Annotated in this window: 52 protein-coding genes (2 of these 52 cut by a window edge); 32 read left to right on the top strand and 20 right to left on the bottom strand. The window is 72.9% G+C overall.

The window, feature by feature from the left end; genetic code table 11:
• On the top strand, nt 1-266 hold the final stretch of the coding sequence (gene aspS, locus BF93_RS02810) for an aspartate--tRNA ligase (protein WP_038370357.1). 1,561 nt of this gene lie to the left of the window's left edge; the window shows 266 of its 1,827 coding nt (coding positions 1,562-1,827); the start codon falls outside the window, past its left edge; it ends in the stop codon at nt 264-266.
• 99 nt (nt 267-365) lie between these two features.
• On the opposite strand, the gene BF93_RS02805 is transcribed toward aspS, so the two are convergent.
• The gene (locus BF93_RS02805) at nt 366-947 is read right to left on the bottom strand and encodes a DUF3043 domain-containing protein (RefSeq protein WP_038370356.1); all 582 of its coding nucleotides are present in this window, start codon (nt 945-947) and stop codon (nt 366-368) included.
• Nucleotides 948-1,018: 71 nt separating this feature from the next.
• Here BF93_RS02805 and BF93_RS02800 point away from each other — a divergent pair, with 71 nt between their 5' ends.
• The 8 genes from BF93_RS02800 to BF93_RS02765 all read left to right on the top strand — a co-directional run bounded on the left by BF93_RS02800 (nt 1,019) and on the right by BF93_RS02765 (nt 8,104).
• A complete protein-coding gene (locus BF93_RS02800; protein ID WP_051486432.1) occupies nt 1,019-2,485 on the top strand; it encodes a dipeptidase in 1,467 nt (488 codons plus the stop codon).
• The gene (locus BF93_RS02795) at nt 2,482-2,775 is read left to right on the top strand and encodes a hypothetical protein (protein WP_232226160.1); all 294 of its coding nucleotides are present in this window, start codon (nt 2,482-2,484) and stop codon (nt 2,773-2,775) included. The genes BF93_RS02800 and BF93_RS02795 overlap by 4 nt, the downstream gene beginning before the upstream one ends.
• Nucleotides 2,776-2,883: 108 nt before the next feature.
• Nucleotides 2,884-3,243, top strand: a complete 360-nt coding sequence (gene erpA / locus BF93_RS02790) for an iron-sulfur cluster insertion protein ErpA (protein ID WP_038370355.1) — start codon at nt 2,884-2,886, stop codon at nt 3,241-3,243.
• Nucleotides 3,244-3,685: 442 nt separating this feature from the next.
• Complete coding sequence (gene ctaC / locus BF93_RS02785; RefSeq protein ID WP_038370586.1) at nt 3,686-4,609, top strand: aa3-type cytochrome oxidase subunit II; 924 nt, start codon at nt 3,686-3,688, stop codon at nt 4,607-4,609.
• Complete coding sequence (gene ctaD, locus BF93_RS02780; protein ID WP_038370354.1) at nt 4,606-6,315, top strand: aa3-type cytochrome oxidase subunit I; 1,710 nt, start codon at nt 4,606-4,608, stop codon at nt 6,313-6,315. The genes ctaC and ctaD overlap by 4 nt, the downstream gene beginning before the upstream one ends.
• A 1-nt stretch (nt 6,316) precedes the next feature.
• Nucleotides 6,317-6,733 (top strand): cytochrome c oxidase subunit 4, encoded by a 417-nt coding sequence (locus BF93_RS02775; protein ID WP_038370353.1) that lies wholly within the window; start codon nt 6,317-6,319, stop codon nt 6,731-6,733.
• A gap of 150 nt (nt 6,734-6,883) precedes the next feature.
• Nucleotides 6,884-7,159 (top strand): hypothetical protein, encoded by a 276-nt coding sequence (locus BF93_RS02770; RefSeq protein ID WP_051486431.1) that lies wholly within the window; start codon nt 6,884-6,886, stop codon nt 7,157-7,159.
• Nucleotides 7,160-7,342: 183 nt separating this feature from the next.
• Nucleotides 7,343-8,104 (top strand): class I SAM-dependent methyltransferase, encoded by a 762-nt coding sequence (locus BF93_RS02765; RefSeq protein ID WP_038370583.1) that lies wholly within the window; start codon nt 7,343-7,345, stop codon nt 8,102-8,104.
• Between the two features lie 347 nt (nt 8,105-8,451).
• Here BF93_RS02765 and qcrB read toward each other — a convergent pair whose 3' ends face one another.
• The 4 genes from qcrB to ctaE all read right to left on the bottom strand — a co-directional run bounded on the left by qcrB (nt 8,452) and on the right by ctaE (nt 12,766).
• Nucleotides 8,452-10,122, bottom strand: a complete 1,671-nt coding sequence (qcrB, locus tag BF93_RS02760) for a cytochrome bc1 complex cytochrome b subunit (RefSeq protein WP_038370352.1) — start codon at nt 10,120-10,122, stop codon at nt 8,452-8,454.
• A gap of 4 nt (nt 10,123-10,126) precedes the next feature.
• The gene (gene qcrA, locus BF93_RS02755) at nt 10,127-11,185 is read right to left on the bottom strand and encodes a cytochrome bc1 complex Rieske iron-sulfur subunit (RefSeq protein ID WP_038370581.1); all 1,059 of its coding nucleotides are present in this window, start codon (nt 11,183-11,185) and stop codon (nt 10,127-10,129) included.
• An 8-nt stretch (nt 11,186-11,193) separates the two neighbouring features.
• On the bottom strand, nt 11,194-11,994 hold the full coding sequence (gene qcrC / locus BF93_RS02750; RefSeq protein WP_038370351.1) for a cytochrome bc1 complex diheme cytochrome c subunit: 801 nt from the start codon (nt 11,992-11,994) through the stop codon (nt 11,194-11,196).
• A 67-nt stretch (nt 11,995-12,061) separates the two neighbouring features.
• On the bottom strand, nt 12,062-12,766 hold the full coding sequence (ctaE, locus tag BF93_RS02745; RefSeq protein ID WP_051486430.1) for an aa3-type cytochrome oxidase subunit III: 705 nt from the start codon (nt 12,764-12,766) through the stop codon (nt 12,062-12,064).
• 244 nt (nt 12,767-13,010) lie between these two features.
• Between ctaE and trpD the strand changes: the two genes are divergently transcribed.
• Nucleotides 13,011-14,093: an anthranilate phosphoribosyltransferase gene (gene trpD / locus BF93_RS02740; protein ID WP_038370350.1), complete on the top strand. Its 1,083-nt coding sequence runs from the start codon at nt 13,011-13,013 to the stop codon at nt 14,091-14,093.
• Nucleotides 14,094-14,130: 37 nt separating this feature from the next.
• On the opposite strand, the gene BF93_RS02735 is transcribed toward trpD, so the two are convergent.
• From BF93_RS02735 to BF93_RS02725, 3 genes are all read right to left on the bottom strand, one after another.
• On the bottom strand, nt 14,131-14,412 hold the full coding sequence (locus BF93_RS02735; RefSeq protein WP_038370349.1) for an Lrp/AsnC family transcriptional regulator: 282 nt from the start codon (nt 14,410-14,412) through the stop codon (nt 14,131-14,133).
• 96 nt (nt 14,413-14,508) lie between these two features.
• Complete coding sequence (locus tag BF93_RS02730; RefSeq protein ID WP_038370348.1) at nt 14,509-16,176, bottom strand: DEDD exonuclease domain-containing protein; 1,668 nt, start codon at nt 16,174-16,176, stop codon at nt 14,509-14,511.
• Between the two features lie 79 nt (nt 16,177-16,255).
• Nucleotides 16,256-18,067, bottom strand: coding sequence for an AMP-dependent synthetase/ligase (locus BF93_RS02725; RefSeq protein ID WP_038370347.1), 1,812 nt, complete (start codon nt 18,065-18,067; stop codon nt 16,256-16,258).
• Between the two features lie 168 nt (nt 18,068-18,235).
• On the opposite strand from BF93_RS02725, the gene BF93_RS02720 reads away from it, so the two are divergent.
• Nucleotides 18,236-19,171 carry an ROK family glucokinase gene (locus BF93_RS02720; RefSeq protein ID WP_038370346.1) on the top strand — a complete coding sequence of 312 codons (936 nt, stop codon included), beginning with the start codon at nt 18,236-18,238 and terminating at the stop codon, nt 19,169-19,171.
• A 37-nt stretch (nt 19,172-19,208) separates the two neighbouring features.
• Here the strand turns inward: BF93_RS02720 and BF93_RS02715 are convergent, their stop codons facing one another.
• Together BF93_RS02715 and BF93_RS02710 are read right to left on the bottom strand one after the other, a co-directional pair.
• Nucleotides 19,209-19,724 carry a hypothetical protein gene (locus tag BF93_RS02715; protein ID WP_038370345.1) on the bottom strand — a complete coding sequence of 172 codons (516 nt, stop codon included), beginning with the start codon at nt 19,722-19,724 and terminating at the stop codon, nt 19,209-19,211.
• Nucleotides 19,721-20,476, bottom strand: a complete 756-nt coding sequence (locus BF93_RS02710) for an alpha/beta hydrolase (protein ID WP_051486429.1) — start codon at nt 20,474-20,476, stop codon at nt 19,721-19,723. Before BF93_RS02710 ends, BF93_RS02715 begins: the two co-directional genes overlap by 4 nt.
• Before the next feature lie 73 nt (nt 20,477-20,549).
• Here BF93_RS02710 and BF93_RS02705 point away from each other — a divergent pair, with 73 nt between their 5' ends.
• Both BF93_RS02705 and BF93_RS02700 read left to right on the top strand, forming a co-directional pair.
• Nucleotides 20,550-21,263, top strand: a complete 714-nt coding sequence (locus tag BF93_RS02705; RefSeq protein WP_038370344.1) for a lysophospholipid acyltransferase family protein — start codon at nt 20,550-20,552, stop codon at nt 21,261-21,263.
• A 76-nt stretch (nt 21,264-21,339) separates the two neighbouring features.
• Nucleotides 21,340-22,722: a class II 3-deoxy-7-phosphoheptulonate synthase gene (locus BF93_RS02700; RefSeq protein WP_084148214.1), complete on the top strand. Its 1,383-nt coding sequence runs from the start codon at nt 21,340-21,342 to the stop codon at nt 22,720-22,722.
• Between the two features lie 61 nt (nt 22,723-22,783).
• On the opposite strand, the gene pknB is transcribed toward BF93_RS02700, so the two are convergent.
• The gene (pknB, locus tag BF93_RS02695) at nt 22,784-24,847 is read right to left on the bottom strand and encodes a Stk1 family PASTA domain-containing Ser/Thr kinase (RefSeq protein WP_038370342.1); all 2,064 of its coding nucleotides are present in this window, start codon (nt 24,845-24,847) and stop codon (nt 22,784-22,786) included.
• Nucleotides 24,848-24,969: 122 nt separating this feature from the next.
• Between pknB and BF93_RS02690 the strand changes: the two genes are divergently transcribed.
• Nucleotides 24,970-25,323 (top strand): Rv2175c family DNA-binding protein, encoded by a 354-nt coding sequence (locus BF93_RS02690; protein WP_232226159.1) that lies wholly within the window; start codon nt 24,970-24,972, stop codon nt 25,321-25,323.
• Between the two features lie 62 nt (nt 25,324-25,385).
• Here the strand turns inward: BF93_RS02690 and BF93_RS02685 are convergent, their stop codons facing one another.
• A complete protein-coding gene (locus BF93_RS02685) occupies nt 25,386-26,492 on the bottom strand; it encodes a polyprenyl synthetase family protein (RefSeq protein ID WP_038370340.1) in 1,107 nt (368 codons plus the stop codon).
• A 195-nt stretch (nt 26,493-26,687) separates the two neighbouring features.
• Here BF93_RS02685 and BF93_RS19485 point away from each other — a divergent pair, with 195 nt between their 5' ends.
• The 4 genes from BF93_RS19485 (at nt 26,688) to BF93_RS02665 (ending at nt 31,158) form a co-directional block, all read left to right on the top strand.
• The gene (locus BF93_RS19485; protein ID WP_038370339.1) at nt 26,688-27,854 is read left to right on the top strand and encodes a hypothetical protein; all 1,167 of its coding nucleotides are present in this window, start codon (nt 26,688-26,690) and stop codon (nt 27,852-27,854) included.
• Nucleotides 27,855-27,901: 47 nt separating this feature from the next.
• Complete coding sequence (gene metX / locus BF93_RS02675) at nt 27,902-29,050, top strand: homoserine O-acetyltransferase MetX (protein ID WP_051486428.1); 1,149 nt, start codon at nt 27,902-27,904, stop codon at nt 29,048-29,050.
• Nucleotides 29,051-29,204: 154 nt separating this feature from the next.
• Entirely contained in the window at nt 29,205-29,618 is a 414-nt protein-coding gene (locus BF93_RS02670; protein ID WP_038370338.1) for a universal stress protein, read from the top strand.
• Nucleotides 29,619-29,754: 136 nt separating this feature from the next.
• Nucleotides 29,755-31,158: an RNA polymerase sigma factor gene (locus BF93_RS02665; protein WP_084148192.1), complete on the top strand. Its 1,404-nt coding sequence runs from the start codon at nt 29,755-29,757 to the stop codon at nt 31,156-31,158.
• A gap of 187 nt (nt 31,159-31,345) precedes the next feature.
• On the opposite strand, the gene BF93_RS19925 is transcribed toward BF93_RS02665, so the two are convergent.
• Together BF93_RS19925 and BF93_RS02655 are read right to left on the bottom strand one after the other, a co-directional pair.
• On the bottom strand, nt 31,346-31,645 hold the full coding sequence (locus tag BF93_RS19925; protein ID WP_269518776.1) for a CPBP family intramembrane glutamic endopeptidase: 300 nt from the start codon (nt 31,643-31,645) through the stop codon (nt 31,346-31,348).
• A 71-nt stretch (nt 31,646-31,716) separates the two neighbouring features.
• Nucleotides 31,717-31,935: a DUF7455 domain-containing protein gene (locus BF93_RS02655; RefSeq protein ID WP_038370335.1), complete on the bottom strand. Its 219-nt coding sequence runs from the start codon at nt 31,933-31,935 to the stop codon at nt 31,717-31,719.
• Between the two features lie 152 nt (nt 31,936-32,087).
• Between BF93_RS02655 and BF93_RS02650 the strand changes: the two genes are divergently transcribed.
• The 3 genes from BF93_RS02650 to BF93_RS02640 all read left to right on the top strand — a co-directional run bounded on the left by BF93_RS02650 (nt 32,088) and on the right by BF93_RS02640 (nt 35,998).
• A complete protein-coding gene (locus BF93_RS02650; RefSeq protein WP_038370334.1) occupies nt 32,088-34,193 on the top strand; it encodes a DNA gyrase/topoisomerase IV subunit B in 2,106 nt (701 codons plus the stop codon).
• Nucleotides 34,194-34,274: 81 nt separating this feature from the next.
• A complete protein-coding gene (gene hisF, locus BF93_RS02645; protein WP_038370333.1) occupies nt 34,275-35,060 on the top strand; it encodes an imidazole glycerol phosphate synthase subunit HisF in 786 nt (261 codons plus the stop codon).
• Complete coding sequence (locus BF93_RS02640; RefSeq protein ID WP_051486427.1) at nt 35,057-35,998, top strand: metallophosphoesterase; 942 nt, start codon at nt 35,057-35,059, stop codon at nt 35,996-35,998. The genes hisF and BF93_RS02640 overlap by 4 nt, the downstream gene beginning before the upstream one ends.
• Nucleotides 35,999-36,016: 18 nt before the next feature.
• Here BF93_RS02640 and BF93_RS02635 read toward each other — a convergent pair whose 3' ends face one another.
• Both BF93_RS02635 and BF93_RS02630 read right to left on the bottom strand, forming a co-directional pair.
• The gene (locus BF93_RS02635; protein WP_038370332.1) at nt 36,017-36,925 is read right to left on the bottom strand and encodes a D-hexose-6-phosphate mutarotase; all 909 of its coding nucleotides are present in this window, start codon (nt 36,923-36,925) and stop codon (nt 36,017-36,019) included.
• 58 nt (nt 36,926-36,983) lie between these two features.
• On the bottom strand, nt 36,984-39,434 hold the full coding sequence (locus tag BF93_RS02630; RefSeq protein ID WP_038370331.1) for a DNA gyrase/topoisomerase IV subunit A: 2,451 nt from the start codon (nt 39,432-39,434) through the stop codon (nt 36,984-36,986).
• A 94-nt stretch (nt 39,435-39,528) separates the two neighbouring features.
• Here BF93_RS02630 and BF93_RS02625 point away from each other — a divergent pair, with 94 nt between their 5' ends.
• The 3 genes from BF93_RS02625 to BF93_RS02615 are packed head-to-tail and all read left to right on the top strand — an operon-like array spanning nt 39,529 to nt 43,956.
• Nucleotides 39,529-42,261 carry a GNAT family N-acetyltransferase gene (locus tag BF93_RS02625; RefSeq protein ID WP_038370330.1) on the top strand — a complete coding sequence of 911 codons (2,733 nt, stop codon included), beginning with the start codon at nt 39,529-39,531 and terminating at the stop codon, nt 42,259-42,261.
• The gene (locus BF93_RS02620; RefSeq protein WP_038370329.1) at nt 42,258-42,833 is read left to right on the top strand and encodes a DUF5998 family protein; all 576 of its coding nucleotides are present in this window, start codon (nt 42,258-42,260) and stop codon (nt 42,831-42,833) included. The genes BF93_RS02625 and BF93_RS02620 overlap by 4 nt, the downstream gene beginning before the upstream one ends.
• Nucleotides 42,817-43,956: an alkaline phosphatase family protein gene (locus tag BF93_RS02615; RefSeq protein ID WP_038370328.1), complete on the top strand. Its 1,140-nt coding sequence runs from the start codon at nt 42,817-42,819 to the stop codon at nt 43,954-43,956. Before BF93_RS02620 ends, BF93_RS02615 begins: the two co-directional genes overlap by 17 nt.
• Before the next feature lie 170 nt (nt 43,957-44,126).
• On the opposite strand, the gene sepH is transcribed toward BF93_RS02615, so the two are convergent.
• Nucleotides 44,127-45,476, bottom strand: coding sequence for a septation protein SepH (gene sepH, locus BF93_RS02610; protein WP_038370327.1), 1,350 nt, complete (start codon nt 45,474-45,476; stop codon nt 44,127-44,129).
• Between the two features lie 232 nt (nt 45,477-45,708).
• Between sepH and BF93_RS02605 the strand changes: the two genes are divergently transcribed.
• A complete protein-coding gene (locus BF93_RS02605) occupies nt 45,709-46,011 on the top strand; it encodes a DUF4193 domain-containing protein (protein WP_038370326.1) in 303 nt (100 codons plus the stop codon).
• Nucleotides 46,012-46,039: 28 nt separating this feature from the next.
• Here the strand turns inward: BF93_RS02605 and BF93_RS02600 are convergent, their stop codons facing one another.
• Complete coding sequence (locus tag BF93_RS02600; RefSeq protein ID WP_038370325.1) at nt 46,040-46,522, bottom strand: DUF3093 domain-containing protein; 483 nt, start codon at nt 46,520-46,522, stop codon at nt 46,040-46,042.
• 106 nt (nt 46,523-46,628) lie between these two features.
• Here BF93_RS02600 and dut point away from each other — a divergent pair, with 106 nt between their 5' ends.
• The 4 genes from dut to BF93_RS02580 are packed head-to-tail and all read left to right on the top strand — an operon-like array spanning nt 46,629 to nt 49,176.
• A complete protein-coding gene (gene dut / locus BF93_RS02595) occupies nt 46,629-47,099 on the top strand; it encodes a dUTP diphosphatase (RefSeq protein ID WP_038370324.1) in 471 nt (156 codons plus the stop codon).
• A 3-nt stretch (nt 47,100-47,102) separates the two neighbouring features.
• On the top strand, nt 47,103-47,840 hold the full coding sequence (locus BF93_RS02590; protein WP_038370323.1) for a DUF3710 domain-containing protein: 738 nt from the start codon (nt 47,103-47,105) through the stop codon (nt 47,838-47,840).
• A 5-nt stretch (nt 47,841-47,845) separates the two neighbouring features.
• The gene (locus tag BF93_RS19920; protein WP_232226157.1) at nt 47,846-48,307 is read left to right on the top strand and encodes an OB-fold nucleic acid binding domain-containing protein; all 462 of its coding nucleotides are present in this window, start codon (nt 47,846-47,848) and stop codon (nt 48,305-48,307) included.
• Nucleotides 48,304-49,176 (top strand): DUF3159 domain-containing protein, encoded by an 873-nt coding sequence (locus tag BF93_RS02580; RefSeq protein ID WP_084148189.1) that lies wholly within the window; start codon nt 48,304-48,306, stop codon nt 49,174-49,176. The genes BF93_RS19920 and BF93_RS02580 overlap by 4 nt, the downstream gene beginning before the upstream one ends.
• Before the next feature lie 83 nt (nt 49,177-49,259).
• Here the strand turns inward: BF93_RS02580 and BF93_RS02575 are convergent, their stop codons facing one another.
• Together BF93_RS02575 and BF93_RS02570 are read right to left on the bottom strand one after the other, a co-directional pair.
• Nucleotides 49,260-50,048 carry a potassium channel family protein gene (locus BF93_RS02575; protein WP_084148188.1) on the bottom strand — a complete coding sequence of 263 codons (789 nt, stop codon included), beginning with the start codon at nt 50,046-50,048 and terminating at the stop codon, nt 49,260-49,262.
• Nucleotides 50,045-50,716, bottom strand: a complete 672-nt coding sequence (locus BF93_RS02570; protein ID WP_038370322.1) for a potassium channel family protein — start codon at nt 50,714-50,716, stop codon at nt 50,045-50,047. Before BF93_RS02570 ends, BF93_RS02575 begins: the two co-directional genes overlap by 4 nt.
• Before the next feature lie 100 nt (nt 50,717-50,816).
• On the opposite strand from BF93_RS02570, the gene BF93_RS02565 reads away from it, so the two are divergent.
• From BF93_RS02565 to acnA, 3 genes are all read left to right on the top strand, one after another.
• Nucleotides 50,817-52,841 carry an APC family permease gene (locus tag BF93_RS02565; RefSeq protein ID WP_038370320.1) on the top strand — a complete coding sequence of 675 codons (2,025 nt, stop codon included), beginning with the start codon at nt 50,817-50,819 and terminating at the stop codon, nt 52,839-52,841.
• Nucleotides 52,828-54,141 (top strand): class I SAM-dependent RNA methyltransferase, encoded by a 1,314-nt coding sequence (locus BF93_RS02560; protein ID WP_038370319.1) that lies wholly within the window; start codon nt 52,828-52,830, stop codon nt 54,139-54,141. Before BF93_RS02565 ends, BF93_RS02560 begins: the two co-directional genes overlap by 14 nt.
• Before the next feature lie 350 nt (nt 54,142-54,491).
• Nucleotides 54,492-56,004, top strand: partial view of an aconitate hydratase AcnA gene (acnA, locus tag BF93_RS02555; RefSeq protein WP_038370318.1) — the 5' portion only. Its footprint extends 1,274 nt past the window's final position; 1,513 of the gene's 2,787 nt are visible here — the first part of the coding sequence; it begins with the start codon at nt 54,492-54,494; its stop codon lies beyond the right edge, outside the window.

Raw genomic sequence — 56,004 nt, 5'->3', positions numbered from 1 at the left:
TCGGCGCCCCGCCCCACGGCGGCATCGCGTTCGGCTGGGACCGCGTGGTCTCGCTGCTGGCGAAGACCGATTCGATCCGCGACGTCATCGCCTTCCCGAAGTCCGGCGGAGGCTACGACCCGCTGACGCAGGCCCCCGCGGCGATCACCCCGCAGCAGCGCAAGGAGGCCGGCGTCGACGCGAAGCCCGAGCCGAAGGGCGAGCAGGCCGCTGCGACGGCCGAGAGCGGGAAGGCCGCCGCGACGGGGGAGTCCGCTCCCGCCTGATCCGTCGTCCGCGCGGACCCGGACATGCACAAGGGCGCTCCCCTCGGGGAGCGCCCTTGGTGCTGTCGGCGCAGGCCGCGGCGCCGGTGGGGAGCAGTGTCAGCGGGGAGCGTCGCCGTGCTTGATCTGCGCGCGGGGCAGGCGCCAGCGGCGGATCTGCATGGCACGCATGATGCCGTAGCCCACCAGGCCCTGGCCGACGGAGCCGTACCGCTCGGTGAGCGCCGCCCGCAGCCGCCGGCGCAGGATGAAGCCGTCGACCACGCACAGCAGGATCCCGCCCCACAGGACGATGATCATGCCGGTGCTCATGACGGTGTAGAGATCGATGCGGATCAGCGGGACGACCAGCGCGATCACCATGAAGACGAGCGCGATGGGGAAGAAGTACTCCGCGATGTTGCGCCGGGAGTCGACGAGATCGCGCACCAGGCGCCGCTCGGGACCGCGGTGCTGCGCGGGCATGTTCGCCTCGTCGCCGGTCATGAGCGCCTGCTGAGACTTCGCGCGCTGGGCGGAGGCCCGCTCGCGGTCGCGGCGCCGCGCCTCCTTGCGGTCGGTCACCACCAGCGGTCGGCGACGTGCCGCCTCCGCCTCGCGGCGGGTGCGGGTCGGCCGGCCCTTGCTGCCGGGCCGCGGTGCGGGCGTGGACTCGGGGGTCTCGGGCTTCTGGGAACTCACCGGAGCATTCTAGGCGCTGGACGTGCGTGATCCCGGTGAGCCGTCCGTCGCGGTGGCGATACGGTGGATCCATGCCCACTGCCGATGCCCCCCGCCCCGCCGCTGTGCCGGATCTCGCCGCCGATGTGCCCGCGCTGCGCGCGCGCCTGGACTCCCTGCTGCCCGCGGCGATCGCCGACCTCGAGGACCTCGTGCGGATCCCCTCGATCGCCTTCGACGGATACGACCGGGCCGAGGTCCGTCGTAGCGCCGAGGCCGTCGCCGAGCTCCTGCGCGGTGCGGGACTGCCGGATGTGCGCATCACCAGCGTCGCCGACGGCGCGCCGGCGGTCATCGGCCGCCGCCCCGCCGCGGACGGCATGCCCACGGTGATGCTCTACGCCCACCACGACGTCCAGCCCACCGGCGATCCCGACCAGTGGTCGAGCGCGCCCTTCGAGCCCACCCGTCGCGGGGATCGCCTGTACGGGCGCGGCGCCGCCGACGACAAGGCCGGGGTGATCGCCCACGTCACCGCGCTGCGGCTGGTCGGGGAGGAGCTCGCCGCCGCCGGCATCGGGGTGAGCGTCTTCGTCGAGGGGGAGGAGGAGGCCGGCTCCCCGACCTTCCGCCCGTTCATCGAGGCCCACCGCGAGGACCTCGCCGCCGATGTGATCGTCGTCGCCGACAGCGCCAACTGGTCCGTGGGGACGCCGGCGCTCACCACCAGCCTGCGCGGGCTGGTCGATCTGACCGTCACCGTCCATGCCCTCGACCACGCGGTGCACTCGGGCATGTTCGGCGGGCCCGCCCTGGACGCGCTCACCCAGCTGGGACGGCTGATCGCGACCCTGCACGACGAGGACGGCTCCGTAGCGGTCGACGGCCTGGTGCAGGCCCCCGATCCCGAGGTCGACATGCCCGAGCAGGACTACCGCCGCGATGCGAGCGTCCCCGAGGGTCTCGAGCTGGCCGGCACCGGATCGATCACGTCGCGGCTGTGGACCAAGCCCGCGCTGTCGGTGATCGGCATCGACGCCCCGAGCGTGCAGCAGGCCTCCAACACCCTGGTGCCCTCCGCCCGGGCCAAGCTGTCGCTGCGGATCGCCCCCGGCCAGGACCCCGAGGCCGCGATGTCGGCGCTGATCGCCCACCTCGAGGCGCACACCCCGCGCGGCTGCCGCCTCGAGATCGCCCGGGGCGAGCAGGGCCGGCCCTTCCTCGCCCCTGCGGACACTCCCGCGATGGGTCTGGCCCGTTCCGCCTTCGCCGCGGCCTGGGGCACCGACCCGGTGGACACCGGGCTCGGCGGGTCGATCCCGTTCATCGCCGATCTGCTCGAGGTCTTCCCCGGCGCCGAGGTGCTGGTCACCGGCGTCGAGGATCCCGATTCCCGCGCCCATGGCGTGGACGAGTCCCTGCACCTGGGCGAGTTCGCCCGGGTGTGCCTGGCCGAGGCCCTCCTGCTGCGCGCCGCCGGGAGCCTGCAGGGCGGGGCCCCGGAGACCTCGGCCGCGACATCGCAGACCGCCGGCTCCGAGACGGGGGAGGGGGCATGAGCACCCAGCGTCCCGGTCCCGGGACCGACCCCGAGCGTCCCGAGGACGGCGTCGTGCACGTCTCCCCGCTGACCGTCCCCGCCCTGTTCCTGGGCCTGGTCGTCGGCTTCCTCGCGGCGTACTTCTTCCTCGGATGGGGCGCCTTCGTGCTGGTCGCCGTGGTGGTCGGCGCGCTGTCGGCCCTGGTGCGGGGGAGCCGGCACCGCGAGGCGGCGATCGCCCTCGTCCTGGGCACCGCGGTCGGCTACTGCGGCGTGATCCTGCTCGCCCTGTTCCGCGGAGCGCTCTGACCAGGGGCGTCTGCGCGCCGGGCGAGGACCGCCCAGCGGTCGGGTGTCCCATTGCGGGCCGCGCAGGCGTACGCTGGATGGATCCGCAGATCCGATCAGGAGGACGGCATGACCACCACCGCTGAACCGACGCAGACCGCGGCGCACGGCGTCACCCTCACGGAGGGGGCGGCCGAGAAGGTCCGCACGCTGCTGGACCAGGAGGGCCGCGACGACCTCCGCCTGCGCATCGCCGTGCAGCCCGGCGGCTGCTCGGGACTGATCTACCAGCTCTACTTCGACGAGCGCATCCTCGACGGCGACGCCACCGTCGACTTCGACGGGGTCGAGGTGGTCGTGGACAAGATGAGCACGCCCTACCTCAGCGGGGCGGTCATCGACTTCTCCGACACCATCGAGAAGCAGGGGTTCACGATCGACAACCCCAACGCGCAGAGCTCCTGCGCCTGCGGCGACTCCTTCTCCTGAGCCCCGCACCCTCGCGCGCGTCCCGGACCCGCGGTCGGCTTCTGCCGGCCGCGGGTCCGTCGTCTGCGGGCATCCGGGAGCTCATCCGTCGGCCGAGCACCGCGGGCGGGTGGTCTCCGGCCGCGAGCCGGGGCGCCACGCCGGCGCGCCGGAAGTCGGCATGCTCACAGCGGGGTTCCCAGGCGGTCCGGACGGCGGGTCCGTGCTGTGTCCGCCCTGAGAAGACCGTATGATGACGGTGTGTCGTGAGCGGACCCGCTCCTGCGCCGCGCCCGGGATCCCGGGAGCGAGAGGCAGGGCTCCGGGGCCGGCTCGCGGACCACGCGCCGGGACCCGTCCCGACGGACATCGAGTACCATCCCCGCCCCGCGGGCCATGCGCCATCTCCCCAGGTGGCGTGCGGATCGCCCGGGTCGGTGACGACGAGCGGAAGGTCATCCACGTGATCCCCCAGGCCACCCACCGCCCCCGGCGCCTGCGCCGCGTGGCGACCGGTATCGCGCTAGCGGGCCTCGCCCTGACGGGCTGCACGGCTGAGCAGCGTCGCGGGTTCCTCCCCGGCGATTCCACCCAGGAAGTCACGAACCAGACAGGCCGCATCGTCGACCTGTGGGTCGGCTCGTGGGTCACCCTGCTCATCGTCGGCCTCATCGTCTGGGGCCTGGCCATCTGGTGCGCGATCGCCTACCGTCGCCGCCGCACGGACACCGGCTACCCGGTGCAGCTGCGCTACCACGTGCCGCTCGAGATGATCTTCACCCTCGTCCCCGTGGTCATGATCATGACGCTGTTCTACTTCACGGACCGGGACATGACGGCGATCGAGAACCACGTCGCCGAGCCCGACGTGACGATCAACGTCGTGGCAAAGCAGTGGAGCTGGGACTTCAACTACGTCGACGAGGACGTCCACGAGCCCGCGGGCGTGCAGTCCTTCGAGACCGGCGTCCCCGGGGCGGAGGAGTCGCTCCCGGTGCTGTACGTGCCGGTCGACCAGACGGTCGAGTTCAAGCTCGACTCGCGCGACGTCATCCACTCGTTCTGGGTCACGGACTTCCTCTACAAGAAGGACATGTTCCCCGGCCACAGCACGAGCTTCCAGGTGACCCCGACGAAGGTCGGCACCTACAAGGGCAAGTGCGCCGAGCTGTGCGGCGAGTACCACTCGGACATGCTCTTCGTGCTGAAGGTCGTCCCGCAGGACGAGTACGACCAGCACATCCAGGATCTCCGGGACCAGGGTCTCGAGGGTCAGCTCAGCGTGGACCTGAACCGCAACGCCGAGGAATGGGACATGCGCGAGCTCAGCGAGACCGCCCACGACAACGCCTACGGGCGCACCGAGAAGCAGGGGGAGCAGGAGTGAGCACGCAGAGCGCCACCGCCCAGTCAGCGGATCGTTTCCTTCCTCGGCGGGAGACGAACCTGGGCAAGCAGTTCTTCTCGCTGCTGACCACGACCGACCACAAGGTCATCGGTCTGCTCTACATGGGCATGGCCTTCGCCTTCTTCTGCTTCGGCGGCGTCCTCGCGCTGATGATCCGCGCGGAGCTGTGGGAGCCCGGCCTGCAGGTCGTGGTCTCCAAGGACCAGTACAACCAGCTGTTCACCATGCACGGCACGATCATGCTGCTGATGTTCGGCACGCCGCTGTTCAACGGCTTCGCCAACTTCCTCGTCCCGCTGCAGATCGGCGCGGTCGACATGGCGTTCCCGCGCCTGAACATGTTCGCCTTCTGGCTGACGCTGTTCGGCTCCCTGATCGCGGTGGCCGGATTCCTCACCCCGCAGGGCGCCGCGTCCTTCGGCTGGTTCGCGTACGCGCCGTTGTCGGACACGACGTTCACCCCCGGCCTGGGCGGTGATCTGTGGGTCTTCGGCCTCGGCTTGTCGGGCTTCGGGACGATCCTGGGCTCGGTCAACTTCATCACCACGATCCTGTGCATGCGCATGCCCGGCATGACCATGTTCCGGATGCCGATCTTCACCTGGAACATCCTCATCACCGCGCTGCTGGTGCTGATGGCCTTCCCGCCCCTGGCGGCGGCGCTGTTCGCGCTCGGTGCGGACCGCAAGTTCGACGCGCAGATCTTCAACCCGGCCAACGGCGGCTCCCTGCTGTGGCAGCACCTGTTCTGGTTCTTCGGCCATCCCGAGGTGTACGTCCTCGCGCTGCCCTTCTTCGGCATCGCCTCCGAGATCTTCCCGGTGTTCAGCCGCAAGCCGATCTTCGGCTACAAGACGCTGGTCTTCGCGACCATCGCGATCGCGGCCCTGTCGGTGACCGTGTGGGCGCACCACATGTACACCACCGGCGGCGTCATGCTGGAGTTCTTCGCCTTCATGACGATGCTGATCGCCGTGCCGACGGGCGTGAAGTTCTTCAACTGGGTCGGCACGATGTGGCGAGGATCGGTCACCTTCGAGACGCCGATGCTCTTCTCGCTCGGCTTCCTCACGACCTTCCTCTTCGGCGGCCTCACCGGTGTCATCCTCTCGACGCCCGTGCTGGACTTCCACCTCTCGGACACGTACTTCGTGGTCGCGCACTTCCACTACGTCGTCTTCGGCACGGTCGCGTTCGAGATGTTCGCCGGCTTCTACTTCTGGTGGCCGAAGATGTTCGGCTACAAGCTCAGCGAGAAGATCGGCGTCGTCCACTTCTGGCTGCTCATGATCGGCTTCCACATGACGTTCCTCATCCAGCACTGGCTGGGTGTCGAGGGCGCACCGCGCCGCTACGTCAACTACCTCGCCGAGGACCAGTTCGACTGGATGAACCAGGTCTCCACCGTGGGCGCCTTCATCCTCGGCGCCTCGACCCTGCCCTTCATCCTCAACGTCGTCGTGACGCACATGAAGGGCGAGAAGGTCACCGAGGACGATCCGTGGGGCTACGGCGCCTCCCTCGAGTGGGCGACCTCCTGCCCGCCGCCGCGCCACAACTTCCACTCGCTGCCGCGCGTGCGGTCCGAGCGCCCCGCGTTCGACCTGCACCACCCGGAGGTCGCCGCCGCAGACCACATGCTCGAGCCGGAGCTCGTCGCCGCCACCGACAGGAGCGCTCACTGACATGCGTACCACGTCCCGGATCTTCTGGATCCTCGCGCTGTTCTTCCTCGCCGCCGCGGTCGTCTACGGTCTGATGACCGGATATGCCGCCCCGATGGGCATCGAGACGGTCGGCTTCCCGGCCCTGCTCATGGCCACCGGTCTGGCTGCCCTCATCGCCCTGACCACGCAGATCACGGCCAAGAAGTTCCCGAACCAGCCGGAGGAGGACGAGGTCGCCCCGGTCTCGGCCCAGGCCGGCGTCCAGGGCAGCTTCGCGCCGTACAGCTGGTGGCCGCTGTGGGCAGCGATCGGCTGCGCGATGGCGTTCCTCGGTGTCGCCGTCGGCTGGTGGCTGCTGGGTCTCGGGATGATCCCCGTGATCGTCGGCGTCTGCGGCTGGGTGATGGAGTTCTCCCGCAACGAGCACGCCCACTGACAGATCGCTCCGGCGCGGACACACCGCGCGGGAGCGACGACGGCTCAGGGCCGGACACCGCACAGGTGCCCGGCCCTGAGCCGTTCTGCTACCGTGCTCTGCGAGTCCGCGCCGTCCTCGCGCGGCCCGGCGGCCAGGAGGCGCATCCCGATGATCGGACCGTCCACGACCCCCGCCCAGCGGGCGGAGGAGCAGATCACCGTCCAGTTCGCGGGGCCGGACGTGCTCGAGGGCGCGATCGCCTGGGCGCGCGACGTCCTCGACGACGCCGGCGTCGACGCCGCCCGGAAGCCCCGGGCCGCCGCCCGCCGCCTCCGGGCCGCACGCCCCGGCCTGAGCCGCATCGCGGCCCGCTACCTCGTCCACCGCGTCCGAGGCGGAGGCCCGGCCCAGGGAGACGGGCGCGGCGCCCTGCTGCGGCGCTGAGCGTCCTCTCGGCCACGCCTCGTGTGCCCTGTGCCGTGTCGCGGCCACGCCCCGTGCCGTGCCTGCTCGCGGCCGCCGCGTCCTGATGCTCCGGGGAGGGCCCGGAATGCTCCGGGGAGGGCCCGGAGCCGGTGCCGGACAAATCGGTGGCGCTCTCCTCGGTTGATGCGCGACGATCGCCGCATGATCGATCAGCAGAAGCTCTGGGACACGGACGCCGCCCGGCAGTACGACACCCCCGGCGAAGGCATGTTCGCCCCCGAGGTCCTCGGACCGACCGTCGAGACGCTCGCACGTCTCGCCGAGGGCGGCTCCGCGCTGGAGCTCGCGATCGGGACCGGGCGGGTGGCGATCCCGCTGCGCGCCGCCGGTGTGCCCGTGCAGGGCATCGAGCTGTCCGAGGCCATGCTCGAGCGGCTGCGCGAGAAGGTCGACGCCGCGCAGATCCCGGTCGTGCAGGGCGACATGACCACCGCCGTCGCGGGCGGCGCGCACTCCCTCGTCTACCTGGTCTTCAACACCATCGCGAACCTGCTCTCCCAGGAGCATCAGGTCGCCTGCTTCCGCAACGCCGCGCGCCACCTCGCACCCGGCGGACGCTTCGTCGTCGAGCTCTGGGTCCCGCAGCTGCGGGCGCTCGCCCCCGGCCACCGGGGCACCGTCGAGATCTCGGAGGAGGGGTACCTCCTCGTGGACACCATCGACCTGCTCGACCAGAGGCTCATCTCGCATCACATCCGTTTCGACCCGCAGGTCGACGGCAGCCGGGACGCCCGCATCACGCGCACGCCGCATCGGTACATCTGGCCCTCCGAGCTGGACCTCATGGCGCAGCTGGCCGGCTTCGAGCTCGAGGACCGCTGGGCCGACTGGCAGCAGAGCCCCTTCACCGCCGAATCGGCCGGCCACGTGAGCGTGTACCGCCTCGCGCCCCCGCAGACCTGATCCGGCGGGGCCGAGCCGGCCTCTTCACGGTGCTCTGCAGGGAGAACGGACAGCACAGCAGACTTCGGCATCTCGCGCTGTAACAGCGTAATTCCACTGTTGGCGCCGCATCTCGTGGTGATCGGCCCTGGCACCCTGCCATGGACGGTCAGCTCCCTGTCTGCGGGACGCCGGCCGGGGCTGCGCCGCCACGTGGCGTCGGCTGCGCCGCCGTGGAGCGTCCGCGCCCGCTGGGGGAGGGGCGGTGCGCGGGTGGGCGCGCCGGCGGAGCATGAGCATGGACGCAGAACGACGGCGGGCCCCGGGAATGTTCCCGGGGCCCGCCGTCGTGAGGGGTGATCCGTCGGTCAGTGGCCGACCTTCGCGGAGGGGACCGTGTAGTCCCCGCCGGTGACGGCATCGATCTCGTGCTTCTCGTGGGCCGCGTGGTCGAGGGCCTCGCGCAGCTCGGCCGGGGTGACCGGCGAGATGTAGTCCTTGAAGAAGAAGCTCGTGGCCTTCGCCCGCAGCGCGGAGACGCCCTTGCCGGCCTTGAGCGGACGGAAGTCGTCGTGCTGGACGAGGACCCAGCGGTCGTACTCGTTGAGCGGCTCGTGGATCTCGAGCATCTCCCCGTTGGGCATGCGGACCACCTTCGACGTCTCCACGCCGTGCAGAGCCAGCCCGCGCTTGTGGCGCTGCATGGCGATGCACAGTCTCTTGGTGATGTAGAAGACGAGCACCGGCGCCACGAAGATCGAGACGCGGAACAACCAGGTGAGGTCGTTGATCGACAGGTGCAGCTTGAGGGCGATGAGGTCGTTGGTCGCGCCGAGGGCGAGGATCAGGTAGATCGTGATCCAGGCGACGCCCAGGCCCGTGCGCACCGGGTTGTTGTACGGCAGGTCCAGCACGTGGTGCTCGCGGTCGTCCCCGGTCACCCATGCCTCGAGGAAGGGGTAGAGCGCGAGGAAGGCCAGCAGCCCGCCGTAGATCGCCATCGGCAGCAGGATGTTCAGCGAGATGACGTAGCCGAAGATCGTGAACTCCCAGCCCGGGATCAGGCGCAGGCCGCCGTCGGTCCACAGCATGTACCAGTCCGGCTGCGAGCCCGCGGACACGGGGGAGGGGTCGTACGGCCCGTAGATCCACACCGCGTTGATCGCCGTGGTCGCCGAGATCAGGGTGATGATCCCGAAGACGAGGAAGAAGAACCCGCCGGCCTTGGCCGCGTACACCGGGAAGACGGGGAAGCCGACGACGTTGCGGTCGGTGCGGCCCGGCCCGGGGTAGTGGGTGTGCTTGGACAGCACCAGCAGCGTCAGGTGGATCGCGATCAGTCCGAGGATGGCGGCAGGCACCAGCAGGATGTGGATCGTGAACAGACGCGGGATGATGTCGTGCCCGGGGAACTCGCCGCCAAACAGCAGCATGGAGAGGTAGGTCCCGACGATCGGGATGCCCTTCATGAGGCCGTCGACCACGCGCAGGCCGTTGCCGGAGAGCACGTCGTCGGGGAGGGAGTAGCCGGAGAAGCCGGCGACCATGCCCAGGACCATCAGGGAGAAGCCGACGAGCCAGTTAAGCTCACGGGGCTTGCGGAACGCACCGGTGAAGAACACGCGGAACATGTGCACGAAGATCGCGACCATGAACACCAGCGCGGCCCAGTGGTGCATCTGGCGGAACAGCAGCCCGCCCTTGACCTCGAAGGAGAGATGAAGCGTCGACTCGAAGGCGCGCGACATGTGCGCGCCCTGCATCGGCCCGTACACGCCGTCGTAGACGACCTCGTCCATCGAGGGGACGAAGAACATCGTCAGGAACGTGCCGGAGACCAGCAGGATGACGAAGCTGTACAGCGCCACCTCGCCGAACATGAAGGACCAGTGGTCCGGGAAGATCTTCCGGCCGAGGAACTTGACCAGGCCGCCGCCGGCGGTGCGCTGGTCCAGCCAGTCGCCGCCCACGGCGCCGAGCCGTGCCACGCGACCGGGCTGCGCGTCCTGCTTCTGGGAGGAGGGAGTCGTGGTCGTCACGTGATCACTTGTCCTTGTGGAGGTCCCAGAAGCTGGGGCCGATCGGTTCGGGGAAGTCGCCCGTGGCCACCAGGTAGCCCTCGGCGTCGACCTCGATCGGCAGCTGGGGGAGCGGGCGGTGGGCGGGGCCGAAGATCACCTTCGCGGCATCGGTGACGTCGAACGTCGACTGATGGCACGGGCACAGCATGTGGTGGGTCTGCTGCTCGTACAGCGCCACGGGGCAGCCCACGTGCGTGCAGATCTTCGAGAAGGCGAGGATGCCCTGGTGGCCGTTGGCCAGGCTCTCCTCGTTCTTGCCGATGGCCGGGTCGATGCGGACGATGACCGCGGCCGCCTTCGCGCGCTCGTTGAGGAAGTGGGGCGTCTCCTCGGTCAGGCCCTCGGGCATCACGTGGAAGATCGAGTTCATGGCGACCTCGTCGGCCCGGATGGGCGTGCCGTCATGGTCGCGGGTCAGGCGCATGCCCGGCTTCCAGAAGGTGTGGTGCAGCTTGTTCCCGGGCAGCGGGCCCAGGGTCGACAGCGGCGCCAGCACGGCGATGGGCAGCGCGGCGAGCGCTCCGACCATGGCGGTGACGATCACGGGGCGGCGGGCGATGCCGGACTCCTGCAGGCCGCCGGTGATGATCTCCACCGCGCGATCGCGCGACTCGTCGGAGCTGCGGGTGGCGTGCCGCTCCTCGACCATCTCGTCGTCGGGCATGAGGGTCTTGGCCCAGTGCACGGCCGCGGCGCCGATGAAGAACACCGCGATCGCCAGGCCGAGGCCCGTGAACAGATTGGACCAGAAGACGGCGCGCAGCGTGCCGCCCTCCGCGAGGAGGTTCGTGTCCATCGGAGTGAAGACGAAGTACGAGGCGATGAACAGGACCGTGCCCAGGATCGAGAGCACGAACATGCCCGCGACGATCTTCTCGGCGCGCTTCTCGGCGCGCTTGTCGGTGTCCGCCTGGCGGTGGACGTGCGGGGGCAGCCCCGGGTTCGGGAAGCCGCCGCCCTCCTTGGGGGCGATGGCGCTGACGCCCTTCGCAGGGGTGGTGCCGTCGAGGTTGTCGGTCATCTCGGTGCTCACTTGGCCTTCGCCCCCAGCCACACGGCGCAGGCGGTCAGCAGGGACAGGATGATGGTCCACGCGTACAGGCCCTCGGTGACGGGGCCCAGGGAGCCGAGGGACAGGCCGCCGGGCGAGCCGTTCTCCTCGAGCGCATGCAGGTACGCGATGACGTCGTTCTTGTCCTGCGCGGTCAGGTTGTCGTCGTTGAAGACGGGCATGTTCTGGGGCCCGGTCTCCATGGCCTCGTAGACATGCTTCGGCTCCACGCCGTCGAGCGTGGGCGCGAACTTGCCTCGGGTCAGGGCACCGCCGGCGCCGGCGGCGTTGTGGCACATGGCGCAGTTGATGCGGAAGATCTCGCCGCCCTTGGTGGCGTCGCCGTTGGCGGGGTCGAGGTACTGCTCGTCGGGCAGCGACGGGCCGGGGCCGAGCGAGGCGACGTACGCCGACAGCTGCCGGGTCTGCTCCTCGTTCATCTGCGGCGGCTTGCGCCACGCCTGCGCGCCGGAGTTCTCCATGGGCATGCGGCCGGTGCCGACCTGGAAGTCGACGGCGGCGGCGCCCACGCCGATCAGCGACGGGCCGAGGGTGTTGCCGTCGGCATCCTGGAGGCCCTCGCCGCTGCGGCCGTGGCAGGTCGCGCAGTTGGCCAGGAACAGGGCCTCGCCCTGCTGGATGTCGTCGGCGGTGTACGTCTCGGCCTGCGCGGTCCGGGGCTGGAAGGCGGCGTAGAGCCCACCGGTCGCGACCAGCGCGAGCAACAGGATCACGAGTAGCGCCATCGGATGATGACGGCGCGCGGCGAGTGCCTTCACGGTGTGGACCTCGATTCGTGGGTGGGGCGTGGGGAGCTGAGGAGATGCGGGGCGGCGGCGGGCGGCATCAGAAGACCGAGAGGTTCCACGGGACGTGGCCCATGATCGGGTCGAGCAGGTACACGATGCTGAACAGGCCGATCCACACGACATCCACGAAGTGCCAGTAGTAGGAGATGCAGATGGCGCTGACCTGCTCGTGGTGCGTGAACTTCTCCGCGGCGAAGGCACGGGCGAGGACGAACAGGAAGGCGATCAGGCCGCCGACCACGTGCAGGCCGTGGAAGCCGGTCGAGAGGTAGAAGACCGAGCCGAACGGCGAGGAGGACAGCGTCACGCCGTGGTGGATGAGCTCGGTGTACTCGTAGGCCTGGCCGGCGACGAACACGGAGCCCAGGACGAAGGTGAGCGTGTACCACTCGACCATGCCCCAGCCCGCGAGGTTGAAGATCGACCCGGTGCGGCGGCGCCGCGGCTCGAAGCTGCCGGTCCAGGGGAGGTGGCCCTCGGCCATCCACACGCCCATCTGGCAGGTGACGGAGCTGAACACCAGGATCGCGGTGTTGACCATCGCGAAGCCGTGGGTGAAGTGCCCCTCGCCCTCGTAGAAGGTCTCCGGAGCCATCGCGCGCAGCGTGAAGAACATCGCGAACAGGCCGGCGAAGAACATGAGCTCGCTGGACAGCCAGACGAGCGTGCCGACCTGCGTGGCATTGGGGCGGCCGACGGCCGGGACCGCGGGCGAGCGCTGGGGCAAAGTCGCTGTAGTCACGTCACCATTATGTCGTGTCGTCAGATTCGGTGCCGCCGGAACACGACATCCGGGCGCACCGGGGGCATCGCCCCACGGTCCCGGCCAGCATATCGCTCCTGACAAGCTGTCATGAACCCGGACACGCGCCCGTGCACGTGCTGTGACGGACACCTGTCCGTGCCGGTGCGGCGCGGTGCCCCGGCAGGCCGTCCGGGACGGGACGATCGCGCCTGCGGCGGCCCGCGGATGCCAGAATGGCGCCATGAGTGCGACATCCCCCACGTGGCCGGTCCTGACCTCCCATCTGGTGCGCGGAGAGGACCTTCCCGCGGACTGGGCGGCGTGGGCGATGGGCGAGCTGATGGACGGGGCCGCCACCTCCGTGCAGCTGGCGGGCTTCCTGGTCGCCCTGGCCTCCAAGGGCGTCACCAGCGCCGAGCTCGCCGCGCTGGCCGATGTGATGGTCGAGCACGCGCGCCCCATCGAGGTGCCGCGCCACGCCGTGGACATCGTCGGCACCGGCGGGGACCTCGCCAGCACCGTGAACATCTCCACGATGGCCTCCGTGGTGATCGCCGCGACGGGCCGCCGGGTCGTCAAGCACGGCAACCGGGCCTCGAGCTCGCGCAGCGGCTCCGCGGACGTGCTCGAGGTGCTCGGCGTGCGCCTGGATCTGCCGGTCCCCGACGTCGCCGCGATGGTCGAGGAGGTCGGGATCACCTTCCTGTTCGCCGTGCTGTTCCATCCGTCGATGCGCCATGCCGCCGAGGCGCGCAAGGGGCTGGGCGTCCCCACCGTGCTGAATTTCCTCGGGCCGATCACCAACCCGGGACGGCCGCGGGCGGGCGCGGTGGGCGTGGCCGACGCCGTCATGGCCCCGACCGTCGCCGGCGTCTTCGCCGAGCGGGGGACGAGCGCCCTGGTGTTCCGCGGCCAGGACGGGCTGGACGAGATCACGGTGCAGTCGCCCAGCGACATCTGGGAGGTGCGGGGCGGCACGATCCGCGAGCACGTGCTGGACCCGGAGGCGCTGCTCGGGGTGCCCCGCAGCCCCATCGGCGCGCTGCGCGGCGGGACGGCCGAGGAGAACGCCGAGGTCGCCCGGCAGGTCTTCGCCGGGGAGCGGAGCGGTCGCATGGGCCCGATCCGGGAGGCGGTGCTGCTGAACGCCGCGGCGGGCCTGGTGGCCCACGACGGCATCGACCAGGGCGAGGACGACGGCTTCGCGGAGCGCTTCGTGGCCGGCTACCAGGAGGCGTCGGCCGCGCTGGACGCGGGCGCGGCGGCCGGCGTCCTGGAGCGCTGGGCGGCCGCCTCCCAGCGCGCCTTCGACGCGCAGCGCTGATTCCTGCGGGGCGGGGGCGGCCGCTGCCCGTGCTGCCTCAGCCGTCGATGCCCAGATCGAAGGCGGCGTCCAGGTCGGTCTTCGAGTAGGTCTTGAAGGCGATGTTCGTCGTCGTGTCCAGGACCCCCTCGACCTTCCCGATCCGGTCGGCGATGACGGCGGCGAGCTCCTCGTGCTCGCGCACCCGCACCACGGCGATGAGGTCCACGTCCCCGGTGACCGAGTAGACCTGGTCGACCGCGGGGATGTCGACGACCTGCTCGGCGACCTCGGGGATGAGACGGCCGTCGACGATGATCGAGACGATGGCGGTGATCATGGTGCCTCCTGCTGCGGGGTGGTGGGTGCTGCCGGCCGCGTCCTCGCGCGCCGGGGCGGGCGCCCGCGGCGGGGGATGATCGGCCCAGCGCCCACCCTAGTGCGTGCGTGCGTAGCTCTCCTGCAGCTGCGCCATGTCGAAGCGCGCCCGGGCGGGGGAGAGCCAGACGCCCTCGCGCAGGACGATCCGCACCCCGTCCTCGTCCAGCCAGCGCAGCAGCAGCTCGGTCTCCTGGTGGTAGCCCTGGCACATCGGCGTGCACAGCGCGGACTCGCCGGTCCCCGTCGCGGCGAGGGAGCGCGCCACCGGCAGGGGGTCGGCGGCCATCGGCACCATCGCCGCTCCGGCGAAGCGGCCGCCGCGCACGGCGAGCAGCTCCCAGCTGCGGGCCCCGCTGCGTCGGTCCTCGTGGGGCCGCGCGGCCACCAGCAGGTCGCAGGCACGGATCGCCCGCAGCCGCGCGGCGCGCTCGGCGGCCCGCAGGTACGTCTCGGCGAGGGAGCGCACGCGGGCCGCGTCCTCGTAGCGGCCGTCCGCGGAGAAGCGCCGCATCCGTGCGGTGGCATGGTCCACCACGGCCCGCGGGTCCTGGACCATAACCGTGCGCAGGGCCTCGTGGTGGGCGGAGGCGATCGTGCGGGCGGGGGACCGCCCCTCGAAGGCGGCGCCGCGCCCGAGGACGGCGTCGGACAGCAGCCCCCGCAGCGGCTCGACGTCGTGGCGCGAGCGCAGGGGGCCGATGTGCGCGGAGCCGTCGGACTCGTCCCGGGCCAGGCGCGCGGCCCGGAGCCCCTCGGCGCCGGGACCCAGACGCAGCCACAGCGCCTTCTCCGGCTTCAGCCCGTGCCGGTTGGCCGGCGGCTGCTCGGCGGCGATGGTGCGCAGCTCCCGCACCGAGGCCTCGAGGGCGCTGGCGCAGGAGATGGTCCGGATGCGCTGGGCGCGCGGCAGCATGTCCAGCACCTTGCGCCGCCGCTCGGAGGCGGAGAAGTAGGTGCGCACCCGGGTGCGCAGGTCCCCGGAGGTGCCCACGTACAGCACCTGGTCCCCCTCGCCGAGGAACTGGTAGACCCCGGGCCCGGCGGGGACGTCGGCGGCCAGGTGCCGTTTGCGCAGCTGCACGGGGGCGACCGTGCGATGCGCCGAGGCGAGGTCCTCGAGGGTGCCGGCGCGGTGCGGGCCCAGACGCTCGATGATCGCGTGCAGGACGTCCACGGTCGCCCTCGCGTCCGAGAGGGCCCGGTGGTCCGGGGCCACGCTCGCACCCACATGCGCGGCCAGGGTCGAGAGCTTGTGGTCGCGCACCTCGTCGCGACCGAACACCTGCCGCGCCAGCAGCAGGGTGTCCAGCACCTGCGGGTCGGGCCAGCCCACGCCGATGCGGGCGGCCTGCGCGCGCAGGAAGGACACGTCGAAGCGGGCGTTGTGCGCGACGAGGGCGGCGTCGTGGGCGAAGTCCAGGAACATCGGCAGTACGGCCTGGATGCGCGGCGCTCCGGCGACCGTGGCGTCGCTGATCCCGGTCAGGCTCGCGACGTAGGCCGGGATGGGGCGCTCGGGATCGACGAAGGAGCGGAACTCGCCGAGCACCTCCCCGCCGCGCAGCCGGACCGCCCCGATCTCGGTGATGGCGTCGTGCGCGGGGTCCGTGCCCGTGGTCTCGAGGTCCACCACGACGAGCTCCGCCTCCGGCAGGGGGGTGCCCAGGTCCTCGAGGGAGAGCTGCCCGCGCAGGCGGCGAGGTCGACGGGTCGGGGAGCTCATGCCCGCAGGATACGGCGGCGCCCCGACATCCGGCCGGGGGCCGGAGGGCGGGGCGCCGGTGCGGCGGGGCCGCGCGGGATCAGGCGGTCGGCGGCTTCGTGCCGGAGTAGATCCGCTCGATGATCTCCGAGTAGTCCTTGCTCACGACATTGCGCTTCAGCTTCAGCGAGGGGGTCAGGTAGCCGTTCTCCTCGGTGAAGTCGGTGTCGATGACCTCGAAGGTGCGGATCGACTCGGCGCGCGAGACCGCCTCGTTGGCCGAGTCCACGGCCCGCTGCAGCTCGGCGCGGACGGCCTCGTTGCCCGCGGCCTCGGCCACCGACAGCTCGGGCTGGTCGTGGTTCTTCAGCCAGGTGGGGAGCATCTCCGCGTCCAGGGTGAGGATCGCCGCGATGAACGGCTTCTGGTCGCCGACCACCATGCACTGGCTGATCAGCGGATGGGCGCGGAGGCGGTCCTCGAGCACGGCCGGGGAGACGTTCTTGCCCCCGGCGGTGACGATCAGCTCCTTGGAGCGCCCCGTGATGGAGAGGTAGCCGTCCTCGTCGAGGGACCCGATGTCCCCGGTGTGGAACCAGCCGTCCCGGAGCGCCTCGGCGGTCGCCTCGGGGTTGCCGTGGTAGCCCTTGAACACGACCACGCCCTTGACCAGCACCTCCCCGCTCTCGGAGATCGCGACGGTGACGCCGGGCAGCGGCGGTCCGACCGTGCCCGGCCGCGGGTCCCAGGGCGGGTTCACGCTGACCGGCGCGGTGGTCTCGGTCAGGCCGTAGCCCTCCAGGATCGTCACGCCGATGCCGCGGAAGAAGTGCGAGATGCGCTCGCCCAGGGGCGCGCCGCCGGAGACGCTCCATCGCACCTGCCCGCCCATGGCGTCGCGCAGCTTCCCGTAGACGAGCTTGTCGAAGACGGCGTGCTTGGCCTTCAGCACGGGGGAGACCCGGCCGGCCGACAGGGCCTGCGAGTAGGAGACGGCGGTCCTGGCCGCCAGCGCGAAGATCTTCCCCTTGCCGCCGGCGATGGCTTTCTGCTCGGCACTGTTGTAGACCTTCTCGAACACCCGCGGGACCGCCAGCAGGAACGTGGGCCGGAAGTCGGCCAGGTCGCCCAGCAGGTTCTTGGTGTCCGGGGTGAAGGCCGTGGTCGCACCGGCGGCGACCTGGGTCACCGAGAGCAGGCGCGCGAAGACATGGGCCAGGGGCAGGAACATGAGCGCCCGGGAGCCGGGCGGCAGCACCGACTCGCCGAACTGCGTGATCGCGGCGCGGGAGGTGTCCACGAAGTTGCCGTGGGTGAGCTCGGCGCCCTTGGGGCGGCCGGTCGTCCCGGAGGTGTAGATGAGGGTCGCCGTGTCCGCGAGGGTGCGGGCGGTCCGGGCCGCCTCCAGGTCCGCGTCGTCGATCTCCGCGCCGGAGGCCGCGAGGGCGTCGAGGTCGCCGTCGTCGATGGTCCAGATCTGCTCGAGGGCGGGCAGCTCGCCGCGCACGGAGGCGAAGTCCTGCGCGTGGCGCGTGCTCTCGACGATCGCGAACCGGGCGCCGGAGTCCCCGGCGATCCACTGGACCTGCGAGGGGGAGGAGGTCTCGTAGACGGCGACGGACACGCCGCCGGCGAACCACACGGCCCAGTCCGCCAGCACCCATTCGTAGCGGGTGCGCGACATGATCGCGACCACGTCCCCCTGCTCGAGGCCCGCGGCGAGGAGGCCCTTGGCCAGCGCCCGCACCGCACCGAGGAACTGCGCGGAGGTCATGGGAACCCGGCGGCCGTCGGCCCCGGCCACCTCGAACAGGGCGATCCCGGGGTACTGCCGATGCCGTTCGAGGAGGAGATCGGTGGCGTTCTCGTCCTCCCGGCTCGTGTGCTTGGCGGGTGTCCCGAACTCTCTCACGGAATCTCCTTCGACGAGGTCACGGCTGCGGACGATGTCCGATGCGCGGACACCGGCGTCGGCGCACGGCGCGAATCACAGTGTAGGCCAGCGGCGCTCTAGCATGGTCCCGTTCAGGGCCCCGTCGGGCCGCCCCGGCCCGTCCGGCCACTGCGGAAGGAAACGCACATGCTCTCCATCGGCGTCGACATCGGCGGCACCAAGATCGCGGCGGGAGTCGTCGACGAGGACGGCCGCATCCTCGACCGCACCACCCGGCGCACGCCGGCCACGGACCCGGAGCTGATCGAGGACGCCGTGGTCGACGCCGTGCGCGAGCTCCAGGCCTCGCACCAGGTCGTCGGCGTGGGCATCGGCGCCGCCGGATTCGTCGGCTCCGACCGGCGCACGGTCGTGTTCGCCGCGAACCTCGCCTGGCGGGACTGCGCGCTGGCCGATGACGTCGAGTCGCAGCTGGACCTGCCGGTCGTGGTGGAGAACGACGCCAACGCGGCGGGCTGGGCCGAGTACCGCTTCGGCGCGGCCCGTGACTCGCGCAACATGCTCATGCTCACCGTCGGCACCGGCCTCGGCGGCGCGCTCGTCCTCGAGGGCGGCCTGGTGCGCGGCGAGGGCGGCTTCGCCGGCGAGGTCGCCCACATGACCGCGGTGCCCGATGGGCAGTGGTGCGGCTGCGGCCGCCAGGGATGCCTGGAGCAGTACACCTCCGGGACGGCGCTGGTGCGCTCGGCGCGCCGCCGTGCCCGGACCGGACACGAGCTCTACGCCCCGCTGCTGGCCGCGGCGGACGGCGACCCGAAGAAGATCGACGGCCCGCTGATCACCCACCTCGCCGAGCAGGGCGATGCGGGCGCTCGGGCGCTGCTGGCCCACCTGGGCGAGTGGCTCGGCTTCGGGGCCGCGAGCATCGCGGCCCTGCTGGACCCGGGGACCATCGTGATCGGCGGCGGCGTCTCTGCGGCGGGCGATCTGCTGCTGGACCCCGCGCGCGACGCCTACGACCGCCACCTCACCGCCCGGGCGCATCGGACCCTGGCCCCGTTCGTCGTGGCCAGCACCGGGAACGAGGCCGGGATGATCGGAGCGGCCGACCTGGCCCGCTGAGCCCTCGTCCGCGGGGTCGGGCGGCCCCGGCCCCGCGCTAGACCTGGGCGCCGTCGTCGAACGGGTCCCGGCCCCGGGGGACCCGCAGCAGCAGGGCCACCAGGCCGCCGACGGCGATCGCCCCGCCCAGCGGCCCGCACCAGGACGGCAGCAGGTCGGTGGTGGCCGTCAGCAGGAGCATGACGACCCCTGCGATCAGCGCGCCCCAGGCCCACATCGCCCCGTCCGACGGCGGGGCGATGTCGGGGTCCGGCGGCTCGAAATCCCCGAGCAGGACGTCGTCGTCCGCGTCCTCGGGCGAGCTCTCCGGCGGCAGCCGCCGGGAGGACGGGTGCGCCGCCCGCGCCCGGGCGCGGTGGGCCTCCCGCTCCTCGGGCGTCGGCGACGGCGGGGAGTCCGCGCTGCCCGAGGACGCCGGGGGCAGGGCAGGAGGCTCGTGCGGGGCGGTCCCGGGGCGCAGGGCGAGCCCCTCGTCGTTGAGGATGCGGGCGAACTCCGCCGCGATCTCGTCGTCGTCCCGATGGGGAGGACGGGCGGATGGCCGTTCGGTCATCGGGGCGTCTCCTCGAGGAAGCGCAGCGAGGCCTCGAAGAAGCGCGGGGCGTCGTGATCGAGGGTCGCCACGTGATGGCTGTCGGGAAGGCGCAGGCGCTCCACCGCCCCGCCGACCCGCGCGGCGATGAGGTCGCTGTCGCGCGGATCGACGACATGGTCCTGCGGGGAGGTCGCCAGGAGCAGGGGAGTCCTGACGCGGTGCAGCGCGCGGCGCACCTGCGCGGTGAGCGCCCGCAGCTGGGCGACCGATCGCAGGGGCGTGCGCTCATAGGCCTCCTCGATCTGCCCCGGGGCGGCGATGTCCGAGGCGATCGCCGGCAGGGAGCGCACCAGGGGCCACAGGACGGGCGCGAGGACTGCGGCCCGGGGCACCGTCGCCGCGGGGTTGACCAGCGCCAGAGCCCGCAGGCGCGGCGCGATCATCGGGTCCTGGGCCAGGGCGAGGGACAGCGTGCCGCCCATGGACATCCCCGCCACGGCGATCCGCTCGTGCCGCTCGAGCAGCTCCAGCGCCGCCTGCCGGACCTCGCCGTACCAGTCGTGGCGGGTGGTGCGGGTCATCTCCTGCCACGTGGTCGCATGGCCGGGCAGCAGAGGCAGGGACACCTCCCACCCCGCGGCGGCGTGGTGCTCCGCCCAGGGGCGCATCGACTGCGGCGCCCCGGTGAACCCGTGGCACAGGAGGAGCCCGCCGCGCGGGTTATAGTCGCCTCGCATGCGCCAGGGGCGGGACAGTTCGCTGAACGCCATGGGTCCATCGTCGCACCCCAGGACGCCGATCGCATGCGGCCCGCTCCCTGCGACCCCTCGAAGGTGCCCCCAGATGCTGTATGAGCTCGCGAAGCCGCCGGTCGCCGCCGTCATGCGGCTGGTCTGGGCCCCGCGGATCCGCGGGGCGGAACGGATCCCGCGCACGGGTGCGGTGATCCTGGCCAGCAACCACCTCTCGTGGGCCGACACCGTCTTCCTGCCCGCGCAGCTCGAGCGGACCGTGCACTTCCTGGGCAAGGCGGATCTCTTCCATGGCCGCTCCGTGCCGGCCCGGATCATCGGGGCGATCATGCGCCAGCTGCGGGTGATGCCCGTGGACCGCTCCGGCGGCGGCGCCGCGCAGGGCGCGATCGACGCCGGGCTCAGCGTGCTGGTGCGCGGCGACGTGCTGGGGATCTACCCCGAGGGCACCCGCAGCCCGGACGGGCGGCTGTACCGGGGCAAGACCGGTGTCGCCCGCCTGGCGCTGGCCTCCGGCGCCCCGGTCGTGCCGGTCGCGATGATCGGCGCCTTCGAGGCCAGCCAGGGCCGCCTCCTGCCGCGCCGGCGGCCCCGCATCGTCGCGCTGGTCGGGGAGCCGGTCGACGTGGAGGGCGTGATCGCGCGCAGCGCCGGGCTGTCCGAGGCCGAGGTGCTGCGCCGCGTCACCGACGAGGTCATCGCGGCGATCCGCGCGATGTCCGGCCAGGAGTACGTCGACGAGTACGCGACCGTGGTCAAGGCGCGGCAGAAGGCGGCGTCGCAGGACGGGTCCCGGGACGCCTGAGCCGTCCGCGTCCAGCGCCCGGGCCCGGCACGGGACGTGACGCCCGATCGCCTACCCTGGTGGGGTGAACTCATTCCTGCGCGACAGCCCGGCCCGGGCGCACGACTTCGACCTGTCCGCCTCCAGCGACGAGCTGGCGGCCCTCGGCTCGTGGCGCGAGCTGCCCCGTGTCCAGCAGCCGACGTGGCCCGACGAGGCCGAGCTCGGCCGGGTCTTCGGCGCCCTCCGCTCGGCTCCGCCGCTGGTGTTCGCCGGCGAGGTCGACGTGCTGCGCCATCGACTGGCGGCCGCCGCCACGGGCGAGGCCTTCCTCCTGCAGGGAGGAGACTGCGCCGAGACGTTCGAGGACTCCAGCGCCAACCGGATCCGCAACAAGATCCGCACGATCCTGCAGATGTCCGCCGTGCTCACCTACGGGGCCTCCGTGCCCGTGGTGAAGATGGGCCGGATGGCCGGCCAGTTCGCCAAGCCCCGCTCCGCGGACACCGAGACCCGGGACGGGGTCACCCTGCCCACCTACCGCGGCGACGCGGTCAACGGCTACGCCTTCACCGAGCAGTCCCGGGTCCCGGACCCGGAGCGGCTGTGGAAGACGTACACCACCAGCGCCCAGACGCTGAACCTCCTGCGCGCGTTCACCAGCGGAGGCTTCGCCGACCTGCGCGAGGTGCACTCCTGGAACCAGGGCTTCATCTCCGGGCCGGGGTACGACCGGTACGAGCAGCTCGCCGCGGAGATCGACAAGGCGATCCGCTTCATGGCCGCGATCGGCGCGGACTTCGACGCGCTCAAGGTCGTCGAGTTCTACTCCTCGCACGAGGCGCTGCTGCTGGACTACGAGGAGGCGCTCGCCCGCATCGATTCCCGCACCGGTGAGATCTACGGCTGCTCCGGCCACTTCCTGTGGATCGGCGAGCGCACCCGCCAGCTGGACGGGGCGCACGTGGAGTTCATGTCCCGCATCCGCAACCCGATCGGCGTGAAGCTCGGGCCGGAGGCGAGCGTGGACGACGCGCTGCGGCTGATCGACAAGCTCGACCCCGAGCGCGAGCCCGGCCGCCTCACCTTCGTCACCCGCATGGGCGCCTCGAAGATCCGCGAGCGCCTACCGCGCCTGGTCGAGGGCGTGCGTGATGCCGGGGCGCAGGTCGCCTGGGTCACGGACCCGATGCACGGCAACACCATCACCTCCTCCAACGGCTACAAGACCCGCCGCTTCGAGGACATCGTGGACGAGGTCGTCGGCTTCTTCGAGGTGCACCGTGCCGCGGGCACGGTTCCGGCCGGGCTGCACATGGAGCTCACCGGCGACGACGTCACCGAGGTCCTCGGCGGGGCCGGGGAGATCGACGAGGCCGGGCTCGAGCGCCGCTACGAGACCCTGGTGGATCCCCGCCTGAACCACCAGCAGTCCCTCGAGCTGGCCTTCCTCGTCGCGGAGATGCTCGGCAGGCGCTGACCCGCGCCGCCCGGGACGGGCCCTCCTGCCGCGCGGCGGGAGGGCCCGTCCGCGTCCGGGTTCAGGGGAGCGTGATGGTGACGGTCGAGCCCTTGGCCAGCCGGGTCCCCTCGACCTCGGACTGCGCGGACACGAGGGCCGTGGCGGGGGTGCCGGCGGGCTTGCTCACCACCACCTGCAGGCCCGCCGCCTCCAGGGCGGCACGGGCCTCGGCCTCCGTGCTCCCCGTCACCGCGGGGACCGTGACCAGCTCCTGCCCCTTCGAGATCACCAGCGAGACGGTGTCCCCGCGATGCAGCGTGCCGCCCACGGGATCCTGGGAGATGATCGCACCGCGCGGCACGGTCGCGGAGAACGCCCAGCTGGTGGTCACCTGCAGGCCGGCGTCCTCGAGCTGTGCGGTCGCGGTGTCGTAGCCCTTGCCGCGCTGGTCGGCGACCGGGATCGGTTCGCGGCCCTGCGAGAGGACGACGGTGACGACGCCCCCGGCGGGCAGGGCCTCGGCATCGCCCGGGGTGGACTGGGAGATCACCGAGCCCTCGGGGACGTCCTCGGAGTAGGCGGGCTCGCCCTGCGCGAGGACGAACCCCGCGTCCTCGAGGGCGGCGGTGGCGGTCTCCAGGTCCTGGCCGGTGACGTCGGGCACGGCGAAGGTCTGCGGCCCGGTGGACACGATGATCGTCACCGGGGTGTCGCGCTTGATGACGGCGCCGGGCTCGGGGGAGGCGGAGATGATCTCCCCGGCCGGGACCGAGTCGCTGAACTGCTCCTGGGTCCGCGTGCCGAGGTCCCGCGAGGCGAGCTCCGCCTCGGCGTCCGCGAGCTGCTCCCCCTGGAGCACGGGGACGACGCGGTCGCCGCCGGGGCCCGCCGTCGCGTACCAGCGCCATCCGGCGAGGCCCGCCCCGGCCAGCAGGGCCAGGACCGCGGCGAGCCCGAGGATGCGCACCGCCGGCGAGGGGCCGCGCCGCGGCACGGCGAGATGGCGGCCGTCGGGGACGCGGGGGAGCGGGACGTGCAGGTCCACGGCGCCCAGATCCGCGTCGTCCGGCCCGTCGGGATCCCGGCCCGCGGGGGCGCCGGCCGCGGCCTCGCCGTCCGCGCCGGGCTCTGCGTCGCCCAGCGACCGCTGCGCCCGGGCGGCGAGCCCCTCCGGGAAGGAGCGCACGGCGCCGTCCTGGGCGAGGTCGACCTCGTCCAGGCTCGCGGTCAGGTGCGGCAGGTCCTGGGTGTGCACCCGCTCGGCGGTGAGCGGTGCCGCGTCCAGCACGCTGTCGGGGACGGTGCGCAGGAGGTCCCGCACGCTCTCCAGCGCCTCCTCGGCGCTCGCCGGACGCGAGGAGGGGGTGCGCGCGCAGCACCAGGTGACCAGGGAGTCCACGCCCTGGGGGACGTGCGGAGCCCGCAGCGAGGGGGCGGGGATGTCCTCGTGCACGTGCTGGAAGGCGATGTGCACCGCCGCCTCGCCGGTGTAGGGCTGCGTGCCCACGAGCATCTCGTAGAGCACCACGCCCAGGGAGTAGAGGTCGCTGCGCTCGTCGCTGACCCCGCGCGTGACGACCTCGGGGCTGACGTAGGCGACCGTGCCCAGCAGGGTCCCGGTCGCCGAGGACGCGGCCGTGCCGATCAGCCGGGCGAGCCCGAAATCGGCGACCTTCACCTGGCCGTCGTCGGACAGGAGGATGTTCTCCGGCTTGATGTCCCGGTGCACGATGCCGGCGCGGTGGGCGGCCGAGAGCGCCTCCAGCACCGCCCCGGTCACCTCGAGCGCGTCCCGGACCGTCAGCTGGCCCTGCCGGGAGATGCGGTTGCGCAGCGTCCCGCCCTCGACCAGCTCCATGGCCAGGTAGATGCGGTCTCCGTCCTCGCCCTGGTCGAACACGCCGACCACGTGACGGTGGGCGAGACGGGCGACGCTGCGCGCCTCCCGGGCGAACCGGCGGCGGAACTCCTCGTCCACCGCGAGGTGGGGATGCATGATCTTGAGGGCGACGCTGCGGTCCAGTCGCTGGTCGTGCCCCCGATGCACGGAGGCCATCCCGCCCCGGGCGACGAGCTCCCCGACCCGGTAGCGGCCGTCGAGCAGCATCCCGGTGTCGGGAGAGGTCGTCGGCTGAGCGCTCACGCTGCCACTGTAGGTCCGTGCGCGGCGAGGATCCCCGTGCGACACAGCGGCGCGCACGTTTCCCTCACAAGCCCCCCACCTCCGGGCCCCGGGGACGCCGCCGGATGTGGCACCCTGGTGCGGTGAACGCTCTCGACTCCCTCATCCCCGCGTGGCTGAACCTGCCCGATGCCGCCGAGAAGCTCGGCGTGGAGGTCTCCAAGGTCCGCCGTCTGATCGACGAGGGCCAGCTCATCTCGATCCGCCGCGGCGATCCCGTGGTCCGCTCCGTCCCCGCGGAGCTGATCGTCGACGGGGAGATCGCCCCGCACCTGGCCGGGACCATCACCGTCCTGCGCGACGGCGGCTTCGCCGACGAGGAGATCCTCGCCTGGCTCTTCACCGAGGACGAGACGCTCCCCGGCCGCCCCATCGACCATCTGCGCCGCGGGCAGCGCGGCGAGGTGCGCCGACGGGCCCAGGCGCTCGCCTTCTGACCTGGGCGCTCCGCCTCAGGAGGGCCGCCCAGGCGCTCGCCTTCTGACCTGGGCGCTCCGTCTCAGGAGGGCCGCAGCACCGACAGGTCGGTGGCCGCGTCCGCGAGGGCGCCGAGCCCTGCGCGGCCCAGCGGGCGGAGCAGGTCGTCCGCGTCCATCAGCGCCGCCGCCTCCCGGGCCAGGCGCTCCACGTCCGCCCGCACGCTGTCCACGGCTCCGGTGCCCACCAGCACCGCATGGGCCGCGGCGATCGCCTCGGGATCCGCGGACGGATCGCCGAGCGCGGCCTCCAGCGCCGCGCGCTGGCCCGCATCGGCGGCCTCGAGCGCCCGGGCGAGGACGACCGTGCGCTTCCCCTCGACGATGTCGCCGCCCACGGGCTTTCCCGTCCGCTGCGGGTCCCCGACCACGCTGAGCAGGTCGTCCCGCAGCTGGAACGCGGTGCCGATGGCGACGGCCCAGCGCTCCAGCAGGTCGAGCTGCGGCGTGCTCGCCCCCATCAGCGCGGCCCCCATGCGCAGCGGTCGCAGGACGGTGTAGGGGACGGTCTTCCACCGGATCACGGCCATCGCCGCCTCCTCCGGGGTGCCCGCCGAGGCGAACCCCCCGGCCTGGTGGAGGACGTCCAGGTACTGCCCGCCCATGACCTCGGTGCGCAGCAGGTCGAACTCCTCCCGCCCGGCGACGGCGTGATCCCGGTCGATCTCGGAGAAGAGCTGCTCGGACCAGGCCAGGGCGAGGTCGCCCAGGATGATCGCGAAGGCCTCGCCGAAGTCCTCGGAGCTGCCGGAGAGCGCATCGGCGCGGTGGCGGGCGGCGGCGGCCATGTGCGCGGCGGGCCGGCCGCGGCGGGTGGGCGAATGGTCGATCACGTCGTCGTGCAGCAGCGCCGCGGCCTGGACCAGCTCGATGGCGGCGCCGGCGCGGGCGAGGTCGGCCGCGGCGCCGTCCGAGAGCTCCGCCCCGTGGACGGCGACCCCGCCCCAGTAGCAGAACAGGGGACGCAGCATCTTGCCGCCCCCGAGGTAGGCCTCGAGATCCTCGTCCATGCGCAGGACCTCCGGCGCGACGGCGGCCATCACCTGGCGCTGCCGGTCGAGGTGGGCGCGCAGCTGCTCGCGCACCGCGGCGACGGCGCGCTCGGACAGGACCTCGGGGTGGTCGGGCATGCAGGGCTCCTTCGGAGATCGGACGCGCTCGATCCTCCCACGCCGCGGCGGGAGCATCGGCCGCCGCGGGGCCGAGCGGCCGGGGCGCGGGTCGCTCCTCCTCCCCATCGGCCGCGCAGCAGCCGGCACGGGCCGGTTGTCCACAGAGCCGGCCCCGGGCCCGCGGGGCAGCGCGGGATCCGGGATCGTCTCGGTATGAGAACTTCGCAGCGCACCGCGCAGACCCCCGCCCGGACGCTCCGGGCAGACTCCCCGGCCGAGCTCCTGGCCGAGGCCCGGATGGCCATGGGCGCCGTCGCCCGCGACTGCCTGATCCTCATCGGGCACGCCGGCCGGCGCTCGAGCCCCGTGGTCACCCGCATCCCCGTGGAGGACCACGGCGGACCGCAGGCCGAGCTGGTCGAGGACCTGCTGGACCAGATGGCGCGCCAGGGCTGCACGGGCGCCTTCGGCCTGGTGGTCCTCGGCGACGGCTACGAGAGGGGCCCCCGTGAGGCCGATGTCGCCGAGGCGATCGGCTGGTGCGCTCTCGTCCTCGCCACGGCGAGCGAGCGCGCGCCGCACCCCTTCGACATCCCCGAGCTGTGGGTGCTCGCCCACGAGCGGGCGATCGACGTCCTCCTGCGCCCGGTCCCGGGGGCCGGTCGAGGGGAGGAGCCCTCCTTCGATCTCGCGATCGGCCCTCCGGAGGTCCTGCCGCCGCTGGACTCCACCCTCGTGGCCGCGCAGGCCGTTGCCGAGGGGCGCACGCTGCCGGTGGACCGCCCCCAGGTCGAGGCCGCGCTGGAGGAGGCCCGGCCTCGGATCGCCGCCCTGCGCGGACGGCTGCCGGCGCCTCCGCTGGAGCTGGCCTGGGAGCGGGCCCTGGCGGCCCTCTCGCGCCTCGCGCGCGGGGCCCACCGGCCCGGCACCGACGAGCACATGACGGACTGTGAACACGTCGCGGCGTTCCTGGATCTCTGCGATGCGGTCGATGCGATCGACACGCTCCTGGCTCTCGCGTTCCCGTCCCACAAGGGCCGCGAGCTCAGCTCCGGTGCCGGCGTCGACGCCATGCTGACGGACCCGTCGGCGCGACCTCATCAGCGCATCTGCGCAGGTGGTCACTGGTATGAAGGGCTCGGGACGCTGCGTCGGCTGGCCCGGGATCCGCAGGGGACGGGAGGGCCGGGCCATGCCGACCAGGCATGGGTCTCCCTCACCTGCGTGCTGTCCGTGCTCGCCTGGTGGAACCTGCGGTACGCCACGGCGGCGGAGCTCGCGCAGGAGGTGCTGGAAGACCTGCCGGACCACGGTCTGGCACTCTGTCTGGACCAGATGACCATGGCCCCGATCCGGCCGGCATGGCATGCGCGCACCTGAGCCGCCGCAGCCGCCGTCCCGTCGGAGCCGCCGAGGAGAGGGGCGCGATGACGACCGTGCAGCCACGCACACAGCTCGTTCCCGCCTCCGGTGCCTGGACCCCCGACCAGGGGCCCGGCGCACGTCTCTTCGCCCCGCTGGGCGACCTCCCGCTGGAGTCGGGGAGCGTGCTGCCGGACGTGACCCTCGCCTACGAGACGTGGGGCGAGCTGTCGCCCGCGGGCGACAACGCCGTCCTCGTGCTCCATGCCCTGACCGGGGACTCCCATGTCCGGGGCCCCGCCTCGGCGGCGCACCCCACCGCCGGCTGGTGGGAGGAGCTGGTCGGCCCCGGGCGCCCGGTGGACACCGACCGCTACTTCGTCGTCGCCCCCAACGTGCTCGGCGGCTGCCAGGGCTCGACCGGCCCCGCCAGCCCGGCGCCCGACGGCCGGCGCTGGGCCTCCCGCTTCCCCGGCATCACGGTGCGCGACCAGGTCGCCGCCGAGGCCCTGCTGAGCCGGGCGCTGGGGGTCTCGCGGTGGGCCCTGGTCATCGGCGGGTCCATGGGCGGGATGCGGGCCCTGGAATGGGCGGCCACGCTGCCGGATCAGGTCGAGCGCCTGGCCGTGATCGCGACGAGCGCCCGGGCCAGCGCCGACCAGATCGCCTGGAACAGCGCCCAGCTGGCCGCGATCGAGGCCGACGGCGGCTTCCTCGGCGGCGACTACTACGACCAGCCCGACGGCTCCGGCCCGCACCGCGGCCTCGGCGTCGCACGGCGGATCGCGCACACCACCTACCGCAGCGCCCTCGAGCTCGAGGAGCGCTTCGGCAACCGCCTCCAGCCCGGAACGGACGGGCGCGAACGGCCCGACTATCCGCAGGTGACCAGCTACCTGGACCACCATGCGACGAAGCTGGCCCGCCGCTTCGACGCGAACTCCTACCGCGTGCTGGTCCGGACCATGAACAGCCATGACGTGGGACGCGGTCGGGGCGGGACGGCTGCGGGCCTCGCCCGGATCACCGCGCGGACCCTGGTCGTGGCGATCGAGTCCGATCGTCTCTTCCCGGTCCCGCTCGTGCGGGAGATCCGCGACGGCGTGCCGGGAGCGACCTGGAGGGTCGAGACCTCGCCCATCGGCCACGACGCCTTCCTGGTGACCAATCCCGATCTGGAGCGGTGGATCGCCCATCTCCTCGAGGACGCCTGAGCCGGACCCGGAGCACGGCCGTCGCACCGGTGCGACGGCGTCGTGCCGGGAGCGCTAAGCTGGGGGCCGATCGGGTCGCGCGGACGGCGCAGGTGTGCGACCGTGCACCCGGCCGGTGACCGTCCGGAGCACGTCGAAGGGGAGCCGATCGAACATGAGCATCGTGGTGGGATATGCACCGTCCGCGCAGGGCACCGCCGCCCTGCGGGCCGGGATCCGCGAAGCGCGCAGCCTGAAGGAGGATCTCGTGGTCGCGGCCTACGCCTACCACGACCCCGAGCGGGGCAAGACCGTGCCGACCGAGGAGCAGGTGCGCGCCGAGGTCGACCAGCTCGCCGAGGGCGAGCTGCCCCCGATGCGGGTCCTGTCCAGCACCTGCGACGACGCGGGGGAGTTCCTGCTCGAGGCGGCCCAGAAGGTCTCCGCGAGCCTGCTGGTGATCGGACTGCGCCGCAAGTCGCCGATCGGCAAGCTGAACCTCGGCGCCGCAGCCCGTCGCGTGCTGCTCGGGGCGCCGTGCCCCGTCCTCGCCGTCAAGGATGCGGCGCGCAGCCACGCCGCCGCCTGATCCTCGTCCCGCGCCGCCCGCTGCCGGTGACGACGCCGCAGCGCCCACGGCCGATCCCCGCCCGTGACCCGCGGCCCCTCCGGACGGAGGGCGGTGGGAATAGGAACGCCCTCGTGGCGTTATACTTGTCAGGCCCATGCGCACCGTCCGTCAGAGCGCCGCGAGTCCGTGTCCCCCTGCTCGCGCCCACGCCGGTGCCCTGAGCCTCGCCGACCACCGAACGCCTGTGCACTGCGAGGCAGCCCTCGCTCTGCCCGCCGGAAGAAGGAACTGCGTGACCCCTCCCACGAAGACCAAGACCACCTCCACCTCGCGGAGCACGAGCACCTCGACCCCCGCCGGGGAGGACGCGGCCGTGTCCGAGGAGCAGCCCGGGAAGTCCGCTGCGGCGAAGAAGGCCCCGCGCAAGGCTCCTGCGAAGAGGACCAGCAAGGCCGCCGCGGCCAAGACTTCCGCCTCCGAGGCCCCGGACGGGGCCGAGGAGCCGCGCGAGGACGAGGTGACCGAGGACGAGTCCAAGGATTCCAAGGACACGGCGGCCAAGGACACCGAGGCCGAGGCCGCCGGCGGCTTCGTCTTCACCGCCACCGACGACGACGCCCCGGCCCAGCAGGTCGTCACCGCCGGCGCGACCGCCGATCCGGTCAAGGACTACCTCAAGCAGATCGGAAAGGTCGCCCTGCTGAACGCGGCCCAGGAGGTCGAGCTCGCCGAGCGCATCGAGGCGGGCCTTTTCGCGGAGCAGCAGCTCAAGCGCGACGAGTCGATCGTGCGCACCAAGGCCGGCCGCGAGCTCGCGATCATCGTCGAGGACGGCCGCGCCGCGAAGGATCACCTGCTCGAGGCGAACCTCCGCCTGGTCGTCTCCCTCGCCAAGCGGTACACCGGCCGCGGCATGCTGTTCCTGGACCTGATCCAGGAGGGCAACCTCGGTCTGATCCGTGCGGTCGAGAAGTTCGACTACACCAAGGGCTACAAGTTCTCGACCTACGCGACGTGGTGGATCCGTCAGGCGATCACCCGCGCCATGGCCGACCAGGCCCGCACCATCCGCATCCCCGTGCACATGGTCGAGGTCATCAACAAGCTCGCCCGCGTGCAGCGCCAGATGCTCCAGGACCTCGGGCGCGAGCCCACCCCGGAGGAGCTCGCCAAGGAGCTCGACATGACCCCCGAGAAGGTCGTCGAGGTCCAAAAGTACGGCCGCGAGCCCATCTCCCTGCACACGCCCCTGGGCGAGGACGGCGACAGCGAGTTCGGCGACCTGATCGAGGACTCCGAGGCCGTCGTCCCCGCGGACGCGGTGAGCTTCACCCTCCTGCAGGAGCAGCTCCACTCGGTGCTGGACACCCTCTCCGAGCGGGAGGCGGGCGTCGTCTCCATGCGCTTCGGCCTCGAGGACGGCCAGCCCAAGACCCTCGACGAGATCGGCAAGGTCTACGGCGTGACCCGCGAGCGGATCCGCCAGATCGAGTCGAAGACGATGAGCAAGCTGCGTCACCCCTCGCGGTCGCAGGTGCTGCGCGACTACCTCGACTGAGCTCCTCGCCGCACGCATGACCCAGCAGGCCGGGCACCCTTCGGGGGCCCGGCCTGCTGGCATCGGGAGCCCGGGCGGCACCCGTCGGCGCACGGAAGGGCCTCGGGATCGGGGCCGGAAGGCCCCGGGGTCGGGGCGGGACGCGCACGGGGTCGGGGCGGGAGCCGCACCGGCGGTCCGCCCTCGATCAGCCGGCCGCGATCGCGACGAGGACGAGCGGGGCGTCGACGAGCAGGTGCACCACCATGCACATGCCCAGGCTGCGCCAGCGCAGGTACACCAGCCCCAGCAGCAACCCGAGCGGCATCACGACCCCGACCACGTGCGCCGGGCTCCACGACCCGGCGTGGGCGAGGGTGAACGCGATCAGGGGGACCAGCACGGCCGCCCAGGACGGGAACCGGCGGCGCAGCAGCAGCTCCATCGGCACCGCGCGGAAGATGACCTCCTCCGTGACGGCTGCCGTGAGGACTCCTGCGACGAGCAGCCCCAGGGGAGGGCGCCGAACGCACGAGGGCCCCGCACCGGGACGGTGCGGGGCCCTGCGGGGGAGGACGATCAGTCCTCGACGGGCTCAGGCTTGGCGTGCAGGCGCTCGGTCTCGTCGATGACCTCGGAGGCGAGGGGCTGCAGGGCATCGGCATGCGCACGCGCATGGTGCCCGCAGAACATCAGCTCGCCCCCGGCGGTGAGGACGACCTTGACGTACGCCTGGGCGCCGCAGCGGTCGCAGCGGTCGTCGGCGGTCAGTCGCGGAGCTTCGAGGGTCATGTTCATGCCCCACATTCAAGCACCCCGCGCGGCCGCGCACACGGATGCGGGGCCCCGGTTCGCTCACCGCGCAAACCGGACACCGCGGAGGTAGCCCGCGTCACGCCGAGGCAGGTCGTTCCCGGGTTCGGGGGCCGGCGCGCCGTAGAATCGGCCAGGTGACTCCTTCCATCTCTGCGTATGACGCCCAGCACCTGCAGGTGCTCGAGGGCCTCGAGGCGGTGCGCAAGCGCCCGGGCATGTACATCGGCTCGACCGACTCCCGCGGCCTCATGCACTGCCTCTGGGAGATCCTCGACAACGCCGTGGACGAGGCGCTCGGCGGCTTCGGCCAGGCGATCCGCGTGATCCTCCACGACGACGGCTCCGTCGAGGTCCACGACCGCGGGCGCGGCGTCCCGGTGGACGTGGAGCCCCGCACGGGGCTGACCGGCGTCGAGGTGGTCTACACCAAGCTCCACGCGGGCGGGAAGTTCGGCGGCGGCTCGTACGCCGCCTCCGGCGGCCTGCACGGGGTGGGCGCCTCGGTCGTCAACGCCCTGTCCGCGCGGCTGGACGTCGAGGTCGACCGCTCCGGCAAGACCTACGCCATGTCCTTCCAGCGGGGCGTGCCCGGCGTCTTCGACGACTCCGTCGCCGCCGGACCGGACGCCCCGTTCACCCCAGCGGACGGCCCCGCCGAGCTGCGGATCGTCGGCAAGGCCAAGCGCGGCGTGACCGGCACCCGGGTGCGCTACTGGGCGGATCCGCAGATCTTCGTCAAGGGCAGCCACTTCTCCATCGAGGAGCTCTCCCGCCGTGCCCGCCAGACGGCCTTCCTCGTGCCCGGCCTCGAGGTGACCGTCTCCGACCAGCGCCCCGAGCGCACGCCGGAGCAGCCGGAGAACCGCACCTACCGCTACGAGGGCGGCATCGCGGAGTACGTCGAGTACCTCGCCCAGGACGAGCGGATCACCGACGTGATCCGCCTGACCGGCACGGGCGACTACACCGAGACGATCCCGGTGCTGGACGCGCAGGGGCACATGGTCTCCACGGACGTGGAGCGGCAGTGCGAGGTCGACATCGCCCTGCGCTGGGGCGCGGACTACGAGACGACGCTGCGCTCGTACGTGAACATCGTGGCCACCCCCAAGGGCGGCACGCACGTCGCCGGCTTCGAGCAGGCCCTGGTCAAGACGCTGCGCAAGCAGATCGAGAACCAGGCGCGCCGGGTGAAGTTCAACGCGAAGAACGAGAAGATCGAGAAGGACGACACCCTCGCGGGGCTCACCGCCGTGATCACCGTCCGGATCGACGAGCCGCAGTTCGAGGGCCAGACCAAGGAGATCCTGGGGACCCCGGCGATCCGCGCGATCGTCGCCCGGGTCGTCGAGGAGCGCCTGACCGAGTTCCTCACCTCCTCGAAGAAGGGGGAGAAGGAGCAGGCCGCCCTGGTGGTGGACAAGGTGGTCTCGGAGATGCGCGCCCGCATCGCCGCGCGCATGCACAAGGAGGTCTCGCGGCGCAAGAACGCCCTGGAGTCCTCGACCATGCCCACCAAGCTCGCCGACTGCCGCTCCACCGACGTCGAGCGCAGCGAGCTGTTCATCGTCGAGGGCGACAGCGCGCTGGGCACCGCGAAGAACGCCCGCAACTCCGAGCATCAGGCGCTCTTGCCGATCCGCGGCAAGATCCTCAACGTGCAGAAGGCGTCCATCACGGACATGCTCAAGAACACCGAGTGCGCGGCGATCATCCAGGTGATCGGCGCCGGGTCGGGACGCACCTTCGACCTCGAGGCCGCCCGCTACGGCAAGATCGTGATGATGACCGACGCGGACGTCGACGGCGCGCACATCCGCACCCTGCTGCTGACCCTGTTCCACCGGTACATGCGGCCCCTGGTCGAGGCCGGCCGCGTGTACGCCGCGGTCCCGCCGCTGCACCGCGTGGAGATCATCCACGGCGGATCGAAGAAGAACGAGCTCGTGTACACCTACACCGAGACGGAGCTCAACGCGCTGCTGAAGAACCTCGAGAAGCGCGGCAAGCGGTACAAGGAGCCGATCCAGCGCTACAAGGGCCTGGGGGAGATGGACGCGGACCAGCTCGCGGACACCACCATGGACCCGGCGCACCGGACTCTGCGCCGGGTGCGGATCGAGGACGCCGAGGCCGCCGCGACGATGTTCGAGCTGCTCATGGGATCCGAGGTGGCCCCGCGCAAGCAGTTCATCATCGAGGGCGCCGAGGAGCTGGACCGCGAGCGCATCGATGCCTGAGCCCGCTGCCGCGGCGACCTCGGCGCCGGCGACACCGACCCCGGGCGCAGCCCCGATCCCCGCGATGCCCCAGGAGGAGCGATGAGCCTTGCCGTGCGAGTGATCCCGTGTCTGGACGTCGACGACGGCCGCGTCGTCAAGGGCGTCAACTTCCGCAACCTGCGCGACGCCGGGGACCCGGTCGAGCTGGCGGGCCGCTACGAGGCCATGGGAGCCGATGAGCTGACCTTCCTGGACGTCACCGCCTCCAGCGGAGGCCGCGCGACCATGCTCGACGTCGTCTCCCGCACCGCCGAGCAGATCTTCATCCCGCTGACCGTCGGCGGCGGGGTGCGCACCCCGGCGGACGTCGACCAGCTGCTGCGGGCCGGCGCGGACAAGTGCGGGGTGAACACCGCCGCGATCGCCCGCCCCGAGGTCATCACCGAGATCGCCGAGCGCTTCGGGAACCAGGTGCTGGTGCTCTCGATCGACGCGCGCCGCGTCACCGAGGACACCCCCGACGGACCGGCCCGCACCGGCAGCGGCTTCGAGGTCACCACCCACGGCGGCCGCCGCGGCACCGGCATCGATGCGCTCGAGTGGATCGCGGAGGTCACCCGGCTCGGGGCCGGGGAGATCCTGCTGAACTCCATGGACGCCGACGGCACCGAGGATGGCTTCGACCTGGAGCTGATCCGCGGTGCGCGGGCCGCGACGACGCTGCCGCTGATCGCCTCGGGAGGAGCGGGCACCGCCGCGCACTTCCCGCCCGCGGTGGAGGCGGGGGCCGATGCCGTCCTCGCCGCGAGCGTCTTCCACTTCGGCCAGATGACGATCGGCGACGCCAAGGACTCCCTGTCCGCTGCGGGCATCCCCGTGCGGTGACCGCTCCGCTGAGCACCGCCGCCCCGCAGATCGGGCCCCGGCGCCCGCGCGGGCGCCTCGGCCGGGCCCTGCTGCGCTCGAGCGTCGTCGGGGCGCTGCTGGCGGCCCTGGTGGGCGGCTGGCTGGTGTGGGACAACCATCGCCTGGTGACCACGCAGGTCACCGTCGCCGCGGCGACGCTGCCGGAGGAGTTCTCCGGCTTCCGGATCGTCCAGGTCTCGGACCTGCACTCCCGCAGCTTCGGGGAGGACAACGCCCGGCTGGTCGAGGCGGTCCGGCAGGCCCGTCCCGACGCGATCGCCGTGACCGGCGACGTCGTCGACCGCACCAGTGCCGGCCCGGAGGTGGCCCTCGACCTCGTCGAGGACCTCACCCGGATCGCCCCGGTCTACTACGTGACCGGCAACCATGAGGAGAAGTTCCCGGCCACGCCGGAGCTCCTGCACGGTCTCGAGGCGCGCGGGGCGGTGGTGCTGCGCGGCGACGCGGTCGTGCTGCAGCGCGAGGGGGCACGCCTGGCGATCGCCGGGATCGACGACCCGCGCGTCCTGGCCCCCGGGGAGCAGCGCCCGGAGGGGACCGAGCAGCAGCGCACCCAGCGTCGCCTCCAGGCGCTGCGCGAGGACCTCGACGCCGCGGCCGGGACAGGAGGAGCACCGTTCACGGTGCTCCTCTCCCACCGGCCCGAGATGATCGACGAGTACGCGGCGGCCGGCATGGACGTGGTGCTGGCCGGCCACGCCCACGGGGGCCAGGTGAGGCTGCCGCTGATCGGCGGGCTGATCGCCCCGGACCAGGGGCTCCTGCCGCGGTACACGGAGGGCGTCCACCGGCGCGAGGGGACGGCCCTGGTGGTCAGCCGCGGCCTGGGCAACTCGGTCGCGCCGATCCGTGTCAACGACCCGCCGGAGCTGGTGGTGCTCACCCTCGAACGCTGAGCGGCGGGGCCCCGGCGCTCAGCGGGAGGAGACCTCGTAGCGTGCCTGCAGGTGATGGGTCTGGCCCGGCTCGAGGTGCACGGCGCCGTCCTTGGCGACCGCGGTCTCCACGCAGAGGAACTGCTGCCAGGCGTCCAGCGGCATGTCCGACAGGTGCGCCGCTCCGTCGCTCCACGGGTTCCACAGCACTGTGCGGGTGGAGCACTTGGGGGTGATCACGATGTCGCGCTCGAGGACCTCGTCGTGCACGGTCACGGGGCCGTCGACGTCGTAGACCCGGTCCACGGGGCCGGTCAGCTGCGGTTCGCCGTCCTGGGTGAGCTCGCGCAGGTCCTGGAGGTTGTCGAGATAGCGGGCGCCGGCCAGACCGTGCAGGCGGGTGGCGCGCACGTCCCCGACCGAGAGGTACGTGTGCAGCGCCGCCTCGAGCTCCAGCGGCGCGCTGCCGGCGGTGATGTCCAGGCGCACCTGCAGGTGGTCCACCGCGATCGCGAAGTGGACCTGGGCGCTGATCCCGTCGCCGGCCGGGTCGTCGTCGACCAGGCCCAGCGTGATGGCGACCGAGTCGGAGTGGACCACATCGGCGTCCTCGTCGGCCCAGCCGTGGAAGCGCTCGGCGGAGACGAGATCCCAGCGTCGGCGCCGCAGCCAGCCGTGGGCCGGCGCGGAGCGGCCGTCGCGGCCCGGCCCGAACCACGGGCCGATCAGGGGGATCCCGCCGCGGATCGGCTCGCCCTCCGCGTACACCGCGTCGGGGCTGGTCCACAGCACGTCGTCCTCGCCATCGGGGACCCAGCTGGTCAGGTGGGCGCCGTCCCGATGGATGACGGCGGTGCAGGCGGCGATCTCCACCAGCACCGCAGGCGTGCCGTGCACGTCCTCGAGCCGGACGCCGCGGGGCAGTTCGGTCGTCGTGTTCTCGTCCATGCCCCTATGGTCCCACTCCGGCGCGATCGCCGCGGCCGGTCCGCGCCGATCAGGGCGGTCAGCCGACGGCGGCCACGGGAACCGCCACCGGGGTGCCGGACCCGTCGCGGCGCCCCACGGGCTCCGGGAGGTCGATCGGCTGTCCCGACTCGGAGCATGCCCGGGCGGGGGAGGGCACCACCCAGGCGCCGATCAGCACGTCCTCGCCGCGCAGGAAGCGGTGGCAGCGCACGCCGCCGGTGGCACGCCCCTTGGCGGGGAACTCGGTCAGGTCCGAGACCTTCAGCGAGCCGGTCTGCGTCCCCGGCAGCGCCTGCGAGGTGCCGGCGATGGTGACGACCTCGGCCGGGCGGGTGACGTCGACGGCCGTGAACGCCACGACCGTGGCGCCGGCGGAGAGCTTGATGCCGGCCACGCCGCCCGCGCTGCGGCCCTGCGGACGCACCCCGGAGGCGGGGAAGTGCAGCAGCTGCGCATCGGAGCTGACCATCACCAGGTCCAGATCGGTGTCGTCCTCGATGTCGACCACGCCGACGACCCGGTCATCGCCCTTCAGGCCGATGATCTCGAAGCCGTCCGAGCGCGGGAAGTCCAGGGAGACCCGCTTGACCACGCCGTCGCGGGTGCCCAGGGCCAGGCAGCCGCCGCGGGCGCGGTCCTCCTCGCTCGCCCGCACCAGGGCGATGACCTTCTCGTCCTTGTCCAGGGCGAGCAGGTCCGACAGCCGCGTGCCGCCGGCGAGGGAGGGCGCTGCCGCCGTGGGGGCGAGGGAGGGGAGGTCCACCACCCCGAGGTGCAGCAGGCGGCCGCGGTCGGTCACCGCGCCCACCTGCGAGCGGGTCGTGGTCAGCACCTGGGAGACCAGGACGTCGTGCGCGGAACGGCCGCCCTCCCGGGGGATCTCCGCGTCCCCGGCGGTGCGGGCCACCAGGCCCGAGCCGCTGAGCAGCACGCGGCACGGCTCATCGGCCACCTCGAGCGAGGAGCTCTGCGGCGCGGGCTGGGCGCCGGCCTCCAGCAGCACGGTGCGCCGCGGCGTGCCGTGCTCGGCGGCGACGGCCGCGAGCTCGGCGGAGACCAGATCGCGCAGCACCTGCTCCGAGCCGAGGATCCGTTCGAGCTCCTCGATCTCGGCCCGCAGGGAGTCCCGCTCGCTCTCGAGCTCGAGACGGGAGAACTTCGTCAGGCGCCGCAGCCGCAGCTCGAGGATGTACTCGGCCTGCGCCTGCGAGAGGTCGAAGGCGGACATGAGGGCGGTGCGGGCCCGCTCGCCGTCGTCCGCCGCGCGGATGATCTGGATGACCTCGTCGATGTCGAGGATCGCGATGAGCAGGCCCTCGACCAGGTGGAGGCGGTCCTGCCGGCGGCGCAGACGATGCTCCGTGCGGCGCCGCACCACCACCAGGCGGTGATCGACGAACACCTCGAGCAGCGACTTCAGCCCGAGGGTGCGGGGCTGTCCCTCGACCAGCGCCACGTTGTTGATGCCGAAGGAGTCCTCCATCGGCGTGTACCGGTACAGCTGCTCGAGCACGGCCTCGGGGTTGAAGCCCGACTTCACGGTGAGCACGAGGCGCAGGCCGTGGTGCCGGTCGGTGAGGTCCTGGTAGTCGCTGATGCCCTGGACCTTCTTGGACTGCACCGCATCGCGCAGCTTCTCGGCGACCTTCTCCGGGCCCACCTGGTAGGGCAGCTCGGTGACGACGATGCCCTTCTTGCGGCTGGTGACGTTCTCGATGCGGGTGGTGGCACGGACCTTGAAGGATCCGCGCCCCGTCCGGTACGCGTCGCGGATCCCCTCGAGGCCCACGATCCGGCCGCCGGAGGGCAGGTCCGGTCCGGGCACCAGGCGCATGAGGTCCTCGAGGGAGGCGTCCGGGTGGGCGATCAGGTGGCGGGCCGCCGCGATCACCTCGACGAGGTTGTGCGGGGGCATGTTCGTGGCCATGCCCACCGCGATGCCGGAGGCCCCGTTGACCAGCAGGTTCGGGAACTGGGCGGGCAGCACCTCGGGCTGGGTGAGCTGGTTGTCGTAGTTCGGGATCATCTCCACGACGTCCTCGTCCAGCGAGTCCGTCATGAGCGTGGCCGCGCGGGCCGGGCGCGCCTCCGTGTAGCGCGGCGCCGCCGGCCCGTTGTCGAGGGAGCCGAAGTTGCCGTGCCCGTCCACCAGCGGCAGGCGCATGGAGAAGTCCTGCGCCATGCGCACCAGGGCGTCGTAGATCGCGGTGTCGCCATGGGGGTGCAGCTTGCCCATCACCTCGCCGACCACGCGCTGGCTCTTGACGTGCCCGCGGTCGGGCCGCAGGCCCATGTCGTCCATCATGTAGAGGATCCGGCGCTGCACCGGCTTGAGGCCGTCGCGCGCATCGGGCAGGGCCCGCGAATAGATCACCGAGTAGGCGTACTCGAGGAACGAGCTCTCCATCTCGCTGGTGACGTCGACATCGACGATCGTCCCGTCGGAGTTCTCGTCCGCCGGAGCCGGGGTTCTGCGCGAAGTGGCCATAGCCGCTATCCTGCCTCACCGCCGCGCCGGATCGCGGCAGGTGACGCCGTGAATCGGATCATCCCGCCCCGGGGCGACCCGCTAGGCTCGCCCCATGGCACCACGGCGCGACGCAGGCACCGGGCGTCGGAGCACGGGCGCTCCGGACCCTGCGCACTACCCTGCCCACTGGGAGGCGGACATCGCCCTGCGCGACGGCACGGCCGCGCACCTGAGGCCGATCCTGCCCACCGACGCGGACGCCCTCCAGCGCTTCCACCAGGCCCAGTCCGAGCAGTCGCGGTACCTGCGGTTCTTCGCCGCCATGCCCCGGCTCTCCCCGCGGGACCTGGACCGCTTCACCCGCGTGGACCACCACGACCGGGTCGCGTTCGTGGTCCTGCACGAGGACGACATCATCGCCGTGGGCCGCTACGACCGCATCGGCGGCCGCGAGGCCGAGGTCGCCTTCAACGTCGCCGACTCCCAGCAGGGGCAGGGGCTGGCCTCGATCCTCCTGGAGCATCTGGCCGCCGCCGCCCGCGAGCACGGCATCGACACCTTCACCGCCGAGGTCCTCCCGCAGAACCAGAAGATGATCGGCGTGTTCACCGACGCCGGCTTCGACGTGCGCCGCACCTTCGACGACGGCGTCGTCCAGGTCGTCTTCCGCATCGACCCCACCGCGCGATCCCTGGCCGTGATGGCCGAGCGGGAGCGCCGCGTCGAGGCCCGCGCCATGGAGCGCATGCTCCACCCCTCCTCCGTGCTCGTGGTCGGGATCTCCTCGCGCGCCGACAGCGCCGGGCGGCGCATCCTCGACGCCCTGGACCGCTCGGGCTACGACGGCGTCGTCCACGTCGTCGCCCGCGAGGACTTCGAGATCGCCGGGCATCCCACCCGCGCCCGCATCGCCGACGTCCCCGGCCCCATCGACGTCGCCGTCATCGCCCTGCGCCCCGAGGCCTGCCTCGAGGCCGTCGACGACTGCGCCCGGATCGGGGTGCGCTGCGTGGTCATCCCCACCGAGGGGTTCTCCGACTCCGCCGTCACGCGCGCGGACCTCCAGCGCCGGCTCGTCGCCCGGGTGCGCCGCCACGGCATGCGGCTGCTGGGCCCCGGTGCCCTGGGCTACCTGCGCACCGGCGAGCACCCCATCAACGCCTCGCTGTCCCCGCGGCTGCCGCGGGCCGGGCGGGCGGCGCTCGCCGCCCAGTCCAGCGCCCTGGCGGCCATGCTGCTGGCCGCCACCGACCGCCGCGGCACCGGCGTGCACGAGTTCGTCGCCGCCGGCAACCGCGCGGACGTCTCCCTCAACGACTGCCTCCAGCACTGGGACGAGTCCGAGGACGTCGGCGTCATCGGCCTGGCGCTGGAGTCCATGGGAAATCCCCGCAAGTTCACCCGCATCGCCCGGCGCCTGACCCGCACCCGTCCCGTCGTGGTCCTGCGTCCCCCCGGCGTGGGCTCCCAGGCCCCGCCCGGACATGACGTCCGCGCCTCCGTCCTGCCGCGCCGCGCGCTGGACCAGGTGCTCAGCGCCGCCGGCGTGGTGCGGGCCGACAACGTCGACCACCTCATGGACCTTGTCGACGCGCTCGAGCGGCAGGGCGTGCCGCTGGGCGCGCGGGTGGGGCTGCTCTCCAACACCGCCGCCCTCGGCGAGGCCCTGCGCGGCGCGGCGGACCGCCACCGCATCCGGGTCAGCGCCGACAACCGCTCCGTCCCCCTCGCGGAGGACCCCCGGCTGGTCCAGCGTGCCTTCACCTCGATGGCGGGCCTGGGCGGCGTGGACCTCGTGGTCGCGGCGGTGCTGGACCCCCTCACCGGGGATCTCGTGAGCATGCTGCGGGCGATGGCGACCGTCGCCCGCGGGAGCGAGGTCGCCCTGGTCGTCTGCCTGGTCACCGACCGCGACCGCTGGCTGGCGGTCGAGGAGGCGGTGCGGGCCGACGGCACCCTTCCGCCCGTGCACACCAGCCCCGCCGCCGCGATGCGCGCCGCCGCGGGCCTGCTCGCCGCGGCGCGCCGCAGCGCGGTGGACGACGCCCCGCCCGAGCGTCCCGCGGACATCGACGTCGAGGCCGCCCGCACGATGGTGCGCGAGCTGCTGCCCGAGCGGCCCGGCGCGCCGCGCGCGCTGTCCGGGCAGCAAGTGCGGGACCTGCTGGCCGCCTACGGCATCGGCGCCCTACCCACCGCCGAGGTGCACGACGTCGACCAGGCCCTCCAGGCCGCCGGGCGGATCGGCTACCCGCTCGCCCTCAAGAGCACCGACCCGGTGCTCCGCCACCGCACCGACCTCGGCGGCGTGCGCCTGGACATCGCCGACCCCGCCCAGCTCGCCCACGCCTTCACCCGCATGCGCGCCGAGCTCTCGTACTCCGACGCCCCTCTGGAGCTGCAGCGCATGGCCCCGCCCGGCGTGCCCGTGGTCATCCGCTCCACGGAGGACCCGGCGCTGGGGCCGGTGGTCTCCTTCTCCGTCGCCGGCGACGCCACGGACCTGCTGGACGACATCGCCTATGCGATCCCGCCGCTGGGCCCGCAGGTCGTCGAACGGCTCATGTCCTCGCCCGCGACGGCCGCCAAGCTGCGCGGGGACCGCGGGATGCCGCACGTGGACCGGGCGGCGCTCGCCGACCTGCTCGCGCGGGTGGGGGTGATCGCCGAGGACCTGCCCGAGCTGCGCCGGCTCGAGCTGTATCCGGTGGTGGTCGGGCTCGACGGCGTGAAGGTGGTCGGCGCGAGCGCGGAGGTCGCCCATGCGCCCAACCGCACCGACGGCACCCGGCGCATCCTCAGCGGTCCCGGATCCGACCCGCTGCGTGGGAGACTGGGGGAATGACCTCAGCGCTGCCCGCGGACCTCGCCTCCGAGCTGGAGGCCTCCGGCTACTTCCCGCAGACCGCCGCGGCCTGTGTGGCGCGGGCCCTGCGCGGCGCCCCGGTGCGTGCGCACCTGGTGCGGCCCGAGACCACCTTCGACGGCTCCGAGGTGCGCCGCCATCTGACCGTCCTCGCCCTCACCGAGCGCCACCTGGTGATCTCCCACATCGACGACGAGTCGGCCGATGAGCTGAACCCGCCCCAGGTCGTCGCCACCACCGAGAAGGTGCGCCTGGACCGGATTGGCACCACGGGCCTCACCCAGGTCTTCGCGGCCGATGACGAGGGCAGCGGCGTCGAGGAGTCCGAGGTCACCCTCGGCATCTCCTGGGGCGGCAGCCGCCGGATCGACCTCGAGCGGGCCTGGTGCGAGGACCCCAACTGCCAGGCCGACCATGGCTACACGGGCACGCTGGCCCCGTCGGATCTCGCCCTGCGCATCAGCGCCCTCGCCGACGGCCCCCTCGCGGTGGCCGCGGCGATCGCCTTCCACGAGCGCCTCATGGACGCGGTCGATGAGCTCGAGGCCTGAGCTCGGCGGCGACCTGCTCGCCCCGCCGTTCGCCGGGGGCGCGGCACCGGGGATCCTGGGCGTGGTCGCGGACCTCCTGCCCGCCGGCGCCGCAGGCCCGGGGGGCCGGGACCTCGTGGTGCTGGCCGACGGGCTGGGGCGGGAGCTGCTGGACGAGCACCTCTCCCTCGCCCCCACCCTGCGCCGCCTCGCCGGGCAGACCCGCACCCTGCGCACCGTCACCCCGGCGACCACCGCCACCGCCATGACGTCCCTGCTCACGGGCCTGCCGCCGATCCGCCACGGGGTCCTGGGGTACACCACCATCGATCCCGAGCGCGGGGTGGCGGTCAACCAGCTCACCGGGGACGCCCCGCACGTGGATCCCGTGCGCTGGATGCCGCAGGCGACCCTGGGGGAGTCCAGCACCCGGCGCGCCGTCCATGTGGGCCCGCTCAAGCACTCCGGCAGCCACCTCAGCGCGGTCGCCTTCCGGGGCTGGGACTTCGTGCCCCATCGCCGCCCCGACGAGCGGGTCGACGCGGTGCGCACCGCCCTGCAGCGGGCGGGGAAGGGCGGCGTGGTCCACCTCCACGTCGACGACGTGGACCATGCCGGGCACCGGTACGGCGTGGACTCCGATCCGTGGCGCGAGGCCGTCTCCGAGGTCGACGCGCTGCTCGCGACGCTGCTGCGCCGCCTTCCGCCGCGCACCCGGATCCACCTGACCGCGGATCACGGGATGGTCGACGTGGATCCCCGGCTCCGCCTGGACCCGACGGCGCTGCCCGGGGTGCGCGACCTGGTCGCGGTGATCGCGGGGGAGTCCCGGGCGATGTGGATCGGTGCCCGGGGCGGCGAGGACGGCGCCGCGCAGCTCGCGGAGCTGCTGCGGGAGGGTCTCGGGGAGAGGGCCCTCGTGCTCTCGCGCGCGGAGGTGATCGCCGCCGGGGTCCTCGGTCCGCCGGGGGAGGAGCCGGCGCCCCATGCGCGCGGACGCATGGGGGACGTGCTTGTGCTGGCACGCGGGCGCACGACCCTGGTCGATCCGGGCAGGCCCGCGCCGCGGCACCCCGAGATCGGCGTGCACGGGTCCCTCACGGCCCGCGAGAGCCTCGTCCCGCTGCTCAGCGTCGAGGTCTGACCGGCCCTGCGTCGGTCAGCCTGTCCGGCGGCGGCCGTCCGTCGGCCCTGCCCTGGTCGGCACCGCAGCGCCGTCCGCCGGCCATGCCTCGGTCGGCCCCGCGGCGCCGTCCGCCGGCCCTGCCCTGGACGGCCCCGCGGCGCCTCCGGCGGCCCGGCGGCGCCGAGCCGTCAGTCGTGCTTCGAGCCGAAGACGATCTCGTCCCAGCTGGGGATGCTGGAGCGCTTGGATCCGGACTTCTTGCGGGCGGGCTTGCGCACCGGCGCCTCCTCCGGCTCCGCAGGGCCGGAGGACTCCTCGGCGAAGCCCGGCAGCGGGGTGAGCTCGACCGTGTCGTTCTCCCCGGGGGCGGGGTCGGCGCGCTCCGCCGCCGGAGCGTCGTCCGCGGCGGACGCCTCGTCGGGCTCCCCGTCGGCGACGGGCTCCTCGGAATCCTCGCCGGAGGGCTCCTGCAGGCTCTCGAGGTCGTCGACGGGCTGGGATGCGCCCGCGAGCTCGCGGGCGTGCTCGGCCAGCGCCTCCTCATCGGCCGGGTCCGGGGAGGTGGCGTCCTCGGCGGCCGGGGCGGAGCCCGCAGCCGGGTTCGGCGCGTCCGCAGGGGCCGCGGGCTCGTCCAGGCTCTCCCACACCGGCTCCTCGTCGCCGTCCGGCACCGGGACCGCCGCGGGCGAGGGGACCGAGCGCAGTCCGCGCCGGGCGTTGAGGGCGTCGAGCTCGTCGGCATCGATCGACGCCGGGTGGTCCCGGCGCGCCTCGCTGCGGCTCCGCTCCCGGGAGGGGTCCTCCGTGCGGCCGGCGGCAGGCTCGGCCTCGACGGACGGCTCGGGGCGCGGGCGCCAGGCCAGGGGCCGCGGGCGGGTCCGGGCGGCGGTCTCCTCGAAGGAGCCGTCCGCCTCGATGTCGTAGACGGAGCGCTTGATGGCGGTCAGCCGGGCACGGCCCGCGCCCGGCTCGGGAGCCGCCGGGTCCTCGTCGACGAGCCAGCGGGCCTCGTCGTCCTCCGCGACGATGCTGCGACGGTCGAGATCGGCGACCCAGTGGGCGGAGCGCTCGCGGCCGCCCGCGGTGAAGGCCAGCTCGAGATCCCAGGTGCCGTCGGCGCGGCGCCAGGCGTCCCAGCGCACGTCCTCCCCGGCGCGCCGGGCCGCGAGCCGCTCGGCCACGATCTCGCCGAGGGAGGGGCCGTCGCCGCGTCCCACCGGGAAGGCGCGGCAGCGCTGGGCGGTGTACTCGCGCTCGGCCAGCACGGGGCCCTCGTAGCGGCGCACGTGCTCGAGGGAGACCTTCGCGATCTCGGCGATCTCCTCGGCGGTGCGTCCCTGGCGCAGCATGGCCTGGATGTCGCGGGGACGCAGCGGCGTCGCCGCGGTGGCGCGGATCGCCCCGAGCGCGGGCCGGTCGCGCCGGACCGCCGCGCGCAGGGCCTCGTCGATCTGCAGGGTGTACCGACCGCCGTCGGAATCGACCAGGATGACGTGCTCGTCGTCGTCGTGGATACCGTCGAGCTCGAGCTCTCGCATCGTCGTCCTCTCCGTCGGGTGTGGTCGGACCGTGCGTCGATCATAGTTGCGCGTCCCGAGGAATCCCGAACGCGGGAACATCCGCGATCCGCCTTGAGTTATCCAGGGGACTCTGCGATACTCTCGCCGCCCTGGCTCATCGATCCGCGCGTTTCCTTCCGCGGGATCAGGCTCGGGCGCGCTAGCCACAGGTCAGAGGACCGCAGCACGACACACGACGAACGGACCGCACATGGCGACTGATTACGACGCACCCCGCAAGCAGGAGGACGACTCCAGCGAGGACTCGATCGAGGAGCTGAAGGGACGCCGCAACGAGGCGTCCACCGCAGCTGTGGACGAGGACGAGGCCGAGGCGGCCGACGGCTACGAGCTCCCCGGCGCCGACCTCTCCAACGAGGAGCTCTCCGTGCGGGTGCTGCCCCGGCAGGCGGACGAGTTCACCTGCGCGAGCTGCTTCCTGGTGAAGCACCGCAGCCAGATCGACCACGCCGAGGGCAACCTCATCTTCTGCAAGGAGTGCGCGGCTGCCTGATCCGAGGCCGGGCGGGGCACCGCCCGGCTCAGACGGCAGCGCGCGCGACCTGCAGCGCCAGGACCAGGTCCTGGGGACGACGGCTCGACACCACCCACGCCGGTGTCGGGTCGTCGTCGTCGTTCAGGGGGACGCGCACGCCCGAGCGGATCCAGCCGCGGGTGCAGTGGTGGGCCAGCGGCTCGAACCCGGTGCCCATGACCCGGGTCCAGTCCTCCCCGGCCAGCAGCTCGGGCTCCTCGAGCAGCTCCACTTCGATCTGCGCGCGGCCGGCGATCAGCCGACCGCCGGAGACCTCCACGACCGGGCTCATCAGCGCCCCCAGGGCGCACATCGCCGCGATCCCCACCAGGCCGACCACCAGCGCGAGGGTCGTCGACAGCGGCACCAGGACCACGCCGAGCACGGCTCCCAGCAGCGCCAGCACCACCCACGTCCCGACCGACGGGAGCAGCCGCTCCCGGTGCAGGACGGACAGGGGATCAGCAGGGCGCGCGGCGGCATCGGTCATGGCCTCATGCTCTCACGCAGGGCCTTCCGGCCCCTCCCAGGGGCGTGGCCCGCGACACCGTCGACGCACGCCGCGCATCCAGCCGGGATGACTAGGCTGTGTGCCCATGGAGTCCACCGCCACCCTGCCCGTCCGCCTCGCCCCCGGCGCGGCTCTCCCGCACCGCGCGCACGACCACGACGCCGGCTACGACCTCGTGAGCAACGAGAGCCTGACCATCCCCGCCGGAGGCCGCGCGCTCGTGGGCACCGGCGTCTCCGTGGCCCTGCCCGAGGGCACCGTCGGGCTCGTCTGCCCCCGGTCCGGCCTCGCCGTGAAGCACGGCATCACGGTCCTGAACGGGCCCGGCATCGTGGACGCCGGGTACCGGGGGGAGATCCGGGTCGCCCTGCACAACACCGACGCCGTCGCGGACTTCGCGATCGAGCCCGGCGACCGCATCGCCCAGCTCGTGGTGATCGCCCACGCCGCGCCGGAGCTGCACGTGGTGGAATCCCTCGACGAGACCGAACGCTCCAGCAGCGGGTTCGGGTCCAGCGGCGGCTTCGGCGCCGCCCGGCCCGACGGGAAGGAATGAGCCGTGGGACTGTTCTCCCGCAAGAAGGCCTCCGCACCGGCCGATGAGGCCGTGACGAAGGAATCGCCCGAGGACGCCGCCGAGACCGCGGAGGAGGAGACCCCCGCCGCCGGCTCCGGCACGGGCCGCCCCTCGCATCTCTCTCCCGGCCCCTACGACGAGGCCGATGCCCCCCAGGAGGAGCGCATCGACCTGGGCGGACTGCAGATCCCGCTGCTCAAGGGGCTCGAGCTGCGCATGGAGATGGACCAGCGCTCCCGCGCCGTGACCGGCGCGAACCTCGTGCTGGACGGTTCCTCCCTCCAGCTGCAGGCCTTCGCGGCTCCCAAGAGCCGCGGTCTGTGGGACGAGGTCCGCGTGTCCCTGCGCGACTCCGTCACCTCCCAGGGCGGGACGGCCGAGACGCGGCAGGGCCCCTTCGGCACCGAGCTCATCGCCCGTCTCCCGCTGAAGCGGGCCGACGGCCGCACCGGCTACCGCCCCACCCGGTTCATCGGCGTGGACGGTCCGCGCTGGTTCGTGCGCGCGATCCTCTCGGGACCGGCCCTGTCGGACCCGGAGCAGGCGCGCCGCTTCGAGAGGCTGCTCTCGCGGGTGGTCGTCGTGCGCGGCAGCGAGGCCATGGCCCCGCAGGAGCTGATCCCGCTGGCCCTTCCCGGCCAGCGCAGCGGCGTCCCGCACCGCCCGGGCGACCCCCTCGACCCGCTCGCCCGCGGCCCCGAGATCACCGAGATCGGATGACCCCGATGCCCGAGCGCTCGCCCGAGGCGGGGTCGCGCCGCCCCGTGCCGTCCCCGCGCGCCGCCCGGGGGGTGCTCGCGCGCCTGCGCCATCGCTTCGCCGACAGCGAGGTGATCGACGCCGAGGCCGCGCAGCGCGCCGCGCGCTCGGCGGGCTTCGACTCGGTCGCCGACATCGGCGATCGGATGAAGGTGCAGCTGGTGGGGTACATCAGCTCGCAGGTGATCCAGCCGCGCACGGCCGCCCCGGCCGTGGAGGCCGATCTGTTCGACGGGACCGGCACCATCACCCTCATCTGGCTGGGCCGCGACCGCATCTCGGGGATCGGCCCCGGCACCAAGCTGATCGTCAAGGGCTTCGCCGCCAACCGCGGCCACCACCGGGTCATGTACAACCCGCGCTACGAGATCCTGGGTCGCGCCGGGGAGGACCCCGACGCGACCGACGCGGATCAGGAGGACGCATGAGCAGCCCCGAGGACCCCCGCGCCGAGCAGGGCGGGAGCCCGAGAACACCTCCCGCGGCGCAGCCGGACGCGGCGCCCGCAGCCGGACCGGCCGCGGCACCGGCGGCGTCCGCAGCCGGACCGGCGGCCTCCGCAGCGACCGGGGCGGCCCCGGCCGATGCCGCGACCGGACCCGACGGCGCCCCGCGCCGCGGACTGGCCGCGGTGCTGCAGGAGGAGCAGTTCTCGGTGCGCGACGCCATGGGAGGCCCCCGCGGGATCCTCGAGTCGGTGCTGCCCACCCTGCTGTTCCTCGTGCTGTACGTGATCACGCGGGACGTGAAGGTCTCCGCCATCGCCGCGGTGGCCGTGGTCGTCATCGCCCTGCTCGCGCGGCTGGTCGCGCGCCAGAGCCTGTCCAGCGTGCTGGGCGGGCTGTTCGGCGTGGTGATCGGCGCGGTCTGGGCGATCCGGACGGGGGAGGGGTCCGACCTCTTCGCCCCCGGGCTCGTCATCAACGCGGTCACGCTGGTGATCCTGCTGATCTCGCTGCTCGCGCGCCGCCCGCTGCTGGGCCTGGTGATCTCCCTGCTGGACGGGCGCGTCGCGGACTGGGCCGAGGACCCCGACGCGCGGCGCGTGTACACCCGGGCGACCGCGGTCTTCATCGGCCTCTACGCGGCGAAGCTGCTGGTCCAGCTTCCGCTCTACCTCGCGGGGGCGGTGGCGGCGCTCGGTGTCGCCAAGCTCGTGATGGGCCTGCCCCTGTTCGCCCTCGCCGCCTGGATCGTGTGGCTCATGCACCGGGCGCTGCTGGTGCGCCGCGAGGCGCGCGCCCTGCGGTCGCAGGAGCCGGGCGCCGCGCCTCCCGGGCCCTCCCCGAGCGCCTGACGGCCCCGGCCGGGCCGGGGCGGAGCTCTGCGGCTGTGGCCGAGCTCAGCAGCCGTGGCCGAGCTCAGCGGGCGGGGCCGGCCTCAGGCGTCGAAGGGATGCTCGGGCTCCTCGGCCTTCGAGGCCTCGCGCTCGCGCAGCCGGATGCCGCCGGTCGCCGTCTCCTCCGGGAGCTGCGGCAGCTCGGTCTCCCCGCCCGGCTCCCCGTCGGAGCCGCGCGGCGCCAGCAGCGACTGCAGGGCCACCAGCTCGGAGTCCTGGGCGATGAACAGCAGCTCGTCGAGGGCGTCGAAGGCGTCATGGGCGGTCGGGGCGATCGGCCGCCCGTCCCGGATGATCCCCACCAGCACGCACGACCCCGGCCAGCGCATCGACCCGACCGTGCGACCCAGCACCGGGCTGCGGCGCGGCAGGGTGATCTCGACCATCTTCGCGCGGGAGCCGGCGAAGTTGAAGATCTTCACCACGCGGCCGACGCTGACGGCCTCCTCGACCAGCGCCGTCATCATCCGCGGGGTGGACACGGCCACGTCCACGCCCCACATCGGGCCGAACATCCATTCGTTGTCCGGGTGCGAGACCCGGGCCACGGTGCGCGGCACCCCGAACTCAGTCTTCGCCAGCAGGGAGACGACGAGGTTCACCTTGTCGTCTCCGGTGGCCGCGACCATGACATCGGCCTCCCCGACCTCGGCGCGGGTGAGGATGCCCAGCTCCGCGGCATCGCCCTGGACCCACAGCGCCTCCGGGATCGCGGAGCGCCGCTCGGGGGTGACGGTGCGGTCCACCAGGGTGATCGCATGGCCCTTGTCCAGCAGCTCGCGGGCGATGGAGCGCCCCACGCTGCCCGCGCCGACGATGGCGATCCTCATGCCTGGTCCTCCTCGGCGAGCGGATGGGCGAGCACCGACTCGACGTCGGCCAGCTTCCCGGTCGGGGCCATCAGGTGCAGCCGGTCCCCGTCCTGCAGGCGCAGGTCCTCGCGCGGGAGGATCCCCTCGCCCAGGCGGGTGACGTAGACCGCCCGGCTGCCGGTGCGGCGCTCGATGCCGGGCACGCTCAGGCCCATCCAGCTGGAGTGCGGGACGATGGAGAGCATCGTCAGCGCGCCGGAGACGTCCTGGTACTCGTGGCTGGGGGAGGCGGGGATGAGACGGTGCAGCACCTGCGCGGTGGTCCATCGGACGGTGGCGACCGTGGCGATGCCCAGCCGCTCGTACACCTCGGCGCGCCGCGGGTCGTAGATGCGCGCGACCACGCTGCGCAGCCCGTACTCCTCGCGCACCACGCGCGCCGCGATGATGTTGGAGTTGTCGCCGCTGGAGACGGCGGCGAAGCCTGCGGCCTCGCGGATCCCCGCCTGCTCGAGCACGGCGCGGTCGAAGCCGGGCCCGGTGATCCGGGCCGCCGGCAGATCCTCGGACAGCCGCTGGAAGGCGATCGGGTTCTGGTCGATGACGGCCGCGGTGTGGCCGTCGGCGACGGTGCGATGGGCCAGCATCGCGCCCACGCGTCCGCAGCCCATGATGACGAAGTGCACCCGTTCCTCCTCGCCTGTGGCCGCCCGCGAGCGCGAGCGGACCGGCCCTGACGTGCCGGTGGGACCACGATAGCGTCGCACGGGGCTTACAGTTGTCGCCGTGTCCGGTCCCTCCAGCGCGCTCAAGCGCGTCCTGTTCGGACGGGCGTTCGCGACCGAGCGCCTGTCGCGCGAGCGCCTGCCCAAACGGCTGGCGCTGCCGACCTTCGCCGCCGACGCCCTCAGCTCGGTGGCCTACGCGCCCGACGAGATCCTGCTCACCCTCGCGCTGGCCGGCGTCACCGCCATCACCCTGAGCCCCTGGGTGGCCGTGGCCGTGGTGGTGCTGATGGCGATCGTCGTCACCGCCAGCCGGAACATCGTCGAGGAATACCCGCGCGGCGGCGGCGACTACGAGGTCGTCGCCAAGAACCTCGGCGGCGACGCGGGCCGCGCCGTCGGCTCGGCGCTGATGGTTGACTACGTGCTCACCGTCGCGGTCTCGATCTCCCAGGCCGCGAGCTACACCTCGGGCATCTTCCCCGTGCTGCACGGCTCGGAGATGTGGGTGGCGATCGCGCTGATCCTCGTGATCGCCGGGATGAACCTGCGCGGGGTCAAGGAGAGCGGCACCGTCCTGGCCGTCCCCGTCTACCTGTACATGGCCGCGATCGGCGGGATGATCCTCATCGGCGCGGTGCAGGGCCTGGACGGCAGCCTGGAGAGCGCCCCGAGCGCCGGGCTGGAGATCATCCCGCAGTCCGGGTTCGAGGACGGGCTCACCGCCCTCGGCGGCGCATTCCTCGTGCTGCGGGCCTTCTCCAGCGGCTGCGCGGCGCTGACCGGCGTCGAGGCGATCGGCAACGGGGTGCCGTCCTTCCGCCCGCCCAAGCGGCGCAACGCCTCGATCACGCTGGTCATGCTCGGGGCGATCTCCTCGGCGATGATGCTCGGCGTGGTGTGGCTCGCCGACGCCACCGGCGTGGTGTACGTCGCCGATCCGGACACGCAGCTGCGCAGCGCCTCCGGGCCGATCGGCGACTACCAGCAGCTGCCGGTGATGGCGCAGCTCGCCCAGACCGTCTTCTCCTCGGGATCGGTGCTGTTCTACCTCGTGCTCGTGGTCACCGGCGCGGTGCTGTTCCTCGCCGCGAACACGGCCTTCCACGGCTTCCCCAACCTCGCCAGCGTGCTGGCCCGCGACGAGTACCTGCCGCGGCAGATGCGCCTGCGCGGGGACCGGCTGGCGTACTCCAACGGCATCGTCGCCCTCGCGCTGGGATCCATCGCCCTGGTCTGGGCGACCGGCGCGCAGGTCACCGTGCTGATCCAGATGTACATCGTCGGCGTGTTCGTCTCGTTCAGCCTGGGCCAGCTGGGGATGGTGCGCCACTACACGCGGCGCCTGCGCGTGACCTCCCGCGCAGACCTGCGCGGAGGCCTGCGCCGGCGGCGCGCGATGAACGCGGTCGGCTTCGTGGCGGTCACCGTCGTGCTGGTGATCGTGCTCGTGACCAAGTTCCTGCACGGGGCCTGGGCGGCCGTCGCGATCATGGCGGTGCTGTGGGGGGTCATGACCGCGGTGAACCGCCACTACCGCCGGGTGCGGGAGGAGCTCGCCCCGGGAGCCGAGGAGATCGCCCACACCGCGAGCCCCTCGCGCTCCCACGCCCTCGTCCTCGTGGGCACGCTCGACAAGCCGACGCTGCGGGCCCTCGGGGTGGCGATGTCGGCGCGGCACTCCAGCGTCGAGGCGCTCACGGTGCACGACGAGGACACCGACGCCGCCGCGGTCGCCCGGCGCTGGCACGACATGGATCTGCAGGTCCCGCTGCGCGTGGTCTACTCGCCCTACCGCGACCCGGTGCGCCCGGTGCTCGCGTACGTCAAGACGCTGCTGGCCCGCAACCCGCGAGATGTCGTGGTGGTCTACATCCCCGAGTTCCTGGTGCGACACTGGTGGGAGTCGTTCCTGCACAACCATGCGTTCCGGCGGCTGGGCACGCGCCTCGCCTACATGCCCCGGGTGATCGTCTCCACGGTCCCCTGGCAGCTGGGAGGCGACGACAGCGGACGTGGTCCGACGGAGCTCGCGGCGGAGTCCGCCGGGCACAGGGAAGGTGGAAGGTCTCATGGCAGCAGTTGAGTCCCGCACGTCGGAGCAGCACGGCGGCGGTCCTGTCATCACCGTGACCACCACGGTGCCCGCCGCCGGCGGCACCTTCGTGGCCCGCCATGAGGGACGGGTCGTCTTCGTGCGCGGGTCCGCCCCCCACGAGACGGTCACGGCCCGGGTGATCGACGACCCGTCCGGGCTGGACGGCGCCCGCTTCTGGCGCGCCGAGACCGTCGACGTGCTCGAGCCCAGCGTGGACCGCGTGCCGACGGTCTGGCCCGAGGCCGGGACCGACGGCGTGGGCGGCGCGGACTGGGCGCACATCGCCCTGCCGGCCCAGCGGCGGATCGCCACCGACGTGCTGCGCGAGCTGCTGCAGCGCGCCAAGGTCACCAGCTTCCCGCTGGACGACGTCCAGGTCGAGCCGGCACCCCACGACGAGGACGGCCTGGGATGGCGCACCCGGGTGCGCCTGGCCGTGGACGAGCGCGGGCGGGTCGGCATGCGCGGCTGGCGGAGCCATGAGGTGCGGCCGGTGGGGGAGAACCCGCTGGCGGCGCCGGCCATCCGTGCGCTGGCCCTGACCTCCTGGACGCCGCCGGCGGGCACCGAGGCGATCGACGCCGTCGCTCCCTCGGCCGACGAGCCCGCGGTGGTGATCATCGGCCGCGATCTCGATCCCGGCGACGTCTCGATCCCCGAGGGCTGGGGCGCCGCCCACGTCGCGGTGCAGAACAGCTCGGGCCTGCACGTGGTGCGGGGAGCGGAGACCGTGCGCGAACGGGTCGGCGACCAGGAGCTGGTCGTCGGCGTCACCGGGTTCTGGCAGGTCCACCGCGATGCGGCGTCCCTGCTCGCCGACGTCGTCGAGCGCGATCTCGCCGCCCGGCCGGGAGACAGCGTCTGGGACCTCTACGGCGGGGTGGGCCTGTTCGCGGCCCGCATCGGCCGGACCACCGGCCTGGACGGCGAGGTCGTGAGCGTCGAGGGCAACAAGCGCGCAGGGCGGCTGGCCCAGCAGAACCTCGCCGACGTGCCGGGGGCGAGCGCCCGCACCTCCGATGCCACCGATTTCGTCCGGGAGCAGCGGCGCGGCGCCGACCGCGTGGTGCTGGACCCGCCCCGCGCCGGGGCCGGGGCGGAGCTGATCGAGCTGCTCGCCGAGCGCGTGCGCGAGCGGATCGTGTACGTCTCCTGCGAGCCCTCCACCCTCGCGCGCGACCTGGCGATCGCCGAGCAGAAGGGCTGGCGGATCGAGGACCTGCGCGCCTTCGACCTGTACCCGCACACCCATCACATCGAGACCGTCGTCGTCCTCGAGCGGGACTGAGCGAGCCCGAGCGGGCCTGAGCGACACGGAGCGGGCCCGAGCGGGCCAGAGCGAAACGGAGCGGGCCCGAGCGGGCCAGAGCGAAATGGAGCGGGCCCGAGCGGGACGGAGCGGACCTCAGCGGGACGGAGGGCACACCCTCCGGCGCCGCCGACGAGCAGAGATCCCTGACCTCGGTGAGGCGCTGACCACACGCCGGGAGGGCCTCCCGGGGCCCATCGGCCCGCCATGCTAGTTTTATCTTGACGTCAAGAGAAATGCGGCCTGCCCCGCCGCGCCCGTCGTGACATGCCGAGAGTTCTGCGCGCCTACGATGGGACCACGCCCCAGATATGACTAAGGAGTCCCGGATGAGCACCGTCAACTCGTTCGACGCCAAGGAGACGCTCAGCGTCGGCGGCGAAGACTACGAGATCTATGCCCTCGACGCGGTCGAGGGGCACGAGAAGCTGCCGTACAGCCTCAAGATCCTGCTGGAGAACCTGCTGCGCACCGAGGACGGCGCGAACATCACCGCCGACCACGTGCGGGCGCTCGGCTCCTGGGATCCCTCGGCCGATCCCGACACCGAGATCCAGTTCACCCCCGCCCGCGTGATCATGCAGGACTTCACCGGCGTGCCCTGCGTCGTCGACCTCGCCACCATGCGCGAGGCCGTGCAGGAGCTCGGCGGCGATCCGGAGCGGATCAACCCCCTGGCCCCCGCCGAGATGGTCATCGACCACTCCGTGATGATCGACGTCGCCGGCCGCCTGGACGCGCTCGAGAAGAACATGGAGCTCGAGTACGGCCGCAACAAGGAGCGCTACCAGTTCCTGCGCTGGGGCCAGACCGCCTTCGACGACTTCAAGGTCGTCCCCCCGGGCACCGGCATCGTCCACCAGGTCAACATCGAGTATCTGGCCCGCACCGTGATGACCCGGGAGGTCGACGGGGTCACCCGCGCCTACCCCGACTCCTGCGTCGGCACCGACTCGCACACCACCATGGTCAACGGCCTGGGCGTGCTGGGCTGGGGCGTCGGCGGCATCGAGGCGGAGGCCGCCATGCTCGGCCAGCCCGTGTCGATGCTCATCCCGCGCGTGGTCGGCTTCAAGCTGACCGGCCAGATCCCGCCGGCCGCCACCGCGACCGACGTCGTGCTCACCATCACCGAGATGCTCCGCAACCACGGGGCGGTCGGCAAGTTCGTCGAGTTCTACGGCGACGGCGTGGGCCAGGTGCCGCTGGCCAACCGCGCCACCATCGGCAACATGAGCCCCGAGTTCGGCTCCACCTGCGCGATCTTCCCGATCGACGAGGTCACCGTCGACTACCTGCGCCTGACCAGCCGCTCCGAGGAGCAGCTCGCGCTGGTCGAGGCCTACGCCAAGCGCCAGGGCCTGTGGCACGACCCCTCGAAGGAGGCCGTGTACTCCGAGTACCTCGAGCTGGACCTGTCCACGGTGGTGCCCTCGATCGCCGGCCCGAAGCGCCCGCAGGACCGCATCGTCCTCACCGAGGCGAAGGAGTCCTTCCGCGAGGTGCTGCCGACCTACGCCGCGCACGGCGAGGTGCAGCAGGAGGACGGCGACACCGCCGGCACCTTCCCGGCCTCCGACCCGGCCGCGCCGGGCGGCGACAACGACAGCGGCGGCTCCGCCCCGGTGCATTCGCCCCGCAACGGCCGCCCCTCGGCGCCGACCGCGGTGGCCGGCCGCGACTTCACGATCGACCACGGCATCGTCTCGATCGCCTCGATCACCTCGTGCACCAACACCTCGAACCCGTCGGTGATGATGGCCGCCGGCCTGCTGGCGCGCAACGCCGTGGCCAAGGGCCTGACCTCCAAGCCGTGGGTGAAGACCTCCATGGCCCCCGGCT

This window comes from Brachybacterium phenoliresistens, from assembly GCF_000576425.1.
Classification (GTDB): domain Bacteria; phylum Actinomycetota; class Actinomycetes; order Actinomycetales; family Dermabacteraceae; genus Brachybacterium; species Brachybacterium phenoliresistens.
Note: the sequence above shows the minus strand (reverse complement) of the source record. Positions and strands in the feature narration are given on the sequence as shown.

What these genes read in the sequence shown, in the direction of transcription:
- BF93_RS02620 (WP_038370329.1), top strand. Translation starts at nt 42,258, where the DNA reads ATGACCTCAGCGCTGCCCGCGGACCTCGCCTCCGAGCTGGAGGCCTCC.
- BF93_RS02560 (WP_038370319.1), top strand. Translation starts at nt 52,828, where the DNA reads ATGGCAGCAGTTGAGTCCCGCACGTCGGAGCAGCACGGCGGCGGTCCT.
- BF93_RS02630 (WP_038370331.1), bottom strand. Translation starts at nt 39,434, where the DNA reads ATGGCCACTTCGCGCAGAACCCCGGCTCCGGCGGACGAGAACTCCGAC.
- BF93_RS02635 (WP_038370332.1), bottom strand. Translation starts at nt 36,925, where the DNA reads ATGGACGAGAACACGACGACCGAACTGCCCCGCGGCGTCCGGCTCGAG.
- BF93_RS19920 (WP_232226157.1), top strand. Translation starts at nt 47,846, where the DNA reads ATGCCCGAGCGCTCGCCCGAGGCGGGGTCGCGCCGCCCCGTGCCGTCC.
- metX (WP_051486428.1), top strand. Translation starts at nt 27,902, where the DNA reads ATGACGACCGTGCAGCCACGCACACAGCTCGTTCCCGCCTCCGGTGCC.
- BF93_RS02735 (WP_038370349.1), bottom strand. Translation starts at nt 14,412, where the DNA reads ATGATCACCGCCATCGTCTCGATCATCGTCGACGGCCGTCTCATCCCC.
- BF93_RS02765 (WP_038370583.1), top strand. Translation starts at nt 7,343, where the DNA reads ATGATCGATCAGCAGAAGCTCTGGGACACGGACGCCGCCCGGCAGTAC.
- BF93_RS02575 (WP_084148188.1), bottom strand. Translation starts at nt 50,048, where the DNA reads ATGAGGATCGCCATCGTCGGCGCGGGCAGCGTGGGGCGCTCCATCGCC.
- BF93_RS02670 (WP_038370338.1), top strand. Translation starts at nt 29,205, where the DNA reads ATGAGCATCGTGGTGGGATATGCACCGTCCGCGCAGGGCACCGCCGCC.
- BF93_RS02770 (WP_051486431.1), top strand. Translation starts at nt 6,884, where the DNA reads ATGATCGGACCGTCCACGACCCCCGCCCAGCGGGCGGAGGAGCAGATC.
- BF93_RS02665 (WP_084148192.1), top strand. Translation starts at nt 29,755, where the DNA reads ATGCGCACCGTCCGTCAGAGCGCCGCGAGTCCGTGTCCCCCTGCTCGC.
- BF93_RS02715 (WP_038370345.1), bottom strand. Translation starts at nt 19,724, where the DNA reads ATGACCGAACGGCCATCCGCCCGTCCTCCCCATCGGGACGACGACGAG.
- qcrA (WP_038370581.1), bottom strand. Translation starts at nt 11,185, where the DNA reads ATGACCGACAACCTCGACGGCACCACCCCTGCGAAGGGCGTCAGCGCC.
- BF93_RS02720 (WP_038370346.1), top strand. Translation starts at nt 18,236, where the DNA reads ATGCTCTCCATCGGCGTCGACATCGGCGGCACCAAGATCGCGGCGGGA.
- BF93_RS02705 (WP_038370344.1), top strand. Translation starts at nt 20,550, where the DNA reads ATGCTGTATGAGCTCGCGAAGCCGCCGGTCGCCGCCGTCATGCGGCTG.
- BF93_RS19485 (WP_038370339.1), top strand. Translation starts at nt 26,688, where the DNA reads ATGAGAACTTCGCAGCGCACCGCGCAGACCCCCGCCCGGACGCTCCGG.
- BF93_RS02730 (WP_038370348.1), bottom strand. Translation starts at nt 16,176, where the DNA reads ATGAGCTCCCCGACCCGTCGACCTCGCCGCCTGCGCGGGCAGCTCTCC.
- BF93_RS02800 (WP_051486432.1), top strand. Translation starts at nt 1,019, where the DNA reads ATGCCCACTGCCGATGCCCCCCGCCCCGCCGCTGTGCCGGATCTCGCC.
- hisF (WP_038370333.1), top strand. Translation starts at nt 34,275, where the DNA reads ATGAGCCTTGCCGTGCGAGTGATCCCGTGTCTGGACGTCGACGACGGC.
- BF93_RS02685 (WP_038370340.1), bottom strand. Translation starts at nt 26,492, where the DNA reads ATGCCCGACCACCCCGAGGTCCTGTCCGAGCGCGCCGTCGCCGCGGTG.
- BF93_RS02775 (WP_038370353.1), top strand. Translation starts at nt 6,317, where the DNA reads ATGCGTACCACGTCCCGGATCTTCTGGATCCTCGCGCTGTTCTTCCTC.
- BF93_RS02605 (WP_038370326.1), top strand. Translation starts at nt 45,709, where the DNA reads ATGGCGACTGATTACGACGCACCCCGCAAGCAGGAGGACGACTCCAGC.
- BF93_RS02580 (WP_084148189.1), top strand. Translation starts at nt 48,304, where the DNA reads ATGAGCAGCCCCGAGGACCCCCGCGCCGAGCAGGGCGGGAGCCCGAGA.
- BF93_RS02710 (WP_051486429.1), bottom strand. Translation starts at nt 20,476, where the DNA reads ATGGCGTTCAGCGAACTGTCCCGCCCCTGGCGCATGCGAGGCGACTAT.
- BF93_RS02625 (WP_038370330.1), top strand. Translation starts at nt 39,529, where the DNA reads ATGGCACCACGGCGCGACGCAGGCACCGGGCGTCGGAGCACGGGCGCT.
- dut (WP_038370324.1), top strand. Translation starts at nt 46,629, where the DNA reads ATGGAGTCCACCGCCACCCTGCCCGTCCGCCTCGCCCCCGGCGCGGCT.
- BF93_RS02795 (WP_232226160.1), top strand. Translation starts at nt 2,482, where the DNA reads ATGAGCACCCAGCGTCCCGGTCCCGGGACCGACCCCGAGCGTCCCGAG.
- trpD (WP_038370350.1), top strand. Translation starts at nt 13,011, where the DNA reads ATGAGTGCGACATCCCCCACGTGGCCGGTCCTGACCTCCCATCTGGTG.
- sepH (WP_038370327.1), bottom strand. Translation starts at nt 45,476, where the DNA reads ATGCGAGAGCTCGAGCTCGACGGTATCCACGACGACGACGAGCACGTC.
- BF93_RS02600 (WP_038370325.1), bottom strand. Translation starts at nt 46,522, where the DNA reads ATGACCGATGCCGCCGCGCGCCCTGCTGATCCCCTGTCCGTCCTGCAC.
- BF93_RS02615 (WP_038370328.1), top strand. Translation starts at nt 42,817, where the DNA reads ATGAGCTCGAGGCCTGAGCTCGGCGGCGACCTGCTCGCCCCGCCGTTC.
- erpA (WP_038370355.1), top strand. Translation starts at nt 2,884, where the DNA reads ATGACCACCACCGCTGAACCGACGCAGACCGCGGCGCACGGCGTCACC.
- BF93_RS02655 (WP_038370335.1), bottom strand. Translation starts at nt 31,935, where the DNA reads ATGAACATGACCCTCGAAGCTCCGCGACTGACCGCCGACGACCGCTGC.